This is a genomic window from Saccharopolyspora sp. 6M, assembly GCF_020176775.1.
Classification (GTDB): domain Bacteria; phylum Actinomycetota; class Actinomycetes; order Mycobacteriales; family Pseudonocardiaceae; genus Saccharopolyspora_C; species Saccharopolyspora_C gregorii.
Genome location: NZ_JAIUJZ010000051.1, coordinates 1 through 52,514 on the forward strand (window position 1 = coordinate 1; position 52,514 = coordinate 52,514).

At 71.1% G+C, this 52,514-nt stretch carries 53 protein-coding genes and 4 tRNA genes; 25 read left to right on the forward strand and 32 right to left on the reverse strand.

The features are described 5' to 3' along the window. Positions 1–365 precede the first annotated feature (365 nt). Positions 366–1,415, reverse strand: a complete 1,050-nt coding sequence (locus LCD31_RS08550; RefSeq protein ID WP_224957126.1) for a hypothetical protein — start codon at positions 1,413–1,415, stop codon at positions 366–368. Positions 1,416–1,516: 101 nt separating this feature from the next. Between LCD31_RS08550 and LCD31_RS08555 the strand changes: the two genes are divergently transcribed. Then, positions 1,517–2,137, forward strand: a complete 621-nt coding sequence (locus LCD31_RS08555; protein WP_224957127.1) for a TetR/AcrR family transcriptional regulator — start codon at positions 1,517–1,519, stop codon at positions 2,135–2,137. Positions 2,138–2,338: 201 nt separating this feature from the next. Here the strand turns inward: LCD31_RS08555 and LCD31_RS08560 are convergent, their stop codons facing one another. Next, positions 2,339–4,084 (reverse strand): endonuclease/exonuclease/phosphatase family protein, encoded by a 1,746-nt coding sequence (locus LCD31_RS08560; RefSeq protein WP_224957199.1) that lies wholly within the window; start codon positions 4,082–4,084, stop codon positions 2,339–2,341. 369 nt (positions 4,085–4,453) lie between these two features. After that, the gene (asnB, locus tag LCD31_RS08565) at positions 4,454–6,316 is read right to left on the reverse strand and encodes an asparagine synthase (glutamine-hydrolyzing) (protein ID WP_224957128.1); all 1,863 of its coding nucleotides are present in this window, start codon (positions 6,314–6,316) and stop codon (positions 4,454–4,456) included. Between the two features lie 359 nt (positions 6,317–6,675). Here asnB and LCD31_RS08570 point away from each other — a divergent pair, with 359 nt between their 5' ends. Both LCD31_RS08570 and LCD31_RS08575 read left to right on the forward strand, forming a co-directional pair. Next, positions 6,676–7,641, forward strand: a complete 966-nt coding sequence (locus tag LCD31_RS08570; RefSeq protein ID WP_224957129.1) for a hypothetical protein — start codon at positions 6,676–6,678, stop codon at positions 7,639–7,641. Between the two features lie 39 nt (positions 7,642–7,680). Then, a complete protein-coding gene (locus LCD31_RS08575; protein ID WP_224957130.1) occupies positions 7,681–8,976 on the forward strand; it encodes a hypothetical protein in 1,296 nt (431 codons plus the stop codon). A gap of 276 nt (positions 8,977–9,252) precedes the next feature. Here the strand turns inward: LCD31_RS08575 and LCD31_RS08580 are convergent. From LCD31_RS08580 to LCD31_RS08595, 4 genes are all read right to left on the reverse strand, one after another. Further along, positions 9,253–9,340 (reverse strand) — tRNA-Ser (locus tag LCD31_RS08580). Positions 9,341–9,391: 51 nt separating this feature from the next. After that, positions 9,392–9,625 carry a CsbD family protein gene (locus LCD31_RS08585; RefSeq protein ID WP_224957131.1) on the reverse strand — a complete coding sequence of 78 codons (234 nt, stop codon included), beginning with the start codon at positions 9,623–9,625 and terminating at the stop codon, positions 9,392–9,394. A gap of 77 nt (positions 9,626–9,702) precedes the next feature. Beyond that, on the reverse strand, positions 9,703–10,158 hold the full coding sequence (locus tag LCD31_RS08590) for a nucleoside deaminase (RefSeq protein ID WP_224957133.1): 456 nt from the start codon (positions 10,156–10,158) through the stop codon (positions 9,703–9,705). Further along, positions 10,158–10,646 carry a tRNA adenosine deaminase-associated protein gene (locus LCD31_RS08595; RefSeq protein ID WP_224957135.1) on the reverse strand — a complete coding sequence of 163 codons (489 nt, stop codon included), beginning with the start codon at positions 10,644–10,646 and terminating at the stop codon, positions 10,158–10,160. The genes LCD31_RS08590 and LCD31_RS08595 overlap by 1 nt, the downstream gene beginning before the upstream one ends. A gap of 136 nt (positions 10,647–10,782) precedes the next feature. On the opposite strand from LCD31_RS08595, the gene LCD31_RS08600 reads away from it, so the two are divergent. Together LCD31_RS08600 and LCD31_RS08605 are read left to right on the forward strand one after the other, a co-directional pair. Further along, positions 10,783–11,754 (forward strand): prephenate dehydrogenase, encoded by a 972-nt coding sequence (locus tag LCD31_RS08600; RefSeq protein ID WP_224957137.1) that lies wholly within the window; start codon positions 10,783–10,785, stop codon positions 11,752–11,754. Between the two features lie 55 nt (positions 11,755–11,809). Beyond that, a complete protein-coding gene (locus LCD31_RS08605; RefSeq protein WP_224957139.1) occupies positions 11,810–13,009 on the forward strand; it encodes a thiolase family protein in 1,200 nt (399 codons plus the stop codon). Positions 13,010–13,174: 165 nt separating this feature from the next. Here LCD31_RS08605 and LCD31_RS08610 read toward each other — a convergent pair whose 3' ends face one another. Next, complete coding sequence (locus LCD31_RS08610; protein ID WP_224957141.1) at positions 13,175–13,363, reverse strand: antitoxin; 189 nt, start codon at positions 13,361–13,363, stop codon at positions 13,175–13,177. A 285-nt stretch (positions 13,364–13,648) separates the two neighbouring features. Here LCD31_RS08610 and LCD31_RS08615 point away from each other — a divergent pair, with 285 nt between their 5' ends. Continuing rightward, positions 13,649–14,377, forward strand: a complete 729-nt coding sequence (locus LCD31_RS08615) for a TetR/AcrR family transcriptional regulator (protein ID WP_224957143.1) — start codon at positions 13,649–13,651, stop codon at positions 14,375–14,377. A 10-nt stretch (positions 14,378–14,387) separates the two neighbouring features. Next, entirely contained in the window at positions 14,388–15,572 is a 1,185-nt protein-coding gene (locus LCD31_RS08620) for a cytochrome P450 (RefSeq protein ID WP_224957145.1), read from the forward strand. Between the two features lie 174 nt (positions 15,573–15,746). Here the strand turns inward: LCD31_RS08620 and LCD31_RS08625 are convergent, their stop codons facing one another. The 3 genes from LCD31_RS08625 to LCD31_RS08635 are packed head-to-tail and all read right to left on the reverse strand — an operon-like array spanning position 15,747 to position 19,239. Beyond that, on the reverse strand, positions 15,747–16,508 hold the full coding sequence (locus tag LCD31_RS08625) for a decaprenylphospho-beta-D-erythro-pentofuranosid-2-ulose 2-reductase (RefSeq protein WP_224957147.1): 762 nt from the start codon (positions 16,506–16,508) through the stop codon (positions 15,747–15,749). Continuing rightward, entirely contained in the window at positions 16,505–17,839 is a 1,335-nt protein-coding gene (locus LCD31_RS08630) for an FAD-binding oxidoreductase (RefSeq protein WP_224957200.1), read from the reverse strand. Before LCD31_RS08630 ends, LCD31_RS08625 begins: the two co-directional genes overlap by 4 nt. Before the next feature lie 26 nt (positions 17,840–17,865). Beyond that, positions 17,866–19,239 (reverse strand): FAD-binding oxidoreductase, encoded by a 1,374-nt coding sequence (locus LCD31_RS08635; protein WP_224957149.1) that lies wholly within the window; start codon positions 19,237–19,239, stop codon positions 17,866–17,868. 171 nt (positions 19,240–19,410) lie between these two features. Between LCD31_RS08635 and LCD31_RS08640 the strand changes: the two genes are divergently transcribed. Then, positions 19,411–19,848, forward strand: a complete 438-nt coding sequence (locus LCD31_RS08640) for a GtrA family protein (RefSeq protein ID WP_224957151.1) — start codon at positions 19,411–19,413, stop codon at positions 19,846–19,848. Positions 19,849–19,863: 15 nt separating this feature from the next. Here the strand turns inward: LCD31_RS08640 and LCD31_RS08645 are convergent, their stop codons facing one another. From LCD31_RS08645 to LCD31_RS08680, 8 genes are all read right to left on the reverse strand, one after another. Further along, the gene (locus LCD31_RS08645) at positions 19,864–20,130 is read right to left on the reverse strand and encodes a hypothetical protein (protein WP_224957152.1); all 267 of its coding nucleotides are present in this window, start codon (positions 20,128–20,130) and stop codon (positions 19,864–19,866) included. A 183-nt stretch (positions 20,131–20,313) separates the two neighbouring features. Next, positions 20,314–23,631, reverse strand: a complete 3,318-nt coding sequence (locus LCD31_RS08650; RefSeq protein WP_224957153.1) for an arabinosyltransferase domain-containing protein — start codon at positions 23,629–23,631, stop codon at positions 20,314–20,316. A 168-nt stretch (positions 23,632–23,799) separates the two neighbouring features. After that, a complete protein-coding gene (locus tag LCD31_RS08655) occupies positions 23,800–24,201 on the reverse strand; it encodes a MerR (protein WP_224957154.1) in 402 nt (133 codons plus the stop codon). Next, positions 24,198–24,389 (reverse strand): hypothetical protein, encoded by a 192-nt coding sequence (locus LCD31_RS08660; RefSeq protein ID WP_224957155.1) that lies wholly within the window; start codon positions 24,387–24,389, stop codon positions 24,198–24,200. Before LCD31_RS08660 ends, LCD31_RS08655 begins: the two co-directional genes overlap by 4 nt. 176 nt (positions 24,390–24,565) lie before the next feature. Then, a complete protein-coding gene (locus LCD31_RS08665) occupies positions 24,566–25,498 on the reverse strand; it encodes a glycosyltransferase (protein WP_224957156.1) in 933 nt (310 codons plus the stop codon). Further along, positions 25,495–26,310 carry an ABC transporter ATP-binding protein gene (locus LCD31_RS08670; protein WP_224957157.1) on the reverse strand — a complete coding sequence of 272 codons (816 nt, stop codon included), beginning with the start codon at positions 26,308–26,310 and terminating at the stop codon, positions 25,495–25,497. The genes LCD31_RS08665 and LCD31_RS08670 overlap by 4 nt, the downstream gene beginning before the upstream one ends. Before the next feature lie 15 nt (positions 26,311–26,325). Then, complete coding sequence (locus LCD31_RS08675; RefSeq protein WP_224957158.1) at positions 26,326–27,180, reverse strand: ABC transporter permease; 855 nt, start codon at positions 27,178–27,180, stop codon at positions 26,326–26,328. 98 nt (positions 27,181–27,278) lie between these two features. Further along, positions 27,279–27,812, reverse strand: coding sequence for a bacterial proteasome activator family protein (locus LCD31_RS08680; RefSeq protein ID WP_224957159.1), 534 nt, complete (start codon positions 27,810–27,812; stop codon positions 27,279–27,281). 101 nt (positions 27,813–27,913) lie between these two features. Here LCD31_RS08680 and LCD31_RS08685 point away from each other — a divergent pair, with 101 nt between their 5' ends. Then, the gene (locus tag LCD31_RS08685) at positions 27,914–29,113 is read left to right on the forward strand and encodes a cysteine desulfurase-like protein (protein WP_224957161.1); all 1,200 of its coding nucleotides are present in this window, start codon (positions 27,914–27,916) and stop codon (positions 29,111–29,113) included. 290 nt (positions 29,114–29,403) lie between these two features. Here LCD31_RS08685 and LCD31_RS08690 read toward each other — a convergent pair whose 3' ends face one another. After that, the gene (locus LCD31_RS08690) at positions 29,404–30,384 is read right to left on the reverse strand and encodes an NAD(P)H-quinone oxidoreductase (protein ID WP_224957162.1); all 981 of its coding nucleotides are present in this window, start codon (positions 30,382–30,384) and stop codon (positions 29,404–29,406) included. Positions 30,385–30,526: 142 nt separating this feature from the next. Between LCD31_RS08690 and LCD31_RS08695 the strand changes: the two genes are divergently transcribed. The 8 genes from LCD31_RS08695 to LCD31_RS08730 all read left to right on the forward strand — a co-directional run bounded on the left by LCD31_RS08695 (position 30,527) and on the right by LCD31_RS08730 (position 37,282). Then, positions 30,527–31,999, forward strand: a complete 1,473-nt coding sequence (locus LCD31_RS08695; protein WP_224957163.1) for a M28 family peptidase — start codon at positions 30,527–30,529, stop codon at positions 31,997–31,999. Between the two features lie 310 nt (positions 32,000–32,309). Then, positions 32,310–32,744 carry a MarR family transcriptional regulator gene (locus LCD31_RS08700; RefSeq protein WP_255614547.1) on the forward strand — a complete coding sequence of 145 codons (435 nt, stop codon included), beginning with the start codon at positions 32,310–32,312 and terminating at the stop codon, positions 32,742–32,744. Between the two features lie 56 nt (positions 32,745–32,800). Continuing rightward, positions 32,801–32,885: transfer RNA gene (locus LCD31_RS08705), tRNA-Ser, on the forward strand. A 484-nt stretch (positions 32,886–33,369) separates the two neighbouring features. Next, positions 33,370–33,741, forward strand: a complete 372-nt coding sequence (locus LCD31_RS08710) for a VanZ family protein (RefSeq protein WP_224957165.1) — start codon at positions 33,370–33,372, stop codon at positions 33,739–33,741. Between the two features lie 278 nt (positions 33,742–34,019). Further along, entirely contained in the window at positions 34,020–34,259 is a 240-nt protein-coding gene (locus tag LCD31_RS08715) for a hypothetical protein (protein WP_224957166.1), read from the forward strand. Between the two features lie 640 nt (positions 34,260–34,899). Continuing rightward, positions 34,900–35,748 carry a L,D-transpeptidase gene (locus LCD31_RS08720; RefSeq protein WP_224957167.1) on the forward strand — a complete coding sequence of 283 codons (849 nt, stop codon included), beginning with the start codon at positions 34,900–34,902 and terminating at the stop codon, positions 35,746–35,748. A gap of 144 nt (positions 35,749–35,892) precedes the next feature. Next, complete coding sequence (locus LCD31_RS08725; protein ID WP_224957168.1) at positions 35,893–36,423, forward strand: chaplin family protein; 531 nt, start codon at positions 35,893–35,895, stop codon at positions 36,421–36,423. Positions 36,424–36,511: 88 nt separating this feature from the next. Then, positions 36,512–37,282: a hypothetical protein gene (locus tag LCD31_RS08730; RefSeq protein WP_224957170.1), complete on the forward strand. Its 771-nt coding sequence runs from the start codon at positions 36,512–36,514 to the stop codon at positions 37,280–37,282. Positions 37,283–37,516: 234 nt separating this feature from the next. Here the strand turns inward: LCD31_RS08730 and LCD31_RS08735 are convergent, their stop codons facing one another. Further along, entirely contained in the window at positions 37,517–38,260 is a 744-nt protein-coding gene (locus LCD31_RS08735; protein ID WP_224957171.1) for a hypothetical protein, read from the reverse strand. Positions 38,261–38,327: 67 nt separating this feature from the next. After that, a complete protein-coding gene (gene hisC, locus LCD31_RS08740) occupies positions 38,328–39,386 on the reverse strand; it encodes a histidinol-phosphate transaminase (protein ID WP_224957172.1) in 1,059 nt (352 codons plus the stop codon). Between the two features lie 466 nt (positions 39,387–39,852). Between hisC and LCD31_RS08745 the strand changes: the two genes are divergently transcribed. The 4 genes from LCD31_RS08745 (at position 39,853) to LCD31_RS08760 (ending at position 42,939) form a co-directional block, all read left to right on the forward strand. Beyond that, the gene (locus tag LCD31_RS08745) at positions 39,853–40,557 is read left to right on the forward strand and encodes a dienelactone hydrolase family protein (RefSeq protein WP_224957173.1); all 705 of its coding nucleotides are present in this window, start codon (positions 39,853–39,855) and stop codon (positions 40,555–40,557) included. 114 nt (positions 40,558–40,671) lie between these two features. Continuing rightward, complete coding sequence (locus LCD31_RS08750) at positions 40,672–42,657, forward strand: acetoacetate--CoA ligase (RefSeq protein WP_224957174.1); 1,986 nt, start codon at positions 40,672–40,674, stop codon at positions 42,655–42,657. 80 nt (positions 42,658–42,737) lie between these two features. Continuing rightward, a tRNA-Ser gene (locus tag LCD31_RS08755) sits at positions 42,738–42,827 on the forward strand. A 39-nt stretch (positions 42,828–42,866) separates the two neighbouring features. Next, positions 42,867–42,939 (forward strand) — tRNA-Arg (locus LCD31_RS08760). 104 nt (positions 42,940–43,043) lie between these two features. Here LCD31_RS08760 and LCD31_RS08765 read toward each other — a convergent pair. From LCD31_RS08765 to LCD31_RS08805, 9 genes are all read right to left on the reverse strand, one after another. Continuing rightward, a complete protein-coding gene (locus tag LCD31_RS08765) occupies positions 43,044–44,237 on the reverse strand; it encodes a site-specific integrase (RefSeq protein WP_224957175.1) in 1,194 nt (397 codons plus the stop codon). After that, positions 44,237–44,416, reverse strand: a complete 180-nt coding sequence (locus LCD31_RS08770; protein WP_224957176.1) for an AlpA family transcriptional regulator — start codon at positions 44,414–44,416, stop codon at positions 44,237–44,239. The genes LCD31_RS08765 and LCD31_RS08770 overlap by 1 nt, the downstream gene beginning before the upstream one ends. 5 nt (positions 44,417–44,421) lie before the next feature. Further along, a complete protein-coding gene (locus LCD31_RS08775) occupies positions 44,422–45,702 on the reverse strand; it encodes a replication initiator (RefSeq protein ID WP_224957178.1) in 1,281 nt (426 codons plus the stop codon). A gap of 124 nt (positions 45,703–45,826) precedes the next feature. After that, a complete protein-coding gene (locus tag LCD31_RS08780; protein ID WP_224957180.1) occupies positions 45,827–46,558 on the reverse strand; it encodes a hypothetical protein in 732 nt (243 codons plus the stop codon). Positions 46,559–46,690: 132 nt separating this feature from the next. Next, entirely contained in the window at positions 46,691–46,876 is a 186-nt protein-coding gene (locus tag LCD31_RS08785) for a hypothetical protein (RefSeq protein WP_224957182.1), read from the reverse strand. Positions 46,877–46,907: 31 nt separating this feature from the next. After that, complete coding sequence (locus tag LCD31_RS08790; RefSeq protein ID WP_224957184.1) at positions 46,908–48,284, reverse strand: FtsK/SpoIIIE domain-containing protein; 1,377 nt, start codon at positions 48,282–48,284, stop codon at positions 46,908–46,910. A 156-nt stretch (positions 48,285–48,440) separates the two neighbouring features. After that, positions 48,441–48,620 carry a hypothetical protein gene (locus tag LCD31_RS08795; RefSeq protein WP_184482103.1) on the reverse strand — a complete coding sequence of 60 codons (180 nt, stop codon included), beginning with the start codon at positions 48,618–48,620 and terminating at the stop codon, positions 48,441–48,443. Then, on the reverse strand, positions 48,620–48,874 hold the full coding sequence (locus LCD31_RS08800) for a hypothetical protein (RefSeq protein ID WP_224957186.1): 255 nt from the start codon (positions 48,872–48,874) through the stop codon (positions 48,620–48,622). The genes LCD31_RS08795 and LCD31_RS08800 overlap by 1 nt, the downstream gene beginning before the upstream one ends. A gap of 323 nt (positions 48,875–49,197) precedes the next feature. Beyond that, entirely contained in the window at positions 49,198–49,548 is a 351-nt protein-coding gene (locus LCD31_RS08805; RefSeq protein WP_224957188.1) for a hypothetical protein, read from the reverse strand. A gap of 133 nt (positions 49,549–49,681) precedes the next feature. Between LCD31_RS08805 and LCD31_RS08810 the strand changes: the two genes are divergently transcribed. Both LCD31_RS08810 and LCD31_RS08815 read left to right on the forward strand, forming a co-directional pair. Beyond that, positions 49,682–50,509: a hypothetical protein gene (locus LCD31_RS08810; protein WP_224957190.1), complete on the forward strand. Its 828-nt coding sequence runs from the start codon at positions 49,682–49,684 to the stop codon at positions 50,507–50,509. Between the two features lie 5 nt (positions 50,510–50,514). After that, complete coding sequence (locus tag LCD31_RS08815; protein WP_224957192.1) at positions 50,515–51,309, forward strand: hypothetical protein; 795 nt, start codon at positions 50,515–50,517, stop codon at positions 51,307–51,309. A gap of 3 nt (positions 51,310–51,312) precedes the next feature. Here the strand turns inward: LCD31_RS08815 and LCD31_RS08820 are convergent, their stop codons facing one another. Then, the gene (locus tag LCD31_RS08820) at positions 51,313–51,507 is read right to left on the reverse strand and encodes a MerR family DNA-binding transcriptional regulator (protein ID WP_224957194.1); all 195 of its coding nucleotides are present in this window, start codon (positions 51,505–51,507) and stop codon (positions 51,313–51,315) included. A gap of 99 nt (positions 51,508–51,606) precedes the next feature. Here LCD31_RS08820 and LCD31_RS08825 point away from each other — a divergent pair, with 99 nt between their 5' ends. Continuing rightward, positions 51,607–51,798 carry a hypothetical protein gene (locus LCD31_RS08825; protein WP_224957197.1) on the forward strand — a complete coding sequence of 64 codons (192 nt, stop codon included), beginning with the start codon at positions 51,607–51,609 and terminating at the stop codon, positions 51,796–51,798. Between the two features lie 7 nt (positions 51,799–51,805). After that, positions 51,806–52,138 carry a helix-turn-helix transcriptional regulator gene (locus tag LCD31_RS08830; RefSeq protein WP_224957198.1) on the forward strand — a complete coding sequence of 111 codons (333 nt, stop codon included), beginning with the start codon at positions 51,806–51,808 and terminating at the stop codon, positions 52,136–52,138. The last annotated feature ends 376 nt before the right edge of the window (positions 52,139–52,514 follow it).

Genomic DNA, 52,514 nt, shown 5'->3' on the forward strand with positions numbered 1-52,514 from the left:
CCCCCCCGCGACTTGGCTGTTTTGGTGTTGTAACACCCCCCCCGCGGCCCCCCCCCCCCCCCCCCCCCCCCCCGGCCCGCCCCCCCCCCCCCCGCCGCCCCCCCCCCTTCTGCTTTCCCGGGTTCCCGGAGAACCCCGTCGGGGCCGATCGCCCCGCGAGGACTCGAACCGCTCCGCCGGGCTGCTAGGCGGAGTCGCCCAGCTCCTGCACTTCACCCTTGGACGCGTCCCGCTGCGGTTGTCCCATGACTCCCCCCTTCGTCACCCAGTGCCCACAGCGTACTCACCTTGAGTGACACCCAGAAGTGCCTACCGGAAGTTCTCGGCCCGACCGGTGCGACGATCTCCGGCCCGATTCGCGATGATCACGCGGTTGCGGCCCCCGCCGCGGCGGCCCGGTACCGCCGCGCCACCGCCGAGAAGGCGGCCTTCGGTTCCCACTCCAGGTCGGGATAGGTCGTCCCCCGCCGCCCTTCGAGGATCTTGACGATCCCCAGGCCGGCCCGGTCCAAGTCGTCCCTCGGGTCGCCGTCCGGGCGGTGCGGGTAGCCGGGCAGGGCGAACAGGAACACGAACGCGCCGTCCACGCCCTCCGCTTCGAAGATCTCCAGCAGCTCGTCCAGGTAGGCGGCCTGACCGGCCTCGTCGCGCTCGTAGGAACCGGTCAACCGCACCGGAACCCGGGTCCGCGGATCGTGCTCGACCACCTCCAGCACCCGTCCCCCGCGGTCTCCCGCGCCCCGGTAGGCCGCGGTCCCGAACCCGGTGATGGCGAGCGGCTTCGGACCGCGGGCCAGCTCGCGCACCGCTTCGCGGAACCCGTCGGCGACCTCGGCGGAGCGGATCAGCTCGAACGTCGCGAAGTCGAAGGGGGCCCAGTCGACCTGCTCGAACTGGATGGCGGCGTAGGTGAGCCCGCCCCCGAAGTACTCGCGGACCGCGGCCGCGGCGTCGCGCAGGAACGCGTTGACGCGCCCGCCGAGCTCGCGCAGCGCCGCGGCCCGCTGCTCAGGCCGGCCCACCAGCTGCTCGACCCGCTCCTCGGGGGTGTCGCCGGGCAGGAACCCGCGGTTCATCACGCTCAGCTCGACCCCCGCGACGAACACGACCTCGGCTCCTCGCCGCCGGAGCCGTTCCGCCCGCACGGCGCAGTCGCGGAACAGCGCGAGGATCTGCTCCGGTTCCAGTTCGAGCGGGTAGGGCGAGAACCAGACCTCCAGGCCGAGGTCGGCGGCGGCACCGGCGGCCAGCTCGATGCGCCGCGGGTCGCCGCCGATGATCTGGACGGCGTTGCAGTGCAGGTCGTCGCGGATGATGGCGAGCTCGCGCCGGACCACCGCGGGGTCGAAGTGCTCGCGGGACGTCCGGCCGTGCACGACGAACCCGGTGTCGTAGGTCATTCCCCTTGCTCGCATGGCGCGATCCCCTCCGTCGGTCTTCCGGCGGACGAGCGTGACAGCAAAAGTGCGCGCACGCAAGTTTGCGTGCACGCACCTGGCCGTGGGACGCTGGCGCCGTGACGACGGCACCGGGGTTGCGGGAGCGGAAGAAGCAGGCCACGCGCGAAGCACTGCGCGCGGCGGCGCTGCGCCTGGCGGTCGAGCGCGGGCCGGACCAGGTGCGGGTCGAGGACATCGCCGAGGCGGCCGGGGTCTCGCCGCGCACCTACAACAACTACTTCGCCAGCCGCGAGCAGGCGATCGTCTCCGCCGTGACCGCGGACCGGGAGTCGCGGATCGCCGCCGCGGTCGCGGCCCGGCCCGCCGAGGTGCACCTGGCCGACGCCGTCACCGACGCGGTGGTCGAGCAGCTCACCGGCACCGGCGAGCACGACCCCGAGGCGCTGCTGCTGATCACCACCCGGCCCGCGCTGCGCGACGCGTTCCTCGACACCACCGCCGGCATCGAAGGGCCGCTCGCGGCGGCCATCGCCGACCGCGCGCCCGGCACCGAGGCGACCGCCGCCCGAGTGCTCGCGGCGAGCGTCGCCGCGGCGGTCCGCATCGCCCTGGAGACCTGGCTCCAGCCGGCCGGGAGCGCCGACGGCCTGGTCGTCCCCACCGGCCCACTACCCGACCAGCTCCGCGCAGCCCTGGCCCCCCTCACCCCAGCCCTCGACGCAGCCGAGCACCCCTGACCAAGATCGTCCTTCCTGTCAGCGGCGAAGCCGATGAGCAGAAACCACCTGACCAACCGGACCACCCGCGGGTTCTCAGCGGGATTCTCGCGAGGACAGCTTTTTCCCTCGTGGCGGAGCCACTTGGGAAAAAGATCCCGCAGCGAGAATCACGCTGAGGTTCCGCCACCCCACTCCCGAGCAACGGGACCGGGAAGGCCATCAAGGCCGAAGGCGTGCGAGTTGGGGGTCGTGGTCGCTGGTCTGGTCGGCGAACTCGGCGTTCACGTGCACCACGTCGTAGTCCACCCGCCCGACGCCCGGGGTGGTGAGCACGTGGTCGAGCGCCTGGGCGTTGCCCTCGTACACGTAGCTGTACCGCTCGACCGGCGGCAGCGCGTCGGCGGCGGAGCTCAGCAGCCCGCCCTCGGTCAGCGCGGACACCGCCGGGGAGAAGCCGAAGTCGTTGAGGTCGCCGGTGACGACGACCTTCGCGCCCGGGTCGATCGCCGTGAGGTCCGCGACGAGACCGCGCACCAGCCGGGCCTGCTCGACCCGCTGCCGCTCCGACTCCCGCGCGGGCGGCTGGAACCGGCCGTGCATCGGCTGGTCGCCGCCCTTCGAGGTGAAGTGGTTCGTGACGACGAACACCTGCTCGCCGCGGAACGAGAACTCGCCGACCAGCGGCTTCCGGCTCGCCTCCCATGCCGGGTCGGCGGGCGCGATGCGGCCCGGGGAGGCGCTCAGCTCGGCGCGGTCCCCCGCGGGCACCGCGCGGACCGGCGTGACCGCGTCCCCGCCGGGACGGTCCACGAAGGACACCCGGGCCGGGTCGAACAGGAACGCCACCCGGATGTTGCCGCCCGGCTGCCCGCCGTCGGCGCCGTCCACCGGGTCGATCTGCCGCCACTCGTAGCGCGGGCCGCCCGCGGCGGCGATGGCGTCCACCAGGCGGCGCAGCGTGCCGTCGGCGGCGACCACCCCGTCGTCGGTGGCGCCGGTGTCGTCCTGCACCTCTTCGAGGGCGATCACGTCCGGGGCCGCCAGGTTCACCGCGACGCCGCGGGCCAGCCGGTCGAGCTTCGACTGCTCGTCGGTGCCCGCCAGGTTCTCCACGTTGTAGGTGGCGACGGCCAGTTCGTCCGGATCCTGCGCGCGGGTGACCTCCGGTTCGACGCCCACCGGCCGGTGCTCGCCGAGCGCCGTCGCCGCCAGCAGGTAGCCGCCGAACCGGCTGTAGTCCAGCGGCCCCTCGGTGCGCCCGGTCAGCTCGTCGCCGACGTTCGCCGCCGGGACCGGCAGGCCCACCGGCTCCACCTTCAACCGGCCCGAGTTCGGCTCGTCGTAGCCGGTGTAGGTGGTGGTGCCGCGCTCGCCGGCCTGCTGCGCGGGCTTCGAGGTGACGGTCAGCGCGCCGTACGAGTCGGTCGGGCCCACCACGCGCGCGTCGGCGACGGAGACGTTCATGTGCTCGCGGGACTCGTAGTAGTCCAGCGCGAACCGGGCCGGGTCGAGCGGCAGCGCGTCCAGCTCGCCGTCCGGGGCGTACGCCGCCGGTACCGATTCCGGGGCGATCGGCTCCGCCGCCGGGACCGGTGCCGCGCCGGTGATCTCCCAGGTGGCGCCGGACAGCTCGGTCACCGACTGGTTCGGCGTGGTCTCCGGCTGCTCGCCGTCGCCGACCGCGTAGTACTCGGCGACCGTGCCGGACACCGCCACCACGTCGCCCACCGCGACCCGCGGCGGCGCGTCCGGGGTGTAGACGAACAGGCCTTCGCTGGTGCGCGGATCGCCGTCAGGTTCCGGGTCCTGGAACCAGAAACCCGGTGCGGTGCCCTCGGTCCGGACGCCGGTGACCACGCCCGGCACACCGCTCACCCGCTGCCCCAGCAGAGGCGAGACGCGGCCCGCGCCCTGCACGTCGTGGATGCGCACCTCGGCTGCCGCCGCCGAACCCGGCAACACCATCAGCACCCCGCACGCGGCCAGCGCCCCGGCCAGCACCTTCGACGATCCCACTCCGAACCCCCAGCGCTCGAACGATCACAGCGGCGCCCGACGCTACCGCGCCCAGGTGACGCCCGAACCGATTTCACCCGTACGCCGGGCGAAACCTCGTCGATCGAGACCGCGGACCTCGCGCCGTTTCCCGTCAGCGGCGAAGCCGCTGAGCCGCCGACCACCTGAGCACCTCGCACCGCAGCGGGTTCTCAGCGTTCTCCTCGCGAGGACAGCGTTTTCTCCTGTGGCGGAGCCACCGGTGAAAACGATCCCGCAGCGAGGAGGACGCTGAGGTTCCGCCACCCCATCCCCGAGCAGCAGGGGACGACACGGTTTTCAGACCCGGATCTCCGGGCGGTGCTGCTCCAGCCAAGCCGCGATGTCGAGGGCCCGGTCCAGCTTCTCCCGTTCGTAGCCGGGGAGTTCCGCGGGCGGCGTGCTCACCGTGGCGTCGAACCACTTGCGGTAGATGACCTGGAACATCGGGTGGTCCGGGTCCGCCAGCACCTCGCGGCCCATCGCCTGCAACTTCCCCGCGTAGCCCGGGTCCTGGGTGGACGGGTACGGGCTCTTCACCCGTTGCAGCACCGATTCCGGCAGCACGTCGCGGGTGGCGGCGCGCAGGAGGCTCTTCTCCCGGCCGTCGAAGCTCTTCATCGCCCACGGCGCGTTGAACACGTACTCGACCAGCCGGTGGTCGCAGAACGGGACGCGCACCTCCAGGCCGACGGCCATGCTGATCCGGTCCTTGCGGTCCAGCAGCGCCCGCAGGAAGCGGGTCAGGTGCACGTGGCTCATCACCCGCATCCGCGCTTCGTGCGGATCTTCGCCGGGCAGCGGTTCCACTTCGGCGGCCGCGTCGCGGTAGCGGTCCTTCAGGTAGGTCATCAGGTCGATCCGGGCGTCCAGGTCCGGGTCGAAGAACTCCGACACGGCGGGCCCGCCTTCGTCCGCGGACATCTCACCGGCGGCGAACACCGGCACCATCCACGGGAAGATCTCGGCCTGCTGCGCCACCGGGTCGTGGAACCACGGGTAGCCGCCGAAGAGCTCGTCCGCGGTCTCCCCGGACAGCGCGACCGTGCAGTGCTCCCGGATCGCCTGGAACAGCAGGTACAGCGAGGTGTCCACATCGGCGGCACCCACCGAGAAGTCCTTCGCCGCCAGCACCGTCCGCCGCGTCGCCGGATCGGCCAGGGCCGCGTCGGAGAGCACGATGTCCCGGTGCACCGATCCGACGTGCCGCGCCACGTCGTGCACGAACGGCGAATCCGGCGTCGCCCGCATGTCATCCGGGCGGAAGTTCTCCGCCAGGCCCACGAAATCCACCGAGTAGCTGCGCACCCGCTCGTCCCGCGCCGCCAGCTGGCCGGCCGACAGCGCGGTCAGCGCGCTCGAATCGAGGCCGCCGGACAGCAGCACGCCCAGCGGCACGTCCGCGGTCAGCTGCCGCCGCACCGAGTCGTCCAGCAGCTCCCGGATCGTGGCGATCGTCGTGTCGAGGTCGTCGGTGTGCTCGGCGGTGCGCAACGTCCAGTAGGTGCGTTCGCGCAGCCCGTCCCGGTCCACCACGACCAGCGTGCCCGGCACCACCTCGCGCATGTCCGCCCAGATCGCGTGCCCCGGCGTCTTGATCCCGCCGAGCAGCTCGTTCACCCCGTCCGCCGCGATCACCGGCCGCACGTCCGGGTGCGCCAGGATCGCCTTCGGCTCCGAACCGAACAGCACGCCGTCCCGGGTGCGCTGGAAGTAGAACGGTTTGATGCCCATCCGGTCGCGCACCATGACGAGCTTCTCGGCGCGGCCGTCCCAGATCGCGAACGCGTACATGCCGTTGAGCCGGTCGACGAGTTCCTCGCCCCACTCCAGGTAGGCCCGCAGCACCACCTCGGTGTCGCTGGAGGTGCCGAACCGGTGGCCGCGACCGCGCAGTTCCTCGCGCAGCTCCGGGAAGTTGTAGGTCTCGCCGCTGTAGGTCAGCACCACCGGACCGTCCGGGGTGTCCGCGCGCATCGGCTGCGCCCCGCCCTCGATGTCGATCACGGCGAGCCTGCGGTGGCCGAGCGCGACGTGCCGGTCCAGCCACACCCCCGCCGCGTCCGGGCCGCGGCAGGCCATCGTCTCCGTCATCGCCGCCACGACGTCCCGCCGCCGGTTCACGTCGTCCTCGAACGACACCAGTCCCGCGATTCCGCACATGTTCCGCGCTCCTCCAGCCGCCGACGCCTGCACCGACCCACCCAGCAGCATCCCCGTCCGGAACCCGGGCATTCACCAGGATTCGGGGCGCACCGCGGCACCGGCGCACTCGACGTCGACGCCCCGCCCGACGCCGGAACGGAGCAGCGCGCCGGACCCCGCGTTCCCCGTTCGGCGGCGAGCACCGGTGCGCCGGGTCAGCACCCACCCGCCGTCCGAGCGCCTCGGATGCCCCGAACGAGCAAGCCCGCGACCTGCGCCGCGACGCAGCGAGTTTCGCTGGACCAGCGGTAGGGCGGGGCCGCGCGGCCCGGAAGCATCCGTTGGCGGCGGCTCTTTCTCCGCGCCCTGGAGGAGCATTGACGCATCCGTCCCACTGCGAACGTGCCGGCGGCGACACCTGCAAGTGCCGGTGCGCCAACACCCTGCACGGGTGGCCCGGCGCCGTCTCGCTGATCCGCGACCCGGCCCCCGACGCCCTCGACGACTTCCGGGAACGAGCCGACCGCAGGTGGGAGGCGGCCGAGCGCAAGGCTTCCGGGAGCGAGAACCGCTCCCGCTCGACGATCGGGCACAAGCGCGCCGCGGTGGACACCGCGCGCGAACACGTGCTCCGGGCGCTCCGCGCGGTGCACCGGACCGCCGAGTCCCGTGCGGAGCACCAGAGTCCCCCACCGGATTCGACGTCCGACGACGGAGCCACCGGGTCCGGTGCAGGACGGCAGGAATCTCCGCCACCTCCGACGTCCGACGAGGAAGCCGACACCGCGGCCCGGGAACGGGCGGACACCGACCGGAGGCTCGCCACCGCCCGCACCGATGTGGACCGGGTCGAAGCGGTGGGCGAGCTGCTCGGCCAGGTCCTCGACCAGGTCGAGCGGGACTTCGGCCCGCTGGGCACCGGAACCCGCGCGGCGATGGCGGAGCACTTCTGGTGCGAACTGCTCGTGCAGCTGGTCGTGGTGATCGAGGAGGCGAAGCGCGCCTGGGACGCGATTCCCCAGGTGGTGGGAAAGCAGCTCGACGAGGTGGTCAACGCAGGCCGCCGCAAGATCCCCGCCGAGGTCGTCTCCGCGTGCACGAAGCAGCTCTGGACCCGCCTCACCGAAGCGCTCGGCCTCACCGGGATCGAGCAGGCCGCCGCACTGCTGCCCGCGCTGCGGACGCTCGCGGTCGTGCTGTGCAAGTCCCCGCCCCGCCATCCGGCGGTCGTGCGGCACTGCCTGGACCCGCTCCAGGAACTGCTGCTGGACAAGGCGAAAGCGCGGTTGAAGCAGGCGTTCGGTGCGAGCCTGCTACCCGAGATCCACGCTCGGCTCGAATAGCCGCCGGCCTGTCGGTGCGTTGATCTAGTGTCCCGCGGCGTGATACCTGGATACGGACATGCGCTCGTGCTGCGGCCGGGCGAGCACCTGAGCCGCCGCGCGGTGAGCTGCCCCTCCGGCGAGTACGGCCTGGTGCACCAGCACGACGGCAACGTCGTCCTCTACCGGAACGCCGACTCGGTCGCGGTGTGGGCCACCGGCACGAACTACCAGCGGGGGGTGCTCGACTCGCCCCTGGTGTCCGATCCGGATCCGGCGTTCGGCCGCCCCGGCCGCCTCGCTCTGGAAGAGGACGGCGACCTCGTGGTCTACGCGCACACCGGCGAGCGGCTCTGGTCCACCGGCCCCCAACGCGAACCGGTCGAGTCCCTGGTGGTCCACGACTGGGGCAAGATCGCGCTGAAGAACGAGCAGGGTCACGTGCTGTGGGAATCGCCGCGCGCGCCGAAGCGCTGGGACGGCTGGAACTCCCCCGCCGACGGCCACCGGGTGCGGCGCGGGCAGACGCTGCGGAACGCCTCGCTGACCTCCGCGAACGGGGAGTACCAGTTCGTCGTCGGCGAGGAGGACGCGTGCTTCCTGTGCCGGGTGGACGGTCCGGTGCTGTGGCACGAGCCGATCCGGCGGGGCGACGGGTTCGCGCTCACCGAGGACGGCGAGCCGCGCACCGTCCGGCCGGACGGCTACGCGCTGCCCGGCATCATCGGTCCGGCGCCGGACGTGCGCGCGGAAGCGCTGCTGGTGACCGACGACGGGTTCCTCGCCCTCGTCGACGCGCACGACGAGATCCTGTGGGCGCACCGCCCGAAGCCGCTCGCCCCGGCGGTCCCGGCGAAGCGCGCCCGTCCCGCGCGGCCGACGCGCCCCGCGAACGTCCCCGAGCTGCCCGGCACCGAAGAGGTGCCCGTGGTGCGCACCGACTTCTCCGACGACGCGGCGTGGGCGGCGACCGCGGCCCGCACCACCGCCGACTACTTCGAAGGCGAACCGGACGACGAACCCTGGTCGGCGAACGTGGTCCTGGTCGACGACCGCCGCTACGCCGGACTCTCCGCGGCGCAGCTGACCGCCCTCGTCCCGGCGGACGCGGACTGGCCGCTGCTCGTCGTCGCCGACGCGCACACCATGACCGCGCCCGAGCACGACGTGCTGGTGGTCAGCCTCGACGAGGACGGCTTCGGCGAGACCCGCCGCGCCACCACCGGCGCCCTCGTCGAGATGGAGATCAACCTGTCCCTCGCCAACATGGACTGGGAGGACTTCGCGGGCGAGGAGGACTCCGGCCTGATCGAACCGATGAACGTCGAGAACCACCCGCACCCCCCGACCAGCTGACCCGGCGGGGCGTCGCGCGGAGGTTCAGCGGTGGAACGGCCGGTTCGCCGGGTACGAGGATCCACGACCCGGTCGTCGCGGACCACGAGGAACTCGACGCCGGTGGCACTGTCGTCCGCTCCGGGTCGACCCGGGATCGCGGTGCACGGCCCGGTCAGGAGGTTGCCCCCGACGAGACGGTGCCGGGAGCCGAGCCAGCTCCCCGTGCGCGGCGCCCCCGGAGAACCGGGCCCCGAACGCCGAAGAGCCGGTCCCCTGTGGGGACCGGCTCTTCGCTGGCGGTAGCGGTGGGATTCGAACCCACGGAGGCTCTCACCTCACGCGCTTTCGAGGCGCGCTCCTTCGGCCGCTCGGACACGCTACCGCCGACTAGGCTACTGCACGCTCGTTCGGCGCCTCAGGCGGGGGTCGAAGATCAGGAACCGCTGGACTCGCTCTCGCCGGAGCCCTTGAACTTGTCCTGGACGTCCTGCACGGCGCCGGCGGCCTTGTCCTTGACGTCCTGGCCGGTCTCCTTGACCTGGCCTTCGACCTGGTCGCGCTTGCCGGCGTTCTTCAGCTCGTCGTTGCCGGTGGCGTTCCCGGCCGCCTCCTTGGCCTTGCCGGTCCACTGCTGAGCCTGGTGCTTGGCCTTGTCGAACACGCCCATGATGACTCCTTCCGCAGCATTCGGTTCACGCGTGGGAGTACCCCTCATGATCCGGCATCACGCGCACGTGGCGCAGATCACCGGTGCTGGTCGAAGAATCCTTCCAGCAGCCGCGCGCACTCGGCGGCCAGCACGCCGCCCACCACTTCCGGGCGGTGGTTGCTGCGGCGGTCCCGCACCACGTCCCACAGCGAGCCGACGGCGCCGGTGCGCGGTTCCCACACGCCGAACACCAGCCGGGACACCCGGGACAGGACCAGCGCGCCCGCGCACATCGTGCACGGCTCCACGGTCACGGCGAGCGTGCAGTCGGCGAGCCGCCAGCCGTCGCCCCACTCCGCGGCGGCGGCGCGCAGCGCCAGCACCTCGGCGTGCGCGGTCGGGTCGGCGAGGTCTTCGCGGCGGTTGTGGGCGCGGGCCAGGACGCGGCCGTCGGGGGCGGCGACCACGGCGCCGATCGGCACGTCGCCGGTGGCCAGCGCACCGGGGGCGACCTCCAGCGCGGCGCGCACCAGCTCGGTGTCGCGGGGCATCACTGGTCCAGCTTCTCCAGCACGCCGGCGAACTGCTCCCCGAAACCGCAGCGCTGCGCGATCATCTCCAGCTGCTCGTCCGGGTACAGGTCGACCTCCTCGATGATCACGAGGAGTTCGCCCTCCGGGAGTCCGATGTCGGACAGGATCGACAGGTTGCCCTCCGGCCACACCTCGTCGTCGTCCTCGTCGGGGGCGTCCGCACGCAGCAGGTCCAGCACGTCCGCGGCGATGTCGTAGTCCAGGGCGGCCGCCGCGTCCGACAGCAGCAGGTCGACGCCACCGGGGATCGGGCGGATCAGCACGAAGAACTCGTCGTCCACGTTGCACATGCCGAACACCGCGCCGGTCGAGCGCAAGGCCCGCAACGCGGTGATCGTGTCGTCGAGCCCGCCCAACACCGAGCCCTCCAACGCACTGCACCGCCACCGGCCGTCCTCGCGAACCACGGCCACGGCGAAGCCCGCCTCCGGCTCCTGCCCTGTCATGCGGACCACGGTAGAGCGTGCGGGTGCCACCCGAAAGCACTATTGCGCGCTCGTGACCTTCGGCACCGCGAACGGGGGTGCACAACCGCACGACCGGGTGGCGCTGCCCCGCCCCGGGGTCGGGCAGGATGGGTCCATGCGTGCCGTGTGCGTGATCGGACTGGGATTGATCGGTGGCTCGGTGCTGCGCGCCGCCACCGCCGCCGGACGCCCCGCCTGGGGTGCCACCGCGGGAGCCGACGACGCCGCCGGGGCCCGCGGCGACGGCTACCAGGTGGACAGCACCGAGGAGGCGTTGCGCCGCGCCGCCGAGCAGGACGCCCTCGTCGTCGTCGCCACCCCGCTGACCTCGGTGCGCGCCGTGCTGCGCGAGGTCGCCTGGCACGCGCCGGAAGCGCGGCTCACCGATGTGGTCAGCGTCAAGGACCCGGTGGACGCCGAGGTGCGCGGCCTGCTGCCCGGCGCGCGCTACGCGGGCGGTCACCCGATGGCGGGCACCGCGTCCTCCGGCTGGGCCGCCGGGTCCGCCGAGCTGTTCCGCGGCGCGCCGTGGGCGGTCGTCGTCGAGGAGGGCACCTCGCTGGAGGCGTGGCGGGACGCCGCCGAACTGGCGCTGGACTGCGGTGCGCACGTCGTCGCCACCTCCGCCGCCGAGCACGACGACGCCGTCGCCCGCATCTCGCACCTGCCGCACGTGTTCGCGAACGTCCTCGCCGCCGTCGGCGCGGACGGCGGGCCGCTCGCGCTGTCGCTGGCCGCCGGGTCGTTCCGGGACGCCACCCGCGTCGCCGCCTCCGACCCGGAGCTGGTGCGGGCCATGACCGAGGGCAACCGGGTGGCGCTGCTGGACGCGGTGGACGACGCGCTGGGCCGGCTCGGCGCCGCGCGCGGCTCGCTGGCCTCCACCGGGGCGCTCAAGACCACCGTCGACGCGGGCTTCGCGGCGCGCGGCGAACTGGAGCGGGTCAGCGACCCCGAGCGGACGAGCCAGGAGGTGGTGCTGCGCGGCGACCGGGACCTGCGCAGGCTGCGGGAGCTCGGCGCGCGCGGCGGACGCATCACCGCGCTCGGCGAGGGGTCCGCCACCGTGGAACTCCCAGCGAGCTGACAGCGACTCCGCCCGCACCTTCCACCGGCGCCGCCGGTTCGGCCAGCATGGAGCCATGGCCCGCGCCTACGTCCTCGACGCCGCCCGCACCCCGTTCGGACGCTACCGGGGTTCGCTGTCCGGGATCCGCGTCGACGACCTCGCCGCCCTGCCGCTGACCGAACTGCTGTGCAGGCACGGTCCCGGCGGCAGCGGGCGGCTCGACCCGGCGCGGATCGAGGACGTGCTCTACGGCAACACCAACGGCGCCGGCGAGGAGAACCGCAACGTGGCGCGGATGGCGGCGCTGCTCGCCGGGCTGCCCGCCACCGTCCCGGGCGTCACCGTCAACCGGTTGTGCGCCTCCGGCGGTGAGGCGCTCGTGCAGGCGGCGCGGGCCGTCAAGGCCGACGAGGCCGAGCTGCTCGTCGCGGGCGGGGTGGAAGGCATGAGCCGCGCGCCGTTCGTGGTGCCGCGCGCCGAGCGGGCCATGCCGGACCGGATGGAGGCGGTGTCCACGGCCGCGGGCTGGCGGCTGGTGAACCCGCGGATGCTCTCGGCGTGGACGGTGCCGCTCGGGCACGCCGCGGAGCGGACCGCGCTGGACCTCAGCATCACCCGCGAACAGCTGGACGGGTGCGCTCTTCGCTCCCACCGGCGGGCGGCGGCCGCGTGGGACGCGGGCCTGCACGACGGGTTCGCGTTCCCGGTGACCGCACCCGACGGGGAGGTGGTGCGCCGCGACGAGTCGGTGCGGCCGGACACCGACCTGCGCAAGCTCGGCAGGCTCGACCCCGCGTTCTCCCCGGGCGGGCCGGTCACCGTGGGGAATTCGGCGCCGCTGTCGGACGGGGCGCTGGCCGCGCTCGTCGGCACCGAGGCGCAGGCCGAACGGCTCGGCGTGCGGCCGTGGGGCGAGCTGGTGGGTTCGGCGAGCACCGGGACGGAACCGCACCACTTCGCGCTGTCCGCGGTGCCCGCGATCCGCGCGCTGTTGCGCAAGCTCGGGGTGACCGCGGCCGACGTGGATCTGTGGGAGATCAACGAGACGTTCGCCGCGGTGGTGCTGGCGGTGCTGGAGCACCTGCCCGGCGTGGACCGGGAGCGGGTGAACGTGCACGGCGGCGCCCTCGCCTACGGGCACCCGCTGGGGGCGTCGATGCCGCGCATCGTGCTGGACCTGTGCCGCCACCTGCGGCACCGGGGCGGCGGGCTGGGCATCGCGGCGGCCTCGGTGGGCGTCGGGCAGGGGTTGGCGATCGCCGTCCGGGCGTGACCCGCGCCCCCGGGGCACCCGCGCGAACGGCCCCGGACGCGAGGAGAGGGGCCGTCCCCGCGCGTGCGGGACGACCCCTCTCGGGGCGCTGCCGGCCACCGCGCGGTCGGGACCACCCTCGCCAGGTCCCTCCGGTTCGGCTTCGGCCGCGCAGCGGAGCGCGGACTACTGCTTCGGTCCTGAGTCCTGGTTGCGGAAGTAGTCCTTGCCCTTCTCGGCGGCCTGATCGATCTGCTGCTCGTGGCCGAACTTCTTCTTGACCGCATCACTTCCCTTGTCGATGCCCTGTTCGACCTTGTCGCTGTGCTGCTTGCCCATGTTCAACAGCTTGTCCTTGAGGCTGCCGAGTCCCATGACAGCTCCCTTCTGGCGACGTCCTCAGGTCCTCCCGAAGCTAGACCCCCTGGCGGGGGAATGCGCGCCGGTGAGCGGCCGCCAGGCAGGCCCGTCACCGCGATCCGGCACGGAAGGGTGACATCGGCCGGGCGATCGCGAGTCTGTGGTGACGCTCCGCAGTCCGTCCCGATGCTTGCCCGCCGCTGCCCGGCGGGTCTAGCGTGACTCCGTGACCAGATGAGCGAATCCGGTCACGGAGTCCACGAGACGGCGCCGCCCGGACCGGCGCAGGAGAGGAACCCAGTGCCCCGCGACACCACCCGAGCCGACCGGATCCTCGACGCCGCGGGCGAACTGCTGCTGCGCCACGGGTACCGGAAGGTCACCGTCGACGACGTCGCCCGCCGGGCAGGCGTCGGCAAGGGCACCGTCTACCTGCACTGGAAGACGAAGGTCGCGCTGTTCCAAGGCCTCCTGCTGCGCGAGTCGATCGCGCTCGTCGACGACCTCCGCGGCGGCCTGCGGGACGACCCGGACGAGGTGCGCCCGCACCGGTTGCTGCGGCTGGCCTACCTCGTGACCTTCCGCCGCCCGCTGGCGCTGGCGCTGATCACCGGAGACGCCGAAGTCCTGGGCGAGCTCCGCCGGCCATCCGGTGCGGACCGCTCCGGCGAGGAGTGGATGCAGCGGACCAACGAGCGGTTCTACGCGGTGCTGGCCGAGTCCGGGCTGCTCCGCGACGACCTGCCCGACCTGGCCTACACGCTCAACGCCGCCGCGCTCGGGTTCTTCCTCGCCGACGACTACAAGCCCGCCCTCTCCGGCATCGATCGGGAGTCGAAGGCCGACGCCCTCGCGCACACCATCCGGCACGCGTTCGAACCACCGGCGGAGCCGGACCCGGCGGTGGTGCGCGCCGTCGCGGACCGGATCGACGCGCTGCTCACCGAACTGATCAACGGCTACCGGGAGCTGTTCGACGCGCTGGACGCGGCGAACGCCCCCCGGCGGATTCCACCCGACGTTCGATGAAGGGGACATCATGACCGCGATCGAAGACTGGGGATCACCGGCGTCGCAGTTCTGGCTGCGCGGCGAACGCCCCGGCGAGCCCGTGCAGTACGACGAGTCCACCGGGTTGTGGAACGTCTACGGACACTCCGAGACCTTGCACCTGCTCAACGACCCGGTGACGTTCTCCTCCGACACCAGCCGGTTGTTCCCGCAGGGCGACGAGTTCGCCGACGGCAACCTGGTGCGGATGGATCCGCCGGAGCACGACAAGCTGCGCAGGCTCGTCACCCACGCCTTCACCCCGAAGGTCGTCGCCGGGCTCGAACCGCGCATCGCCGAACTCACCGGTGAGCTGCTCGACGCCGTCGACGGCACCGACCGGCTGGAACTGGTCGCCGACCTCGCCTACCCGCTGCCGGTGATCGTCATCGCCGAGCTGCTCGGCGTGCCCGCCGACGACCGCGGTCTGTTCAAGCAGTGGGTGGACGCGATGTTCACCAGCGACGCGACGCTGTCGCTGAAGGACCGGACGCCGGAGCAGCAGCGCGAGCTGGACGAGGTGCTCGCCCAGGTCCGCAACCTCACCGACTACCTGGCCCCCCACGTCGACGAGCGGCGCGCGCACCCGCGCGGGGACCTGCTCACGAAGCTCGTGGAAGCCGAAGTGGACGGGGAGCGGCTCACGCGCGAGGAAGTCGTGAACTTCGCGAACGTGCTGCTCATCGCAGGGCACATCACCACCACGATGCTGCTCGGCAACACCGTGCTCTGCCTGGACGCCCATCCCGAGCACGAGGCCCGCACCCGGGCGGATCGCGGCACGCTGCCCTCGGTGATCGAGGAATCGCTGCGCTTCCTCAGCCCGTTCGCCACGCTCGGCCGGGTGACCACCGCCGAGACCGAACTCGGCGGGCAGCGCATCCCGGCCGACCAGCTGCTGATGGTGTGGGTGGCCGCGGCGAACCGGGATCCGCGGCAGTTCCCGAACCCGGACGTCTTCGACCCGACCCGCCACCCGAACCCGCAGCTCGGCTTCGGCCGCGGCATCCACTTCTGCCTCGGCGCACCGCTGGCGCGGCTGGAGGGGAAGGTCGCGCTGGACCTGCTGCTGGACCGGTTCCCGAAGCTGGCCACCGACCCTTCGGATCCGCCGGAGTTCCAGCCCAACCCGAACATGACCGGCGTGCGGAAGCTCCCGCTGCGCACCCGCTGACCGGCGGCACCGGCCCGCGGGGGTGTGCGGCCGCGCGAGGCTGAGCCGGTACCGGGTGAGCGGACCGTTCGTCCGATCCCGTTGGGCGAACGGTCCGTTCACCCCGCTGGAACCGCCCCGAGCAAGAGAAAGGGCCGCCGGTGCGCCCGGCGGCCCTCGCTCACGCGTTCCGGATCAGAACGACAGCTTGCGGAAGATCGCCCGCGGCAGGTGCCGCAGCACGACCATCACCCAGCGCATCTGCCCCGGAACCCAGATGGACTCCTTGCCCTTGCGGACGGCGTCGATGATCGCGGCGCCGACCTGCTCCGGCGTCTGCGCCATCGGGGCCGGCTTCATGCCCGCGGTGAGCTTCGTCTTCACGAAGTTCGGGCGCACGACCGTGACCTTCACGCCCGAACCCTCCAGGGCGTAGGTCAGCCCGGAGTAGAACAGGTCGATGCCGCCCTTGGCGGAGCCGTAGACGAAGTTCGTCCGGCGGGCGCGCTCACCGGCGGGCGAAGCCATCATCACCAGGTGCCCGTGGCCCTGCTTGCGCAGCTTGTTCGACAGGTGCACGCCCAGCGACATCGGCGCCACGTAGTTGACCTCCGCGGTCAGCCGGGCGGCGGCCGGGTCGGTCCAGCACTTCTCGTTGTCGAGCTGCACGCCGAAGGCGACCAGGGTGACGTCGATGTCGCCGTCGGCGAAGGCCTTCTCGACCACGTCGCCGTGCGTTTCCGGGTCGGTGGCCTCGAACTCGATGGTGCTGACCGTGCTGCCGGTCTTGCGCAGCCGCTCCGCGGCGGCTGCGACCAGGTCGGCCTCCTCGGGGCGCGCGGCCAGCACGATCCGGAGCGGGCGCTGGTTCGCGTACTGCTCCGCGGTCGCCAACGCGATGTCGGACGTACCACCGAGGATGAACAGGGACTGCGGGTTTCCAACGGCGTCGATCACAGGGCCAACCTTCGGGACAGATCGGAGTGGAAGATTCCTTGCGGGTCGACGGCGGCGCGGACCTTGCGCCACTCGTCGAGGCGGGGGTACATCTGCTGGATCATCTCGGGCGTGGTCCGCGAGTCCTTCGCGAAGTACAGACGCCCGCCCGCGCCGAGCACCACCTCGTCCAGTTCCTGGCAGAACCGGCTCAGGCCGTCCTTGATCGGGAAGTCGACGGTGATCGTCCAGCCCGGCATCGCGAACGACAGCGGCGCGCGGCTGCTGTCGCCCATCCGCTTGAGGACGTTGAGGAACGACACGTGACCGGACTCGGCGATGCGCTTCACCAGCGTGCGCAGCGCCTCGTGCTGCTCGAACGGCAGGATGAACTGGTACTGCAGGAAACCCTTGGAACCGTAGGCGCGGTTCCACTCGCCGAACATGTCCAGCGGGTGGTAGAAGGCCGTCAGGTTCTGCACCTGGCCGCGGCCCGCCTTCGGCGTCTTGCGGTACCAGACCTCGCTGAGCGTGCTGAACGTCAGCTTGTTGGCCAGCCCGTTCGGGAACACGTCCGGGAAGGTCAGCAGCTGCGGCGCGTCGAACTTCAGCGGGTCGGCGCGCAGCTTCGGCGGCAGCTCGTCGAGCTTGGCCAGCGAGCCGCGGGAGAACGCCGAGCGGCCCAGCTTCGGGCCGGTGGAGATCGCGTCGAACCACGCCATCGAGTAGTCGTAGTTCATGTCCGAGCCGTTGGAGAACAGCTCCAGCGTCTCGTCCAGGTCCTTCGTGCGGTCGGCGTCGACGATGAAGTACGCGCTCTCGGTGCGCTTCATCTTCACCTTGGCGCGCAGCACGATGCCGGTCAGGCCGACACCGCCCACCGTCGCCCAGAACAGCTCCGAGCCCTCCCCGTCCGGGGTCAGGGTGCGGACCTCGCCGTCGGCGGTGAGCAGGTCCATCGACAGCACGTGGTTGCCGAAGCTGCCGTGCGAGTGGTGGTTCTTGCCGTGGATGTCGCAGCCGATGGCGCCGCCGATGGTGACCTGGCGGGTGCCCGGCAGCACCGGGACCCACAGGCCGTGCGGCAGCGCCGCCTTCATCAGCTGGTCCAGGCTCACGCCCGCGTCCACGTCGACCACGGCCTTGTCCGGGTCGATGTCGTGGATGCGGTTCAGCGCGGTCATGTCGATGACCGTGCCGCCCGCGTTCTGCGACACGTCGCCGTAGCTGCGGCCCAGGCCGCGGGCGATGACGCCGCGCTCATCGGCCTCGCGGACTGCGCGGGCGATCGCGTCGACGTCGGGGGTGCTCAGCACGTGGGCGTGGGTCGGCGCGGTGCGCGCCCAGCCCATCAGCTTCCGGTTCTGCAACGCTGCGGTCACAGGCTCAACCTCCGGGACAGGTCGGAATGGAACACGCCCTCGGGGTCGACCGAGGCGCGGATCTTGCGCCACTCGTGGATGCGCGGGTACATCCGCTCGATCATCTCCGCCGTCGTCCGCGACTCCTTGGCGAGGTAGAGCCGCCCGCCCGCGTCGAGCACCAGCTCGTCGAGCTCCCGGCACAGCCGGTCCAGGCCCGGCGAGATGGGGATGTCGACGGTCAGCGTCCAGCCCTCGCCGGGGAACGACATCGGGGCCTCGTTGCCCTCGCCGAAGGTCTTGAGCACGTTCAGGAACGACACGTGCCCGCTCGCGCTGATCTTGTCGATGGACCGGCGGAACATGTCCTCCTGGCCGAACGGCACCATGAACTGGTACTGGAGGAACCCGTTCGGCCCGTACACCCGGTTCCACTCGCCGACCAGGTCGAGCGGGTGGAAGAACTGGGTGATGTTCTGCACGGCCCCGAACTTCGTCGGCGCCTTGCGGTACCAGACCTCGTTGAAGGCGGTGATCGTGTACTTGTTCACCAGCCCGTTCGGGAAGATCGGCGGAGCGGTCATCAGCTGCGGGGCGTTGAACTTCAACGGGTCCTTGCGCAGCTTCTTCGGCAGGTCCTCCAGCTTCGCGGAGTTCCCCCTGGTCAGCAGGGCGCGGCCCAGCTTCTCGCCACGCGCCAGCGAGTCGAACCAGGCCACGGAGTAGATGTAGTTGCCGTCGGAGCCGTCGGTGAAGTGCTCGATCAGCTCGTCGAGGTTCTTCGTCTGCACGTTGTCGACCAGGAAGTACGCCGTTTCGACGCGCTTGAGCCGGATGGTCGCCTTCAGGATGATCCCGGTCAGCCCCATGCCGCCGACCGTCGCCCAGAACAGCTCGGAACCGGCGCCCTGCGGCGACAGGGTGCGCACCGAGCCGTCGGCGGTGAGCAGGTCCAGCGACAGCACGTGGCTGCCGAACGAACCTTGCGAGTGGTGGTTCTTGCCGTGGATGTCGGAACCGATGGCGCCGCCGACGGTGACCTGGCGGGTGCCCGGCAGCACCGGGATCCACAGGCCGTACGGCAGCAGGCGGCGCATCAGCACGTCCAGCGAGACACCGGCGTCCACCACGACCGTCGCCTCGTCCGCGTCCACCTGGTGCACGCGGTTCAGCGCGGTCATGTCGATGACGGTGCCGCCCGCGTTCTGCGACGGGTCTCCGTAGCTGCGGCCGAGGCCGCGGGCGATGACGCCGCGCGCACCGGCTTCGCGGACCGCTCTCGCGATCACGTCGACGTCCGGGGTGCTCACGACCTGGGCCGAGGTCGGCGCCGTGCGCCCCCAGCCGGTCAACCGCTGGCTGGTCGCGTGTTCGTGCTGTACCGATCCCACCCAGCCGAGTCTATCCGCGCCCCGACCCCGGGTACGGGCGGGTAGCGGCGGCCTAGCACAGGTGTCCCCGTCGGTGCAGAGCTTCGCCGCTACACTTTTCGGGGCGACTTGTGGTCGTCCGCCTCCGGGCCCGCCGTACCGACGCTCGTTGCCGACACTTGGGGTGAACCAGTGGCCGTGGCCGAATCCGGTGCAGACGCCGAGATCAAGAAGCTCGGGCTGTTCCAGCAACTCTTCCGCTTCGTGGCCATCGGCGGGTTCTGCGCGCTGATCGACGCGGGCACCTACTCGGTGCTGCTGGGCGTGCTGGGCTGGCCGACCTGGTTGTCGAAGTCGATCTCCTTCATCCTCGGCACCACGGCGTCGTACCTGATCAACCGGAAGTTCACCTTCAGCGGGGCGAGCACCGGCAACTCCACGGCCAAGGCCGGGGCGTTCGCGATCGTCTACACGACGACGTTCTTCGTGAACATGGGCTCGAACGAGCTGCTGTGCCGGATCTTCGAGGCGCGCGAGGCGTGGCAGTTCGGGCTGTTCTGGGTGATCGCCCAGGGCCTCGGCACGCTGATCAACTTCGTGATGCTGAAGTGGGTCGTCTTCCGCGACTGACCCGGCACCGGCCCGTCAGCGGCTGAACCCGGCGGGCCGGTTCGGCGCCCCGTAGGCGTTGCTGTCCGAACGCGTGCTCTCCACGTGCGCCGTGGCGACGTGCGCGAAGTTCACCGCGAACTTGCCGCCGTCCGCCGTCGTCAGCAGCGTCGTGCCGCCGGAGCCCATCAGTTCCGCCAAGCGCCCGTCCAGCGTCTCGGCCTCGGTCGCGTCCAACGCGATGTGCAGGGGCTGGGACACGCCAGCCAGGTGCAGGACCAGTCCCGGTCGTTTCTCGCTCATGCCCCCAGCGCACCACCGCGCCGGCCCCGGCGACAGGTGCTTTCACCCTGAGCGGACGCGCCACCAGGCCTTTTTCACCCTCGGCGGACACGGGAACGGCCCGCCCCACCGGAAATCGGCGGGGCGGGCCGTCATCGCTCGGGGGCCGCCGGAACGACCCGCGGGCCGTTCCGGACGGGCTCCTCACTGCTGGTCGTCGTCACCGCCGAGCTGCTTGACGTCGTTGCGGTCGTCCGAGCTGGGCACGTCGCCCGGCAGCTGGACCGTCTTGGTCAGCGGCCCCGGCGACCACAGCCCGGAGTGCGTCTCGGAGTGCACCTCCATCGCCGCCTGCGCGGGCAGCGCGTCCGGCTCGTACGGGTCCACCTCGTACAGCGAACCCCAGTCCCGGTTCAGGTCCCCGCGCATGTAGGTCGGCAGCTCCCGCACGCTGGAGCTCACGTTCATCCAGCCGAACGGACCGCCCGCGTCCGGCGAGGACCAGCCCGCGCCGATGTCGCGGACCTCGGCACCCGCCGACACCCGGAACCGCGGCATCTCGGCGACGCCGCCGCTGATCCCGGAGATCTTCAGGCACGGGTGCACCAGCGCCGCCGTCCACTCCACGAACGTGGGGGCGTCGCCGACGACGTCGGTCATGTTCGACAGCTGCGGCGCGCGCGGTGCGCTCACCGCCAGCCAGCCGTTCGGGGACACCGCCTGGTCGATCGCGACGACCCGCATCTTGGTGGCGCCCTCGGCGTCCCCACCGACGGTGTAGCGGTAGTCCCGCCACGACGGTCCGGGGCCCTGGCCGACGAACTGCCGGTGCATCAACTCGAAGCCCTGCGGGGTGTCCCGGCCGAATTCGAGGACCAGCGCGTTCGCCCCGGACTCCGAACCGGCCAGGCTCAGCACCACCGGGACCTCGCCGGTCGCCGCGCGCTCCGGCAGGTCGTACCACTGGGTGCGCAGCTCTCCGGTGCCGGTGCCCGCCTCGTCGTAGCTGCCCCACACCGGGGCGGTGTCGTCGCCGAACTGGTACGGCGGGCGCCAGTCCGGCTCCTCCGGGTCCGAACCGTCCCCGACGGGCAGGCCGGGGCGGCGGAAGCCGTCCATCTTGGCGCCCAGGTACTGGCGGGCGTCCTCCTCGTCCTTGGCGCGCTTGGGCACCTCGAAGTCCGGGGCCGGCGAGCCCGGCTGCTGCCCGGACACCGGCAGCATGCCCGCCTTCGGATCGGTCTCCACGTACACGTAGTCGGACAGGCCGCAGCTGGAACCGGCCAGCTGCTTGATGTTGTCCATGCCGAGGCTGTAGCTGCCCGCCTGCTTCTGGATGACCTTGCCGAAGGTCGCCAGTTCGCCCAGCACGAGCAGCGCGCAGATGATCGCCAGCGGGGCGGTGCCCAGCCGCAGGGCGCGGCTGCGCTTCTCCATCCCGGTCTTGTCCGGGAGCTCCACGAGCTTCGGGTTCTTCTCGTCCAGCCGCAGGTGTTCGACGAACGCGACGATGCCGGCGACGGCGGCGAGGCCCAGCAGCAGCGTGCTCGCGTCGTGCCCCTTGATCGACGGCGGCTTGTCGAACCACGGCACGCCCCAGCCGGACACGTACCACCAGGCGTTGGGGCCGGTCGCGGCGAACGCGCAGATCACCATCAGACCGGCGAAGAACGCCGCCCGGTTCCGCCGCGACCGCAGCACCGTGCTGCTCGTCGCCAGCGCGGTCAACGCCGCCAGCGCGCCGCCGACCGCCGCGAAGATCCCGAAGTGGTGGGACCACTTGGTGGGGGTCAGGGCCAGCGCGACGAAGGACAGCGCGGCGACCGCCAGCAGGCGGCGGCTCGGGCCGAGTGCGGCACCGCGGATGCGGCCCCGGCGCAGCAGCATCACCGCGCAGGTCGCCAGGCACAGCATCACCAGCAGCACCGGGAACCGGCGCACCAGCGAACCGTCCGGGGTGGGGCTGAACAGCAGGTTGTAGCGGTTGAGCTCCTGGTACCAGTCCTCGCTCGGCCCGAGCTCGGTGCGCAGCTCGGTGGCGTCCATGACCGAACCCCACGTCTGGTCCGCGAACACCGCCGTGAGGATCACGAACCCGCAGGCCGCGATCGGCGCCAGCACCGGCAACCAGCCGTAGTCCTTGGCGCGCTGCCGCACCAGCCGCAGCAGCGGCTTCAGCGCCGCCACGTACGGCAGCACCGCCACCAGCCCGTGCGGCCCGGCGCCGAGTGCCAGCGCCGCGACGACCAGGCCGAGCGCGGCGGGCATCAACCGGCCGGTGGCCACCGCCCGCTCCACCGCGCACAGCGCCAGCAGCGAGAACAGCGCGATCACCGGCTCGGCGCGCAGCCCGTTGTTGTAGGGCAGCCAGAACGCCAGGAACACCGCGGCCGCGGCCCAGCCCGCCGCGTTGCTGCGCCGCACCTGCTGCCCGAGCCGCGGCAGCACCTCGCGGCTGATCAGCATCCAGCTGACCGAACCCATCAGCAGCGCGGGCAACCGCACCCACGGCGTCGCCGTGGACACCTGCACCCACATCGAGTACAGCTCGTAGAACCAGCCGAACGGCGCCTCCGGCACCGCGAACCAGCGGTAGTAGTTGCTGATGTAGCCGGCGCTCTCCCGCGCCCGCGCGATGGTGAGGATGTAGCCGTCGTCGGAGGTCATCGCCCCCGCGATCCACCAGACGACCAGCGACCCGAACACGGCGAGGTCGCGCAGCGTCGGCTTCCACCAGCCCAGCGGCGCCCACCGCGGCGGCCGCCGGCCCGCCCGCACGTCCAGGCGGCGCAGGCACACCACCGAGCCGACGAACGACGCCAGCGCCAGCACGATCACCGCGATCTTGATCGGGGTCGCGCTGCTCTCGTAGCGGTTGTCGATGCGGGCCTCGAAGGACAGGCCCCGGATGTCGTCGACGTTCGCGTCCAGGTCGGAGAAGATGCCGGTGAGCTGCGGGCGCTGGTCGCCGCGCATGTTGGCCAGCTTCTCGTCACCGAGCTCGACCTTGGTGCCGATCGCGTCCGAGCGCACCTCGATGGCGCAGTCCCCCGGCGGCAGCGGCATCGTGCTGATCTGCTGCCCCTTCGACAGCAGCGTCACCTGGCCGTTGTCGACCTGCAGGGTCATCCCGGTGAGGTTGCCGTAGTCGGAGTCCGGCGGGTTCGTGCTCAGCAGGTTCGCCGGGCCCTGGGTGCGCGCGTCGAGGCTGCGCACCGAGGCGCACGGCACGGTCGCGTCCATCCACAGCGGTTCGAAGCTCACCAGCGGCGCGGACACCGACTCGGTGCCCTCGGCGGTGGGCCATCGCAGCGTGTTGACGTCGTGCTCGACCGGAAGGAAGGGCACCGCGAGGGCCAGGACCGCGCCGAGCAGTCCGAGCACGGAGGCGAACCACCTCAGCTGCTTCGCGGACGGGTCCCGCCCGTTCGCCGCCGGGCGTGCCGGAGAGTCCGCCGGTCGATCCTCGGACGACTCCGATGGGTCGTCCTTGCGACTGCTGTCTTCCTGCCCCTTAAGCACGCCAGGAGAATAGTAGTCGCTGGTCCGGGGACGTCCGGCGCGTTCGGTGCGGCCGGAATCGAGATCTCCGCCGACCCCATGAGCAGTACCGATCGAGTGATTCTCAGGCCGCTCTCAGCGTCCCGTGATCCCCCGGTGACCGCCCGGTGACCCGGACACCGGGGACGCTCAGGACGCCTCCGCCAGCAGCTGCGCCACGCGCTGGTGCGAGGTGCCGATCACCTCGGCGATGACGCGCTGGCTCAGCCCCGCCGCCCGCAGCGTCGTGATGATCTCCAGGCGGGCGCGTTCGGCGTTCTCCGCGGCCCGCCGGGACTGCTCGCGCCAGTGGACCAGCTCCTCGACCGGGCGGGTGTACTCGACGTCGCCCTGGCGGTAGTGCCAGGAGAGGTCGAAGGAGTCCTCGGGCACGTCGACCAGCAGCCGGACCATGTCCCGGACCTCCACGTCCAGGTCGTCGAACCGCTCGACGTCGGTGACCCCGCCGTCGAGCTCCCGCACCGCGGCGACCCAGAGGTCGTCCTCGCGCGCCACGTCGACGGTGTAGTGATTTCGTTGAACGCCGCTCATCGCTCCTCCATCCACTTCTCGCCGAGCAGTGGCGCCAAGCGCCCTTCGATGCTCCGGAGCACCGTCCAGGAGACCTCGCGCTGATGCCCGGGAAGCACGAACCTGACCAGTTCGCGATCGTCCTCGTCGCAGAGGAGGAAGAGCCGGTGCGAACCCTTGCCGCGCTGCGGCGACTCCACGAGCCGCACTCCGCGCTCCCGAGCGGCCGGGTTCTCCCGGACGGCTCGCCTGATTCGATGGAGTAACTTCGCCGTCTTCAGCCTCGTGTTGACCACAGCATACTTCTACCGCGATGGCCACTCAAGCGGCAAATACGCTAGAAAGATTCACGTTCCACCGAACGACGGAACGCGCGCAGCCCCGATCAGCGGCGGAAGAACTGCTCCCGGCGCCCCTGCCGGACCAGCCGCAGCCATTCCCGGAACGCCTTCGGGTCCCGGCGGTGGCCGACGAAGTACAGCCCGAACCGGAGCACCTCCAGCATCCCGATCTTGCGCATCCCCGGCTGCGACAGCAGGTAGCCGCGGTTCCGGTAGGTGTAGTAGCGCTTGTTCGCGTCCGACGGGTCCTGCGCGTGGAACCGGCCGCCGAGCATCGGCTTGAACTCGTCCGACCCGTCCGGGTGCACGAACCGCGTCTTCAACGAGGTGCCGAACGGCAGGCCCGAGCGCACCACGCGGCGGTGCAGCTCCACCTCGTCCCCGCGGAAGAACAGCCGGTAGTCCGGCACGCCCACCACGTCCAGCGTGGCCGCGCGGAACAGGGCGCCGTTGAAGAACGACGCGATGCCCGGCAGGAAGTCGGCATCGCCGCCGGGAGCGCCGAGCTCCTCCGGGTGCCGCTTCCAGGTGAGGCCGCGGCGCAGCGGGAACGCCAGCTTCTCCGGGTGGTCGATGTTCACCACGACCGGCGAGACGGCGGCGAGCTTCCGGGTGCGCGCCACCTCCAGCAGCGTCGACAGCGCGTGGTCGTCGGCGGGCCTGCCGTCGTCGTCGCCGAGCCACACCCACTCCGCGCCGAGCGCCAGCGCGTGCAGCATGCCCAGCGCGAAACCACCGGCACCGCCGAGGTTGCGCTGCGAGGGCAGGTACGTCGACGGGATCGGGCAGTCCTCGACGACCTGCCGCGCGGGCTGGTCGGGACCGTTGTCCACGACGACCAGGTGGTCCGGCACCCGGGTCTGGGTGGCGATCACCTTGAGCGACTCCGCGAGCAGCTCGCGGCGATGCCTGGTGACGATCACCGCGACGACGGAGTCGGCGGGCAGTTGCGGCTGCTCGGCGGAGTCGGTGCTCATGGTGCCTTGTCGCTCTCGATCAGGGCGGACTCGCCGATCCGCGCCAGGGTTTCCGGGCTGAGGTTCTCGAACGGGTCCTTGCCCTTGTAGGACGTCAGGACGCTGCGCAGCGAGCCGTGCTCCCGGATGCCGCCCTTCTCCATCCAGAGCCCGGTGGTGCACAGCTCCATCAGGAACTCGTCCGAGTGCGAGGCGAACACCAGGATCCCGGAACGCTTGACCAGGTCGTTGAGCCGGTCCCGCGCCTTGTCCAGGAATTCGGTGTCCACGGCCCCGATGCCCTCGTCGAGGATGAGGATCTCCGGGTCGATGGACGTGACCACGCCCAGCGCCAGCCGCACCCGCATGCCGGTGGAGTAGGTGCGCAGCGGCATGCCGAGGTAGTCGCCGAGTTCGGTGAACTCGGCGATGTCGTCCATCCGCTTTTCCATCTGCTTGCGGTTCATGCCGAGGAACAGACCGCGGATGATGATGTTCTCGTACCCGGAGATCTCCGGGTCCATGCCGACGCCGAGGTCGAAGACCGGCGCGACCTTGCCCACCACGCGGGCGCTGCCCCGGGTGGGCTCGTAGATGCCGGACAGCAGGCGCAGCAGCGTGGACTTGCCCGCGCCGTTGTGCCCGACCAGCGCGACCCGGTCGCCGTGCCGCAGCGAGAGGTCGATGTCGTGCAGGGCCTCGATGATCGGAACCCGGCTCTCCGTGCCGATCTTGCCGCCGGCCCGTCCCAGCGCCGCCTTCTTCAGCGAGCGGGACTTGGCGTCGAAGATCGGGAAGTCGACCGCGGCATTCCAGACGTCGATGCTGACCATGTGCAGAACCCCCGATCAGATCCAGTAGGTGACGCGAGCGCGGTAGTTGCGCAGCACGACCAGCGCCAGCAGCCAGCCGACGACGGTGCAGCCGAGCACGATGCCCCAGTGGTAGAACTTCTCGTCGCCACCGATCAGCGGGTCGCGCATGATCTGGATGTAGTGGTAGAGCGGGTTGATCTCGGCGAGGTTCGCCCGCCAGCCGACGCCCTTCTCCTCCAGGATCTTCGCGTCCCACACGATCGGGGTCATGAAGAACAGCAGCGTGGTGAGGCTGTTGATCACCGGCGGGATGTCGCGGAACCGCGTCGCGATGACGCCGAACAGCAGCGCCACCCACGCGCCGTTGATCATGAGCAGCAGGAACGCCGGGAAGACCAGCAGCACGCTCCACCCGATCGGCATCTGGAAGATCGCGAGGACCACCAGGTAGACGACCATGTTGTGGGCGAACAGCAGCGCCTGGCGCCAGACCAGCCGGAGCACGTGCACGCTCAACGGGGCCGGCAGCTGCTTCATCAGGCCTTCGTTGGAGATGAAGACCTCGGTGCCCTCGGTCAGGCAGCCCAGGATGAAGTTCCAGACGATGAAGCCGACCGTCAGGTACGGCAGGAACGTCTTGATGTCCTGGTCGAACAGCTGGGAGTACAGCAGACCGAGCGCGGTCGCCGTCATGCCCATGCCGATGGTGATCCAGAGCGGGCCGATCACCGAGCGGCGGTAGCGCTGCTTGATGTCCTGCCAGCCCAGATGAGCCCAGAGCTGCTGCTGCTGGAAACCTTGCGCGATGTCGTGGAACGCCTTGCGCCAAGTCCGTGCGGACGTCTCGGGCGGGGCCGGAGGGCGCTCTTGCGTGCTTGTGGCCTGCACGGTGCGTCAGAGTACCCACAGGCCACACCCGACCGAGTACAGGGCATCGCTGCCGCGATCACTCTCGGCATACCGGACACCCTCCGGTCATCGTCCGTTCAGAGGTACTGGCCGGTTCCCCTCGGGTGCGAGGCCGGCTCGCCCTCGCCCGCGCCACCCGCGGGCAGGCCGCGCCGCATCTGCTCCAGCTGCGCCCGCGCGGCCATCTGCTGCGCGAACAACGCCGTCTGCAAGCCGTGGAACAGGCCTTCCAGCCAGCCCACGAGCTGGGCCTGCGCGATGCGCAGCTCCGACTCGGAGGGGGTGGTCTCCTGGGCGAACGGGAGCGACAGCCGGTCCAGTTCCTCGATCAGCTCCGGCGCCAGGCCCTCCTCCAGCTCGCGGATGGAGGACTGGTGGATCTCCTTGAGCCTGCTGCGGCTCGCCTCGTCCAGCGGCGCGGCCCGCACCTCCTCCAGCAACTGCTTGATCATGGTGCCGATGCGCATCACCTTCGCGGGCTGCTCGACGAGCTCGCCGACGTTCTCCCGCTCGCCCACCGCCTCGGCGGACGGGTCGGCGCCCGAGCCGAGCGGGGTGCCCTCGCCCACCACGAAGATCTCGCGCTGCTGGTCCTGCTCGTTCTGGTTCATGCCCACCATCCTGACGCGTCCGGCCGCGCCGGGTGCACGTGGCAGGCTGGATCGGACCACCCGGCGGCGGTGCGCCCCGGCCCGCTCCGTACGGTATGACCATGGCGTTCGACGTCGCTGCAGTTCGCGGGCTGTTCCCCGCGCTCGGTGACGGGTGGGTGCACCTGGACGCCCCGGCGGGCATGCAGGTTCCCGAGCAGGTCGCGACCGCGGTGTCCACCGCGTTGCGCGCCCCCGTCTCCGGGCCTGGCGGGATCTTCCCCGCGTCGCAGCGCGCCGAGGCCATCGTGGACGCAGCCCGTCGCGCACTGGCCGATCTCGTGGGTGCCGACCCCGCAGGGGTGGTGCTCGGGCCGAACTCCGCCGTGCTGCTGCAACGGCTCGCCGACGGGCTCGGCGACGGCTGGATGATCGGCGACGACGTCGTGGTGTCCCGGCTCGACCACCCCTCCAACGTGGTGTGCTGGCAGCGGGCCGCGCAGCGCTCCGGGACCCAGGTGCGGTGGGCCGAGGTGGACATCGAGACCTGCGAGCTGCCCGCCTGGCAGTACCAGGACCTGATCGACGAGCGCACCAAGGTCGTCGCGGTCACCGCCGCCTCCGGCGCCGTCGGCACCCGCCCGGACGTGCGCCAGATCGCCGAGATCGCCGCCGCGCACGACGCGCTCGTGGTCGTCGACGCCTCGGCCGCCGCACCGTTCCTGCCGCTGGACATCACCGCGATGGGCGCCGACGTGCTCGCGCTGAACGCCTCCGCGTGGGGCGGGCCGCCGGTCGGCGCCCTGGTGTTCCGCGACCCGGCGATGATCGACCAGCTGCCGTCGGCGGCGCTGGAACCCGGCTGGCGCGGGCCGGACCGGCTGGAGCTGGGGCCGCACGCCTACCCGCTGCTGGCCGGTCTGGTGTCGTCCGTGGACTACCTGGCCGGGCTGGACGACGCCGCCGCGGGACCGCGCCGGGAGCGGCTGCTGACCTCGCTGAGCTCGGTGAAGGCCTACCAGGCGGGGCTGCTGGCGAACCTGACCGGCGGGCTGCGCAGGCTGCGGAACGTGATGATCATCGGGGACGCGATGCGCCGGGTGCCGTCGATGGCGTTCACCGTCAACGGGGTGAAGGCGGTCGACGCGATCGAGCACCTCGCCGAGCAGGGCGTCTGCGCGTTCGCCGACCCGGGCACGCACGGGGTGTTCGCCGTGCTCGGCGTCGGCGAGGTCGGCGGCGCGGTGCGCGTCGGGCTCACCCACTACACGAACACCTACGAGGTCGACCAACTCCTGCGCGCGGTCGCCGCTCTCAGTTGAGCTCGGTCTTCCCACTCGTTGTGCGTAGCACTGGGGTGGCGGAACCTCAGCGTCCTCCTCGCTGCGGGATCGTTTTCACAGGTGGCTCCGCCACATGAGAAAACGCTGTCCTCGCGAGGAGGACGCTGAGAACCCCCGGGTGGTCCCGTTGCTTGGGTGGTCGTTGGCTCAGCGGCTGCGCCGCTGACAGGAAACCGATGAAGGACCTGCGGGGGTCGAGGACGGGCGGGGAGCGCCTGCTGAGTGGCCCACCGGCCCAGCGGGACTGGGCGAATGGGCCACTCACCTGGTCAGGGCCGGACGAGCAGGATCTTGCCGTGCACGCCGCCCGCTTCGAGCAGCGCGTGCGCGCGCGCCGCCTCCGGCAGCGGGATGCGGTCGTGCACGATCGGCAGCACCTTCCCGGCGGCGACCAGCGGCCACAGCTTCTCCCGCACGTCGGCGACGATGGCCGCCTTCCCCGTCGGGCCGTCCACCGGCCGCCCGCGCAAACCCAGCACCGAGATGTGCAGCCGCTTCACCAGCATCTTGCCCAGGTCCAGCTCGGCCTTGCGGCCGCCCTGCATGCCGATCACGGCGAGGTGCCCGTCCGGGGCGAGCGCCGAGAGATTCCGGTCCAGGTAGGCGGCGCCCATGTTGTCCAGCACCACGTCCGCCCCGCCGAGGCCCTTCACCACCTCCACGAAGTCCTCGTCCCGGTAGCTGATCACCGGGTCGGCGCCGAGCCGCCGGCAGAACTCGATGCTCTCCGGCGCGCCCGCGGTCGCGGCGACCCGTGCGCCCAGCGCCCGGCCGATCTGGATGGCGCTGGTGCCGATGCCGCCGGAACCGCCGTGCACGAGCAGCAGCTTCCCCTCGGCGAGACCGCCTTCCATGACCACGTTCGACCACACCGTGCACGCGACCTCCACCAGCCCGGCCGCGTCGAGGAGGTCGACGCCGTCCGGCACCGGCAGCAGCTGCGCGGCGGGCACCGCGACGCGTTCGGCGTAGCCGCCACCGGACAGCAGCGCGCACACCTGGTCGCCGACCTGCCAGCCGGTGACGCCCTCGCCGAGCTCGGCGATGGTGCCGGAGCACTCCAGGCCGAGGACCTCGCTGGCACCCTTCGGCGGCGGGTAGTTCCCCTGCCGCTGCGACAGGTCCGCCCGGTTCACCCCGGCCGCGGCGACCTCGACGAGCACTTCGCCGGGAGCGGGCCGCGGATCGGGCTGTTCGGTCCACTCCAGCACTTCCGGATTCCCGGGTTCACGGATCGCGATGGCATGCATGGTGCCGACGGTAGTACCTGGACGCGTTCCGGCAATATCGGGAAAACCGCCCGCCAGGACCATCATCCGGACATTCTTGACTCCGTCGGGGGAGCTGTCGAAGCTGATCGTCACGAACTCACCTTGGGGAGCCGAACAGAACATGAGTGCTGTGAAACCCGGTCGCCGCGCGACCGCCGCGTTCGCCACCTTCGCCGCGATGCTGCTCGCCGCCGTTCCCGCTTCCGCCGCCACCACCGACCTGGGCGACCGGGTCGAGGTGGACGCGGTGCACCGGCACCTGGTCGCGCTGCAGCGCATCGCCGACACGCACGACGGGAACCGCGCGTCCGGACTGCCGGGCTACGAGGCCAGCGTGGACTACGTGGCGGGCAAGCTGCGCGCGGCCGGTTTCGACGTCACCACACCGGAATTCGACTACCAGGCGTTCTTCCTCGACTCGTTCGCGCTGGACGTGGCGGGCGCCCCGGTCGAGGGCGGCGCGCTGGAGTACTCCCCCGCGACGCCGCAGGGCGGGATCACCGCACCGCTGACCGTCGCCGCGGTCGACGACACGCCCGGCTGCGAAGCCACCGACTACCCGGCGGACGTGGCGGGCTCGGTGGTGCTGGTCCAGCGCGGTTCCTGCACGTTCGCGGAGAAGCAGCTGGTCGCCGCGGAACTCGGCGCCGCGGGCACGATCGTCTACAACAACGTCGAAGGCCCGCTGAACGGCACCCTGGGCGACCCGGCCGACGCCCGGATCCCCAGCGCGGGCGTCGACCTCGCCACCGGGCAGCGGCTCGCCGAGCAGGCCGGCGCGCAGGTGCACCTGGACGTGCAGTCGCGGCTGGAGGACATCACCACCCGCAACGTCCTCGCCCAGACCCGCAGCGGCCGCACCGACAACGTGGTGGTCGCCGGGGCGCACCTGGACAGCGTCCCCGAAGGCGCGGGCATCAACGACAACGGCAGCGGCACCGCCGGGCTGCTGGCCACCGCGGAAGCCCTCGGCGGCAACCCGGGCGCGGAGAACGCGGTGCGCTTCGCGTTCTGGGGCGCGGAGGAATCCGGTCTCGTCGGGTCGACGAAGTACGTGCAGGGCCTCGGATTCGAGCAGCAGCTGGACATCGCGCTGTACCTGAACTTCGACATGATCGGCTCCCCGAACGCCGGGTACTTCGCCTACGACGGCGACGACTCGGACGGCGTCGGCGCGGGCCCCGGCCCGCACGGTTCCGCCGCCATCGAGCGGGACCTGGTGGCGGCGCTGGCCGAACAGGGCGTCGAGGCCGAGGGCACCGACTTCGACGGGCGCTCGGACTACGGCGAGTTCATCGCGAACGGCATCCCCGCGGGCGGGCTGTTCACCGGTGGCGACGGCACGAAGACCGAGGAGCAGGCCGCGAAGTGGGGCGGCACCGCCGGGCAGACCTTCGACCCGAACTACCACACCCCGCAGGACGACCTGTCCAACGTGGACCGGGTGGCGCTGGAGCGGAACTCCAAGGCGCTGGCCGACACCATCGGCCGGTACGCGCAGAGCACCGCGGGCGTCAACGGCGCGCAGGGCCGCACCGCCCAGCGCACCGCCGCCGCACCGCTCCCCCGGCTCGGGGAGCACGCGGTCCGCTGATCGACGCGGCCGAGCGGCCCGCCCGGACCGGGTGGGCCGCCCGGTGCGTTCCGAGGTCGGCCGCGGGCTTCCCGAATCCGCCCGTCCGGTGCACTCGGGAAGCCCGCAGCGGCACCCGGACTCCCCCGTCCGCCCACCCCGGTTCCGCCACCGCCACCGGGCCGTCGCACCCGTTCGGCGCAGGCGGTCCGCGGTGGGAGCCCGGCGGCCCGTCCCGCCGATCCGCCCCGGTGATCACCCGGCGCGGACTAACCTGGTGGGCGTGATCGATGGGAGCGAAGAGCAGGTCCGCTGGCTCGACGACGACGAGATGGTCGCGTGGCGCTCGTACATCGAGGGCAGCGCGCTGCTGGAGCACCGGCTGAACCGGGAGCTGCAGGCCGCGCACAACCTGTCCATCGCCGACTACGAGATCCTGGTGCGGCTCTCCGAACAGCCCGGACGGCAGCAGCGGATGAGCGAACTGGCCCGCGACGTGGCGCACTCGAAGAGCCGCATCTCGCACCAGATCCGCAGGCTGGAGAACGCCGACCTGGTGCGCCGCAACGACTGCCTCGAAGACGGCCGCGGCGTCCTAGCCGTCCTCACCGACCGCGGCCTCGAAGTCCTGCGCACCGCGGCCCCCACCCACGTCGCAGGCGTCCGCGAGCACTTCATCGACCTCCTGGAACCCGCCGAGAAGCAGGTCCTCGCCGCCGTCTTCGAACGCCTCCGCACCCGCCTGCACGACCGCCCGGACGCCTGAGCGCAGCCCCTCCCCGCTGTCCCCCGAACCGTCCCAGCGGGCTAGGCTCCGGCCCTGGAAGCGTGGCAGAGCGGCCGAATGCACTCGCCTTGAAAGCGAGCGTCCCGAGAGGGACCGGGGGTTCGAATCCCCCCGCTTCCGCAACGGGAACCAGTGGAGCCCGGCGAGGAATTCCCCGCCGGGCTCTTTCGCGTCCTGCCGCCCGCGCCGCGGCTCCGCGTCCCCTTCGCACCTTCCGCGGGATCCGGCGGCGTCCGCTGCCGCACTGGCCGATCGGCGGGCCGCGGTGCCGCTGAATCGGCCGTTCGGCCCGGGACCACCGGCTTCGCGGCTGATCCGGATCGTCTTATTCCGCCGCTAATTTCACTCGGGCATGCAGTCGACCCCGAATGGGAGATGCCGTTGTGCTGTACGGAGTGAATTCGGTTTTCTGGTCCGTCGTGGGCGCGTTGTCCAACCCGCTCATCCTCATCGGAACGCTGGTGGGGCTCGCGTTGCTGAGCACCGCGGGACTGATGGCGGCGCGCCGGTGGGGATGGCGTCCGGTGCCGTCGGTGCTCGCCGGGGCCAGCCTCGGCGTGGTGCTGGCGCGACCCTCTCCCGCACCCGGCCGGACTACGCGTCGATGCCCGGAGTGCGGGTGGTCGAGGAACCGTTCTGCCAGCTGAACGGATTCTCGATGGCCGGCGGCAACGAGTTGTCGAACGTGCTGCTGTTCGTGCCGCTGGTGTTCTTCGCCGTCCTCGCCACGCGCAAGCCGCTGGTGGTGCTCGTTTCGGCGATCGGGCTCAGCGCGGCGATCGAGTTGCTGCAGGTGGCCACGAACCGAGGGGTGTGCGAGACGCAGGACTTCCTCAACAATTCCGTCGGTGCCGCGGTGGCCGCCGCGGTCGCGGCAACGCTGATCTCGCGATTCCCCGGCCGGACCGCGGAATCGGCACCTCCGGCCGTGGAACGGCACGGTGCGAATGCGAGCGCGTCCGAGGCGGACCGGTGATCTCGAATGCTCCGCTGCCGCACCTGAGCAGGTCTTCAGCGTTCCGGGATTCGTCCCGTGTGCGGCATTCCGGGCATCGGCGCGGCTCGTACTCCCCGTCACCCGCGGTGGCGCCTCGGACGGCCGCCGAGGGGTTACCCGGACTGCGCGGCTGATCGGGCCCCGGCGCGCTCCCCCGCGAATAGCGTCGGTTCCAGCGACGCGTTCGCTCCCCACCCTTACCTCGAAGAGGAGTTCATATGCGATTCGGCAAGGCTCTGGCGACAGCGGCTCTCTGCGTGGCCGGTGCAGGCGTTTCCCTGCTGGGAACCGGCGCGGCATCCGCGGGACCCGAGCAGCTGGAGACCCTTCCGACGGTCTACCCCACCGGGGACGCCTGCCTGGACAAGGTCAAGCAGATGAAGAACGACCCCAACACCCCCGACGACTACTACGCCATCTACTGCAAGCCGGTCCACGAGTCGGACCCCGAAGGCCCGAGCCAGGTCGAGGTCCAGCACGGCCCCTGGGTGGACTGACCCCGTTCCCCCCGCCGCACAGCAACGATCCCCGTCTTCCGGACGGGGATCGTTGCGTTCCACGGCCACGATTCCGCGCCGGAGGAGACAGCGGTACGGGCCCGGCAGAACCGACTCGCGCCCGCACCGCGCCCGGCGGCCCGGCGGAAGATCGTGGTCGCCGCCGCACCGCGATCCCGCGGCGGGCGGCACCTCGGGGTTGGAACCGCGCGCCCTCGTGCGGTGGCGGTCCGGCGGATACGGGAGGACGCTGATCACGAGCCGGACCGGGTACTCGCCGTTCGAGCTCGTCCGGCGGCAGTTCGGCACCACGCGAATCCCTCGAAACGGGTCACTCGAAGTAGTGAACTTATCTACCCGATGGTGGGGCAACCGATTCTCGGCGTTTCCGACAGATCCACCGGAAACGCCGGTTTTCGCTGCTCAGCAACGAATTCCGCGGGACGGCACTGCCACGCACGCGCGTACCTTTCCGTTTGGAGCGATCCACGCGGTGGGTTAGCGTCCGCCCGGCACCTGATCGGCGGTACCGGCGATCCGGCGCCTCCCCGATCGGCAAGAAACCTCCCGAATGCCTTTCGGCATTCCCTCACCGCATCGCCGCACCCGGCATCGCCGGGCCAGGAACCGAGGACGAGCCATGACTGCGCGAACGCGATCCGCCCCGAGCGCCCCGGCACGCCGCCGGGCGCTCGGCCGCGCGCGATCCTCGCTGCTCGCCGGTGGCCTCGCGGCGTTGCTCACCGGTTGCGGGGGCGGTGCGCTGCCACCTGCTCCGGCCGCGGATCACGCCGCCCCCGCACCGGCCGGACAAGCCGCCCGGGTCGACCTCACCGGGCTCCCCGAGGCCAGCACCTTCGGCGACCTCGACGGCGCCGCCGCCGACCCCGCGCCGCAGGTCGGGACCGACGGGGTCGTGCTGCGGGTCGAGCAAGACGTGGCCGTGCACGACGCCCCCGGCGGAGCCCCGTTCGCGCGGCTGCCCGCCACCCAGCTCGGCAACCCGACCTGGGTGCCGCTGATCGCTCGGCAGGGCGGCTGGGGGCAGGTCCTGCTGCCGTCCCGGCCGAACAGCAGCACCGGCTGGATCCGCATCGACGGCGCCCCGATCACGCAGGCCCGCACGCCTTACCACGTCGACGTGGACGTCGACGCGCGTCGGCTCGTGGTGTGGGAGGGCGACCGGAACGTCGGCAGCTGGACCGTCGGCGTCGGTTCCTCCGACTCCCCCACCCCGCGCGGCCGGACCTACCTGATGGCCGCGATCGAGGAAACGGTCACCAAGTTCAGCCCCATCATCCTTCCGCTCGGTACGCATTCCGAAACGTTCAACAGCTACGGAGGCGGACCGGGAACGGTCGCACTGCACGGCTGGCCGGATCCGGCCGTGTTCGGCGAGGCAGCCAGCGACGGGTGCGTGCGAGTGCCACCGGACGCATTACGGCTGCTGAGCACACTCCCGCTGGGAACACTCGTGCTGCTGCACTAGAGCACTCGCGAACAGCGGAGCGGAACGCGGCGGGAAGGCGGCAGGGCGAACGAGGTCCTGGCGCGACCGGCCGGCCGGAACCGGGCCACGGGAAAAGCCGGCCACCACAGAAATCCCGGAAATCGAAACGAAGGAAGTGCGACAGTGCACAAAAAAGCACGCTTCGCCGGTGTCATCACGGCGACCGCTGGTTTGTTGCTCGCAGGCGCTCCGGCGTTCGCCGACAGCGCGGACAACGACGGGATCAACGTCGGCAACGACAACGACGTGAGCCTCGTTCCGATCCAGCTGTGCGGCAACAACGTGGCGGTCGTCGGTGCGGTGGTCAACATCCTGTCGCCGCAGAGCGGTGACTGCACCAACGCGCCGGTCGGGGACCACCCGTCGCACAAGCCGGACCACGAGAAGCCCGAGAAGCCGGGGCACGAGAAGCCGGAGAAGCCCGGCCACGGCGGCGGCTGCGACGACGACGACTGCGGCGGCTGCGACGACGACTGCGGCGGCGGCGGCCCCGACTGGCCCGGCCCCGGTGGCCCCGGCCCGGGCGAGCCCGGCCCCGGCCCGGCTCCCGCTCCGGCGCCCGCGCCGAGCGCCCCCGAGCAGGTATCGCCGGCCGAGCTGCCCGCCGCGCCGAGCCCGGTGGCGGTGGCCGGCCACGCCGCCGTGACCGGCTGACCGGTTTCGTCCCGATTCGCACCGTGCCCGCACCTCGTTCCGACCCGCACCGTGGTCGACGAGGTGCGGGCACGTGCACAGTGGTGACATGTTGATCCGCATCCCCACTCCCGGCGACGTACTCGGAATGGCCCGCTCCACGGTCGGTCGGGCGGTGGAGTCCGCGACCACCGTCGCCGCCGCTCCCGCTCGGGTGCTGGGCTTGGTGGACGGCGTCGAGGCCCTGCTGGCCAGGGTGAACACCGTCGTCGACGGGGCCGAGGAGATCCTCGCCCGCACCAGCCGCACCGTCGACGAGGTCGAAGAGGTCCTGCGCGAGGCCAAGGTCGTGGCCGCCGCGGCGGGACGGACCGTCGAAGCGGCCGGCGCCATCTCCGCCGAGGCGCAGACGATCGTCGAGTCCGCGGGCGCCGTCAGCGCCACCGCCGCGAGCACCGTCAGCGACGTGCAGCGGACCGCGGCGGTCGCCGACGAACTCCTCGCCGCCTACGAGCCGGTCGCGCGCAAAGCGGCCCCGATGGCGCAGCTGTTCGTCGACGAGCTCTCGCAGAAGGAGGTCGACGCGGCGATCCGCCTGGTCGACGAACTCCCGGTGCTCACCGAGCACGTGCTCTCCGACGTGCTGCCGATCCTGCGCACCTTGGACAAGGTGGGCCCCGAGATCCACGAGCTGCTCGAAGTCACCCACGACGTGCGCCGGGCCATCGTCGGCATCCCCGGCTTCCAGTTCTTCCGCCGCCGCGGCGGCGAGCGGGTCAGCGAGGAGGAGGTCGCCGCGAAGTCCGCCGAGGACCGCGCCGAACCCCGCGCCGTGGCCGCCGCGCCCGCCCAGGACGAGATCGGGCCGGCCGCGCGCTGAACCGGCGGGATCTTCCACTCGAAAGTGCGATCTTGGTTGTTGCGCCCGGCGTTTTTCCCGGCTGCGCGGCTAGATTCGCTCTCGGTGTGGTTCGGCTGCGCGGTCGCCGCGGCCGTTCCGGTCCGACCGGCGGTCACACCTCGCGGGATGTCCGGCGGAGTACTCCCCCTCTCTCCGCCGGGCATCACCGCTCTCGCGGACCGGTCGATCCCCCTGGTGCGACGGGAGGAGCGGTCAGTCGAGGATCGAGCGGACCAGCTCGGTGATCGTTCCCGCCGCGGTGTCCCACCCGGTTCCGGCCGGGTGCAGCGTGCACACCGCGACGACGAGCAGCCGATCCCCGCGGCGCACCAGGCCGCTGGTGTGCATCGCCGGGCGTTCCAGGTCGATCCGCTCGTCCGGGATGGCGCGGCGCTCGGCCGCCGGCTCGGCGGGCTTCTCGTTCGGACCGAGGCCGAACCCGGACCAGCCCTGCTTGAGCGCGTCCACGTCGGCTCCCGACGCGGGGAGCCCGAAGGTCTGATCGAAGCCGTCGGTGCCGTGCCGGGTGAAGTGCCGCAGCTGCTCCAGCACGAACTCGCCCGCCGCTCCCGCGGTCCGCAGGTGCCGGAGCGAGAGCACGACGTCGGCGGCGGTGAGCACCACGTAGCCCCACATGTCCGGATCGCGCGGCGGTTCGGTCCCGGTGAGGCCGATCTCGGCGACGGTCCGGTGCACGATCCGCTCCCGGCCGCCGCGGTCCCACAGCTCGCTCGCCGCGTCGTCGTCGCTGGAGCGCAGCATCGGTTCCAGCAGCGCGCGGTCGGCCGCGGACGGTTCGCCGCCGCGCCGCAGGTGGTCGAGCGCGATGAGCGGTTTCACCAGCGACGCGGAGCGGAAGCGGTGCCGTTCTTCGTGCCGCCGCAGGACTTCCGCCGTCTCGGCGTCCACCACGAGCCAGCTCGCCCGCACTCCACCCGGAACGTGTTCCGCCGCCATCACCGGCCCCCGATCTGCGCGCTGTCCGGGCACGGTAGCAACGCGGGGGCCGGTGGATCGAGCTTCGTCAGCCGTGCAGCGGGAAGGACTTCGCGGCGCCGAGCAGCAGGTCGTTCTCCGCGGCGTCGCCGATGGTGATCCGCACGCCGGAGCCGGCGAAGGCGCGCACCACGACGCGTTCGGCGAGGCAGTGCTCGTTGAACTCGCCGGCCCGGTCGCCCAGCGGCAGCCAGACGAAGTTCGCCTGCGTCTCGGGGACGGCGTGGCCGAGGGCGATCAGCTCGTCGCGCACCCGCACCCGTTCGGCGGTGATCGCGGCGCAGCGGGCCCGCATCTCGTCCTGCGCGGCCAGCGAGGCGATCGCGGCGGCCTGGCCGAGGGCGTTGATGCTGAACGGGATGCACACCTTGCGCAGCGCTTCGGCGACGTGCGCAGGCCCGATGGCGTAGCCGACGCGGAGCCCGGCGAGCCCGTAGGCCTTGGAGAAGGTGCGCAGCGCGAGCACGTTGTCGTAGCGGGCGGTGAGTTCGACGCCGTCCGGCACGTCGGGGTCGGTGACGAACTCGCGGTACGCCTCGTCGAAGACGACGAGCACGTCGGAGGGCACCGAGTCGAGGAACCGCTCCAGTTCGGCGCGGCGCAGCGCCGGTCCGGTCGGGTTGTTCGGGGAGCAGACGAACACCAGCCGGGTCCGCGGGGTGATCGCGGCGGCCATCGCGTCGAGGTCGACGGCGTGCTCGGCGGTCAGCGGCACCTGCACCTCGGTGGCGCCGACGATGCGGCTGAGGATCGGGTAGGCCTCGAAGGACCGCCAGGGGTAGACGACGGTGTCCTCGGCGGTGCAGGTGATCTGGATGAGCTGCTCGCACAGGGCGACGGAGCCGCAGCCGACGGCGATGCGGCCCGGATCGACGTCGAGGTGGGCGGCGAGCGCTTCGGTGAGGCGGGCGGCGCCGATGTCGGGGTAGCGGTGCGCGTCCGCGGCGGCGCGGGCGATGGCCTCGGCGACGCCGGGCAGCGGACCCGCGGAGACCTCGTTGCTGGCGAGCTTGAGCGATCCGGCGACGGTGCGGCCCGCGACGTAGGCGGGCAGCTGGTCGAGGTCGGGGCGGATGCGGACGGTCATGCGGGGCTCCCTCTGCTCGGGCGGCGTCCCCCGCTTCGCCGCCGGGAGCACCGCCCGACCACTGTAGAACCGGTGACGCGGCGCTGAGCTGGACGGGGAGGCCCAGAATCCGTGCGGCCGAGCGGGAGCTCCCGTTCGGCACCCCGGGAGGGTCGGGCGCCGCGGGGCTCCACCCCGCCCGGCGACCGGTTGGCGCCGATCGGGTGTAACACCGAACACACCCCCGGCGCGGGGGGGGGGGGGGCCGGGCCCGCGGCGGTGCCGTTCCGCGCGGCCCGCGGTGGATCTCTGCCGGCCCGTTGCCGCACGTGGCGGCGCACTCACCTGTCGCGGCCCGGGAGGGCGCGGAGATCAGCGGACGGCGCGGCGGCGGGAACGCGGCGACGGCGACGGTGTGTCAACCGGGCTCCGCCATCCGGATGATCACGTTGACTGCTGTTCACCCATCCCTGATTACCTGAACGGCATGACCGAAACCCGGACCGAGACGCTCGCGCTCACGGACGGCACCGAGCTCCGGATGACCGTCGCCGAGCCGGAGAACGTCGTGCGCGGCGGACTGGTGGTGCTGCACGAGGCGCGCGGCGTCACCGACCGGGTGCGTTCCCTGGTGGGCAGCCTCGCCGACGAAGGCTGGCTGACCGTGGCGCCGCACCTGTACCACCGCGAGGGCACCGATGAGTTCTCCGACGACCACGCCGAGGAGCACGTGCGGGACCACGTGCAGCGACTATCGGGCGAGTCGATCCTGGCGGATTCGGACGCGGCGTTCGTGTGGCTGACCGACCAGGGCGTGCCGGGCGACCGGCAGGGCGTCATCGGGTTCGACATCGGCGGTTCGGCCGCGCTGGTGGTGGCGGCGAGCCGCAGCCTGGGCGCGGCGGTGACGGTCGGCGGGGGCGGCATCCTGAGCCCGCTGTCGGACGGGTTGCCCGCGCTGGTGGAGATCGCCGGGGAGCTGGCGGGCCCGTGGCTGGGCATCTACAGCGAGCTGGACGAGCGCATCCCGGCGGACGAGGTGGACAAGCTCCGCGAGGCCGCGGCGACCGCCCCGGTGGCGACGGACCTGGTGCACTTCGCCCGCAGCGAGCACCGCTTCGACACGGACCTGGACGCGGCCGCGGAGGCGTGGCAGCGCGCGCGGAACTGGCTGGACACCCACCTGCGCTGAGTTGCACACAGCCTGTGGACAACTCATCCACAGGCATGTGCACAACCTGTTCGCGGTGCGCACCGAGCAGTTCGGCTATGGCGTCGACGCCCGGTCGTGGGTTAGGAAGCACTCATGACATCGAGCACCGGCGCCGATCGAAACCCCGAGGTCCTGTGGCGGCCCACCGCGGAACAGGTGGCGGGCACCCGCCTCGCCGAGTTCCGCGAGTGGCTGCGCACCGAGCGCGGCCTCGACCTGCCGGACTACCCGGCGCTGTGGGACTGGTCGGTGTCGGACCTCGAAGGTTTCTGGGGCGCGATCGCGGACTTCTTCGACGTGGCCTTCCACGAGCGCGCCGAGCGGGTGCTCGACGCCGAGGTGATGCCGGGCGCGAAGTGGTTCCCCGGCGCGACCTTGAACTACGCCGAGCACGCGCTGCGCGGCGGCCCCGGCAAGTCCGACGAGGACGTGGCGGTCGTGTTCGCCCGGGAGGACGGGGCCGGATCGCAGCTCACGTTCGGCGAGCTGCGCGCGCGGGTCGCGGCGATGCGCGCCGCGTTCGTCGAGCTGGGCGTGCGCCGCGGTGACCGGGTGGCGGCGTTGGCGCCGAACTGCCCGGAGACGCTGATCGCGTTCCTGGCGGCGGCGAGCCTCGGCGCGACCTGGTCGTCGTGCTCGCCGGACTTCGGGGTGCGGGCGGTCGCGGACCGGTTCGTGCAGATCGAGCCGACCGTGCTGGTCGCCGTGGACGGCTACGCGTACGGCGGCCGCACCTACGACATCCGCGCCACCGTGGACGAGCTGCGCGGGCTGCTGCCCGGCGCGTCGGTGGTGCTGGTCGACTACGTCGGAGCCGGCGGGCTCGACGGCACCGAGGACTTCGCCGCCCTGCTGGACCGGCACCGCGGCGCCGAGCTCGCCTTCGACCCGGTGCCGTTCGACCACCCCCTGTGGGTGCTGTACTCCTCCGGCACCACCGGGCTGCCGAAGGGCATCGTGCACGGGCACGGCGGCATGGTGCTGGAGCAGCTCAAGGCGATCGGGCTGCACGCCGACCTCGGCCCCGGCGACACGTTCCTGTGGTTCACCACCACCGGCTGGATGATGTGGAACTTCCTCGTCGGCGGCCTGCTCACCGGCACCCGGCTGCTGCTGTTCGACGGCAGCCCCGGGCACCCGTCGCTGGACGTGCTGTGGGACCTGGCGGAACGGCACCGCGTCACCTACTTCGGCACCTCGGCGCCGTTCGTGCAGAGCTGCCTGAAGAAGGAGCTGCGGCCCGCCGAGCACCACGACCTGGGCGCGCTGCGCACCGTCGGCTCCACCGGTTCCCCGCTGAGCGTCGACGGGTTCCGCTGGATCGCCGAGCACGTGGGCGCGGACGTGCAGATCGCCAGCGTCTCCGGCGGGACGGACCTGTGCACCGCGATCGTGGGTGCGGCGCCGGACGTGCCGGTGTGGCTCGGCGAGATCTCCTGCGCGCTGCTCGGGGCCGCGGTGCGGTCGTACTCGGAGGACGGTGCGGAGCTGCGCGGCGAGGTCGGCGAACTGGTGCTCACCAAGCCGATGCCGACGATGCCGGTGTTCTTCTGGAACGACCCCGACGGGTCGCGGCTGCGCGAGGCCTACTTCGACACCTACCCCGGCGTGTGGCGCCACGGCGACTGGATCGAGGTCACCGACCGCGGCAGCCTGGTCATCCACGGCCGCAGCGACTCCACGCTCAACCGCGGCGGCATCCGGATGGGCACCGCCGAGTTCTACCGCGTCGTGGAAGCCTTCGAGGAGGTCGCCGACTCGCTCGTCATCGACACCTCCGGCGCCGGCGGCGAAGGGGAGTTGCTCTGCTTCCTGGTGCTCGCCGAGGGTGCCCGGCTGGCGGACGTCGAAGGCGAGCTGAAGCGGCGGCTGCGCGACGAGCTGTCCCCGCGGCACGTGCCGAACCGGTTCCTGCTCGTGGACGAGGTCCCGCAGACGCTCAACGGCAAGAAGCTGGAGGTTCCGGTGAAGAAGATCCTCGCCGGCGGCGACCCGGAACGCGCAGTCAGCCGCGACGCCCTGCGCAATCCGGCGGCCCTCGACCCGTTCGTGCAGCTCGCAGCGGGTGCGAACGGCTGAGCGATCGCGGACCGACCCCCCTGCGCGAAGGCGTGAACGGGCCGTGTACTCTTTTCCCCAGTGGCCGAGAGGGACTGCCGGGAGGCTTCGCCTAGTCTGGTCTATGGCGCCGCACTGCTAATGCGGTTGGGGGTCACGCCCCCTCCCGGGTTCAAATCCCGGAGCCTCCGCAGGGGTTCCCGCCCAGGCGGGGATCCACAACTGAACAAGCGCCCGTAGCTCAACGGATAGAGCATCTGACTACGGATCAGAAGGTTAGGGGTTCGAATCCCTTCGGGCGCACGTCTGGTCGAGACAGCAGAAACCCCCTCTTGCAGGGGGTTTCTTGCTTTCCGGGGGTTCCGCGCGGCCCCGGATCGGCGAGGAACCGGCGGCCCTGTTGCCAACTAACTGCCAACTTTGCGTTCGCCGCCGAACCCCGCCGCATCGAGCGCATCGGCGCTGGCCCGCGAGACCTGCCCCCGCCCCATGTACGTGTTGAGCGTCATGGACGGGTTCGAGTGCCCCAGCACGTCGGCGATCTGCCGAGCCGTCATACCTGCCTCGTCGAGCAGCGTCGCCACCGTCTTGCGGAAGGTGTGGAACGTGACCCACTCGTACCCCGCGCGCTTCCGGAACGGCAGCCACACCCGGTTGGTGAGGTTCGCGGCATTCAGGTAGCCGCCCCGCGTGTTCGTGAAGATCGGCTTTCCTGGATCGACTTCACCGAGCACGTCCTTCCGCTCAGTGAGCATGTGCACGCACCACTCCGGCAACGCGATGTCCCGGTCGCCCGAACGAGCCGACTTGCCCGCATTCCGGACCGTGCCCTTGCCTCGCGCCTGGATGATGTTGCCTCCCATCACGAGCTTCTGAGCCGCGGTGTCGAAGTCCTCCCAGTGCGCGCCCAGCGCCTCCCCGCTCCGCTCCCCCGTCGCGACGAAGAACCGGACCAGATCCGGCAGGTCCCAGCGTTGCGCTTCCTCATCGACGTCGAGCTTCGAGAGGAGATCCAGGAGCTCATCGCGGGACAGCGATCGGGGTTGCTTGCGCTTGGTCTTCGCCCGCCGTTCCGTCAGCGGCGCGATGTGACGAGCCGGATTCTCGTCGATCACTCCCGCCTGGACGACGAAGGTCATGATGTTGCTGATCACGGCCTTGACGTGCTTGGCCAAGGCGAGGCTGTGCGCCTTCAACTTCGCCTGGCAGAGCGTGTTGATCACCGGAGTCTTCACCTCGAAGATCCGGAGGTTCCCGAGCACGGGCTTCACGTGGTTCCGGTACGCATCGGCATAGGTGTCGAGAGTCCCGAACGAGTAGATCCCGTTCTCGGCGTCCGCCCGGAACTCTGCGAACCAGGCATCAGCGGCTTCTCCGAAGTAGCTGGAAACCGTGAGGCCGGCCCCCGGCGAGGATGGCACCAGATCCTTCACAGCGTCCCGAACGGCTTGCTTGGCCAGCTCCTTCGTCTTCCCTCGGCGACGAACGTCCGAGTAGGTCCCGTCTTCGTGGCGGTACCGGCAGCGCGCCATCCACGCCGCCCCTACCCGCTTCGCCGAGATCTCCCCGGCCGTCCCCAATGGCAGTGGAAGGCGCGGCATCAGATGACCCCCTCGGGGAGTGCGTCGTACCAGGCTTGGACGTCTTCGGGTCGGTAGCGGACGTGTTTGCCGACGCGTTTGCCGGTGGGGCCGGTGCCGCGGGTGCGCCATTGGTAGACGGTGCCGACGGGGACGCCGAGGTAGTCGGCGACGTCGTTGGGTCCCCAGAGCTTGCGCATCGGGATCAGTCCTTTCGTTCGGTGGTGTGCCGGTGGCGGCGGGTGTCGCGTCGTCGTTGGGCGATGCCTTCGGCGATGTCGCGTTCTTCGGGGGTGCGGTGTCCGACGCTGGTCATGTCCCAGTGGTTGATCACGGTCACGGTGTCTTCGGTGACGCCGAGTTCGTCGAGGGCGGCTTCGAGGCGGAAGCGCTGGCGGTCGCCACGGATCTGCTTGAACGTGGTCGAGTACGCCTTGGACTTGCTGAGGAAGTGGCCGCGGAAGGCGAGCATGTGGCACCAGCGCCGCAGGTTGAGGTGATCCAGTTCCTCCAGGGCGCCGAGGCGCCAGGCGGTGCGCATGAGCTGCTTGTAGTGGGCGTTGATCCGCAGCTGCTCGATGTGGGCTTCGGAGCGGATCGGCCGGTCCGCCGCCTCGGACTTGCCGGTGCCTTTGGTGGCGTATTTGGCGACGTAGGAGGAGAGCCGGTCGTCGGTGATCTCGCCGTCGTCGTCTTCGAAGTCCGGGGCGTTCGCGGGTTTGATGGTGCGGACGTCGAGCTGCCGACCCCAGGCGAGTTCGTGCGCCCGCCCGTCGACTTCAGGGGTGGTGATGCGGACTTGTGCGTGGGCGGCGTGGATGGCGTCGGTGAGCAGGTCCGCGGTGGCCCAGGCGGGGGCCTTGTCGGTGGCGCCGCCGGGTCCGTCGAGGCGGATCACGGCGTGGAAGTGGATCGCTCCGCGTCGCTGGTATTCGGCGACCTTGGCGTAGGAGAGCCGGGCGTGGTCGGCGAAGTCCCGGACCCGGATTCCGGCCGCCTTCGCGAGGTGGCGGCGCAGTGCGATGACGAAGCGGTGCCAGAGCTTCCCGGCGTAGGCGTTGAACAGGACGTGCCCGGCGTAGTCGTACCGAGTCGGAAACCGGGGCTGCCCATCGTCACGGACCGGACCGAAGGAGGGCGCGGTCAGGGTGAGGAACACCCGAGGCCGTTCGGTGACATGCTCCGGGACGCCCTTCGTTCCGCCGGACAGACCCGCGCGCAGGAGGTGGAAGGCGTCGGCGGCGTACCGGTCCGAGCAGGCCGCACAGATGCTCTCGCGCCGGTTCCCGCACGGGACCATCACGTGCCCACCACGATGAGCGAGGACCTGGTTCGTGGTGTTGTCGGTGACGGTCCAGGCGCCGGTCATGCGGACCGGGTGGGTGCATCCGCCGGTGGCCTCGACCTGGTCGCGCCACCGGCCGTAATCACTTGCCTGGAGCCGTCGTTGGTAGCGGTCCACGACCGCCGCAGCAGTTGGCACCATCAGGACTGGTTTCCTTCCGGACATGCAGAAGGCGGGACGCCACCGCAGTAGCGCCCCGCCTCCCAGGGGGTTGTGCTTGTTCAGTTGTGGCAACGGAAAACGGCCCGTTGCGAGCGAGTTCAGGTCAGGTGGTGATCAGGTCTGCGTGGATCGCGGTCGCCATCGCGTCCGGCACCTTCACCACCCGTTGGACATCGGCCGGAGCGAAACCCCGGCCCTCTTCGGCGGCCTGGTCCCGGGCGCGCTTGAGCGCGTCCACGACGTGCCCCGGAAGCCGCGGACCCCGCTTCACCGGCACAACACTCGGCGGCGGGGACGCGGGCGCCGAGGGTGCAGGTGGTTCGGGCGCGTCCGCGTCCGGGGCCGGCCTCGGGTCCGACTCCGTGGTTTCCGCAGGTGAGTAAGGCCCTTCAGCCTCGGCGTAGCCCTGCATCACGACCTGGCGGGACCGGGCCTGAATCACCGGGATCACCTCGGCCAGCCCGTAGACCACCACCGGGATGATCAAGTGCACGGCCAGCGACCCGAGGTCGAACCGATCCGGATGCAGCTGCGGGACGACGTTCATGAACAACGTCGTACCCAGCAGCACCCGCTTGATCCGCGTCCACCAGTGATGCCCTGGCTCAACACCGTGAGCCAAGATGACGGCCTCGAAGTTGAGCAGCAGAATCAGCAGACCGGCGAACATCGGCTCCACCGTCCACGCCGCCCACCACACCGGATCATCCGCGCCCGCATCCCCCGCGAGGAACGCCTGGACCCCGGTAGTCGTGAACGACAGCCCGAGAGCCAGGAAAAACCACAACCCGGCCACCGTCCGCCGCCGGGTGCGCTCCATCGCAACAGCGATCAAGTCCGGATCGAGCGAGAGCGGGCGGAGCCGTTTCGACTCGGCGATCCGCTCCCCCAGCCGCTCCACCCGCCGAGTCCGCCCCGACCCCCGATCAACATCCCTGCGAAACGGCCACATCACGCCCCTCCTTCCCTATTCCTCAGTCGTAGTGGCGATCAGCGACTTCACGCCCTGCACGATCAGCGCCAGCACCAGCAGCAGCAGGAGCCCAGCGGCGGGACCGGCCAACGCCCACACGAGCGCCACCAGGCCCAGCGCGAGCAACCCGGCCAAGACCAGCACGGCCAGGGAACGTAGGGTGAGAACTACGTGGAACACGGTAAATCTCCTTTCACAGCAGGAAAATGGTTCAGGCGGCGTCGTGGTCTTCGTCGTCACCGTCAAAGAAGTCGATGGATTCGATGTCGGCTTCGGTGGCCTCGGCGATCGCGCTGCGCCGAGGTGCCGGGGGTTGCTCGCGGCGCAGCGGGGTGATGGCGGAGCCGGTGCAGTAGGCGACCAGGGCGGCGATGTCGTCATCGCTGGTGAACGCGGCCCGCACCCGAAGCGGTTCGCGGCGCCCGTCGTGCTTGACATAGCCGACGCCCGGCATGATCTCCGGAATCTGATCCGCCAGTGCCCCGCGATCGCGAACCCCCTCACCCAAGGTCATGTCTACGTACGAGGCCTCATCGAGGCGAAGCGCGATCTTGGTGGGAAACAGCCCCCGCATCGGCACGGTGTCCTTGTGCGGCTCCTGCACGGCCCCCACGACCCGGCCGAGGACCGCCCGGTACTGGGTCAGGGCCTTGCCGAGCAAGGGTTCGAATTCGCGGGCGATGTCGCGGGTGCAGTACTGCGTCATCGCGGCCAGCTCATCCACGATCAGCACGTCCATCGGCGTCGCAGGCGAGGCCGTCGCGGTGCGCACTCCTTGGCGGCCGAGGTCTTCCTTCCGGGCGTCCAAGGTCTCGACGTACTCGTGCATGAGGCCCAGGCCGGTTTCGTCGCTGTCGGCGAAGCGGTGGAACATCTCCCGCCCGGCGCCGAACTCCATCCCGCCCTTCGGGTCGATCACCCACAACCGCACCGAGCCCGCCCGCACCATCGGGGCGAGCTGCCGGATCAGGCCCCACAACCACGAGCCCTTCCCGGAACCGGTCGCCCCGGCCAACAGGACGTGCAGACCGCGGAGGAGGTCGAGGGCGAAGTCCCGGCCGTACTCGGTCCCCCCGATCACCAGCCGCCCCAAGTCGACGGATTCCGGCGACTCCGGCAACGGCGGCAGCGGGACGGACATCTCATCGAACGGTTCCCGGATCTGGAAATCCAGACTGATCACACCGGGCTTGAGGGTCCGGACGGTGGCCCGCCGAGCCCGGTAGGCGTTCGCCAGCCGCTCCAGCACCGCTTCGAAGTCGCCGGGTTCCTGGGTCTTGACCATCCGGATCCGCACGTGGTCCCAGCACCACGACGAGGACACCCGCAGCACCTTCGGCGCCCACGCCCGTCCACGGTGATCAGTGACGACGAGACCGGCGCGGTAGGCAAGGTCGAACCACTGGCGCTGGTAAACCACCCACCGTCTCCACCACGCCCGCAACAACCGGCCCGCGAACCGGTCGAACGTCGGCCGATCCAGCAAGCACCAAGAGGCACCGGCGACCACGGCGACACCGGCGGCACTGAGCACCACCAGGTAGCCCAGCCACACCACCGACGCACCCAGCACGACCGTGCTCGTCATCGAACGCGGATGCCGCGCCACCCACCTTCCCGCCGCCCGCGCCGGAGTCGTTCCCACCGCTACCCGTGTGTCCGTCATGAATCTGCTCCCCGGAAAAAAATGGGGCGCCGGACTCCGTGAAGGAATCCGGCACCCCGGTGCCGATATGTCGCATGTTCAGCTACGGCGCTCGGCCATCTCCAACTGCGCGATGACCTCACCCACAGCGGTCTTCACCGCCCGCAATTCGGACGCCACTTCCTTCGGCGTCCCGAATTTGCGCAGGACTCGGTTCATCGCGGCCATCGACGAATCGATCCGCCGCACCGTCCCGTACACGCTCTCGCCCCGTGTCATCACTTGTATCCCTTCGCCACCACAGCACCGCCATGCTCGGCCAGCGCATCCCGCAACCGCGTCAACGCCACCTGCGCCCGCTGCGCCACCTCCTCGATGTCCGCGAACCGGCGTGCGTCGACGATGTCGTCTTCCAGGAACGCCACCCGACCCAAGTCCTGGTCCAACTCATCCACGAACCGCGCCAACACCTCCAACCGCGACACCGCCGCCGAAGCCGGACCCACCCGCTTCAACGCCTGCTCCATCGCCATCAACAACCACCCCTTCTCTTCTCACTCGCCGTCGTCGACGAGATGCCACCGGCCGCCCACGCAGCCGGAACCGTCAAACCAGGAATCCCGATCAGAACGAACCCGCATCATGTGGTCCTCTCGACATGGACAAGGCCATGAAGACCCCCGAGCCACCTTGAACACCGGACGACTCGGGGGCCAACAAAGCCCCACCGACACGCACATTCGTGCCGGAAAAGGCATAGTTCGGCCCACTATGGAATTCATCAAAGAACAAGCAGCCCACAAGAACGGCTTAAAAGAAAGCTAGAAAAAGACCATCACGCCCAAGCAGGCGGAGATCAGACCTGCGGAGTCATGCCCGCCGCGCGGTAGGCCAACCCGGAGGCGTAGCGGCCGTTACGCTCGGTCTGCCACGGCGACACCGTCGCGTCGATCAACTGCACGTAGGTGCCCTCTTCGAACCCGTCACCGGGGTCGGCGGTCAGAGTCACCTTGATCTCCTCGCCCTTCTCCGCGAACTGGCCCTCCACCGGGCGCTTCTTCGCAAACAGCGACACCACGAAGTGCTGGACGCCCGAGCGGTCCGTCACGACCTCCTCCACGCCGTTGTCGTTCTCCCGCATCTTCAACGCCGGGGACTCGGTCACCATCAGCTTGTAGCCCTGCAAGTTCACCGGGATGTTCCGCATCTCTGCCTCCACGCAGTTCGATCGTTTATCCCCCTAAACCCTTGGACCGACCGAAGCCGTCGCCGTGTTGAGGGAGTCTAAACACAAGCTAAGTCCTTCCCCGAGACCTGTCAAGGGGGTCTAAACTGGCAGCATGACGACGCGGGACGAGTTCGAGGCGGTCCGCCGGGAGGCCGACCCCATCCGGCGAGGCCTGCGCGCTACCGAGCTGATCAACACCTACCAGCAGCGCGCGGCCGAGCTGGCGCGCCTGCGCAAGGCCGCGATCGAGGAAGCTCACCGAGATCTCGACATGAGCTACACCGAGATCGCGACGGCCCTGGGGATCACGAAGGGCCGTGTGAGCCAGGTGAAGAAGGACGCCGCTGGTCCCGAACGGGTGGTCTTCGGGGTCGGGCCGGTCAGCATCGGTATTCCCTACCGCTACCAGGTGACCGACCGCGAGCGCCCGCTGATCGCCGCCGAGGACTCCGCGACGCAGGCCCAGTTCGAGAACCTGCTGACGGCGATGCGGTTTGCGGTGGACAAGTTCCACATCGGCCCCGAGACCGAAGATCTCCCCGCCGGTGACGCCCTGGTGGTCTGCGGCCCGAAGTCCGCCCCGGTCGCAGGAGCCCTGCTGGCCGAGGACGAACGCGCCGGGCTGGTCAAGGAGGGCGGACGCTGGTGGTTCGAGCACCGGCCGACCGGCGAGCGCTACGGCTCCCCCGCCGACGACGAGGACCCGAAGTCCGCGGATCTCGCCTACGTCGCCCGGCACCGCTACGACGACCGCGTGATCGTGCACGTCGCCGGTATCCACGCGATCGGATCGCTGGGAGCGGCCCACTACCTGACCGCGAACCTGCCGGAGCTGTTCGGCCAGGTCGGCGACGTCTCGTTCAGCCTGGGGGTCCGCTGCACCTACGACGGCCTGACCATCACCGGCAGCGAGCTCGCCGCCGGCCCCTACGTCTGGTGATCGCGATGCGCATCGAAACGGCCCAGCTGCCCGACTACGCCGACAGCGACGACAAGATCCTGACCACCGAGAACGCGGTGATCGTGCTCGACGGAGCCTCGGCGTTCCGCCCGGTCCCGGTGCCCGCCAGCCGGTATGCGGCCGCCCTCGGCGAAGCGCTCCAGCTCCGGTTGAGCCAGGAGCCCGCCGCGGACCTGCGCGCGATCCTGTCCGAGTCGATCCGAGCGGCGGCCGACGTGCTGGAGCTGACGCCGGGCGACTCGCCGTCGAGCACGGTCGCGATCGTGCGCCGCAACGGCGACCAGGTGGACGAACTCGTCCTCGGCGACAGCCCGATCATCACGCCCGCCGGGGTCTTCGAGGACCCCAGACTCGACGACCTGGAACTTCCCGAACGGCGCGCCTACCGGGAACGACTCCAGTCCGGTACGGGCTACGACGAGCACCACCGCACCATGCTGCGAGAACTCCAGGACGCCCAAGCCGAACGGCGGAACCGAGACGGCGGCTACTGGATCGCCGAAGCAGACCCCGCCGCAGCCGCCCAGGCGTTGGTGCGGACATCGAGCGTCCGCGAAACCCCGTGGTGCGTGCTGGCCACCGATGGCGCGTTCAACACCATGACCCACACCGGCACCGACGAGTGGCCCCGCGTCGCCGGGATGGACTCAGCGGACCTGTTCGCCGAACTCGAACGCTGCCAGGCCTGGGAAGCCCACGTGGACCCCGACGGCACCGCCTTCCCGCGCGCGAAGCGCCACGACGACAAGGCGATCGCCGCCGTCCGCTGGGACGACTGAACCTCAGCCGTCGCCGGAGTCGGCGCGGAGCTTGCGGATCTGCTCCCGCACTTCCACGACGTCCCACCGGTAGTGCCCGCCGAGCGTGGTTTCCGTCGGCGTCAGCAGCCCGGAACTCACGTAGCGAGCCACCGTGCGCGGACTGATCCCCAGCTCCCGCGCCAGTTCGCCCGTGGTCACCAGACGAGATCGCGTCACGACATGGACTGTCGCAGTTGACTCGTTTACCCGCCTATCGTCAGGCTCGTTTGGTACGTTCGGCTCGAATGTCTCGATTGGCGCGATGAGGTGAGGCCGATGTCCGACGAATCCCGATCCCTAGCCGTGCTGCTGCGCCAGGCGCAGTGGGCACTCGACGATGCCGCGTTCGACATCGGCGCGGGGCGAGCCACCACCGACCAGCGGGAACAACTCGCGTCCGCGTTGATCGCACTCGCCCGGGCGCTCCACGGAGACGAGCGGCCGCTGATCATCGACGTCCGCGGGTGACCGCCGCATGATTCCGATCCAGCCCGCGGACGGCGACGAGCCAGTCCCCGACGACGTGCCCTTAGTCCCCGAGCAGGCGACCGTCCCGGACGCCGAGACAGTCCGCTGGGACGACGTCGAAGCCGTCCGCCGCGAACCCGATCCGGTACGCCAAGCCGCCCGCGCCACCGAGCTGATCAACGAATGCGGCCGACGAGTCACCGAACTGGCAGCACTGCGCCGATCCGCGATCGAACGAGCCCACCACGACCACGGCCTCACCTACGCCGACGTCGCCGACTCCCTCGGCATCACCCGAGGCCGCATCACCCAAATCCGCAACGGCCGCACCGACACCTGACCTACGAGCAGGGGGCATCGTGGGCACACACCGAACCAGACCCACCGGGTACATCACCGCGTGGCGAGGAGAACTCTTCCCCGCGACGCCGCCAGAGATCGAAGGCCAGCGCACTTCATCCGAAGCGCCACGAGGGCCAAGTCCAACCTGGGCGACGCCAACCATCCCACTGCTGCGCGACGTCATCGCCAAGCTGCACCAGCTCTAGTCCCAGGCCAGCGCCCCAGAGCGCTCGTGTTCAGAGTTTCTTTTCTTCATCAAGGGCGGCCCCTGCGGGGCCGCCTGCCAGCTGAATGCAAGCCCCGGCCAGGCCCGGGGGGGCCCGGCGGGGGGGGGGGGGCGGGGCCCCCCCCCCCCCGCGGCCGGGGGGCGGGGG

What these genes read in the sequence shown, in the direction of transcription:
- LCD31_RS08550 (WP_224957126.1), bottom strand. Translation starts at nt 1,415, where the DNA reads ATGCGAGCAAGGGGAATGACCTACGACACCGGGTTCGTCGTGCACGGC.
- LCD31_RS08560 (WP_224957199.1), bottom strand. Translation starts at nt 4,084, where the DNA reads ATGGTGTTGCCGGGTTCGGCGGCGGCAGCCGAGGTGCGCATCCACGAC.
- asnB (WP_224957128.1), bottom strand. Translation starts at nt 6,316, where the DNA reads ATGTGCGGAATCGCGGGACTGGTGTCGTTCGAGGACGACGTGAACCGG.
- LCD31_RS08585 (WP_224957131.1), bottom strand. Translation starts at nt 9,625, where the DNA reads ATGGGCGTGTTCGACAAGGCCAAGCACCAGGCTCAGCAGTGGACCGGC.
- LCD31_RS08590 (WP_224957133.1), bottom strand. Translation starts at nt 10,158, where the DNA reads ATGCCCCGCGACACCGAGCTGGTGCGCGCCGCGCTGGAGGTCGCCCCC.
- LCD31_RS08595 (WP_224957135.1), bottom strand. Translation starts at nt 10,646, where the DNA reads ATGACAGGGCAGGAGCCGGAGGCGGGCTTCGCCGTGGCCGTGGTTCGC.
- LCD31_RS08600 (WP_224957137.1), top strand. Translation starts at nt 10,783, where the DNA reads ATGCGTGCCGTGTGCGTGATCGGACTGGGATTGATCGGTGGCTCGGTG.
- LCD31_RS08605 (WP_224957139.1), top strand. Translation starts at nt 11,810, where the DNA reads ATGGCCCGCGCCTACGTCCTCGACGCCGCCCGCACCCCGTTCGGACGC.
- LCD31_RS08610 (WP_224957141.1), bottom strand. Translation starts at nt 13,363, where the DNA reads ATGGGACTCGGCAGCCTCAAGGACAAGCTGTTGAACATGGGCAAGCAG.
- LCD31_RS08620 (WP_224957145.1), top strand. Translation starts at nt 14,388, where the DNA reads ATGACCGCGATCGAAGACTGGGGATCACCGGCGTCGCAGTTCTGGCTG.
- LCD31_RS08630 (WP_224957200.1), bottom strand. Translation starts at nt 17,839, where the DNA reads ATGGGCTGGGCGCGCACCGCGCCGACCCACGCCCACGTGCTGAGCACC.
- LCD31_RS08645 (WP_224957152.1), bottom strand. Translation starts at nt 20,130, where the DNA reads ATGAGCGAGAAACGACCGGGACTGGTCCTGCACCTGGCTGGCGTGTCC.
- LCD31_RS08655 (WP_224957154.1), bottom strand. Translation starts at nt 24,201, where the DNA reads ATGAGCGGCGTTCAACGAAATCACTACACCGTCGACGTGGCGCGCGAG.
- LCD31_RS08665 (WP_224957156.1), bottom strand. Translation starts at nt 25,498, where the DNA reads ATGAGCACCGACTCCGCCGAGCAGCCGCAACTGCCCGCCGACTCCGTC.
- LCD31_RS08670 (WP_224957157.1), bottom strand. Translation starts at nt 26,310, where the DNA reads ATGGTCAGCATCGACGTCTGGAATGCCGCGGTCGACTTCCCGATCTTC.
- LCD31_RS08680 (WP_224957159.1), bottom strand. Translation starts at nt 27,812, where the DNA reads ATGAACCAGAACGAGCAGGACCAGCAGCGCGAGATCTTCGTGGTGGGC.
- LCD31_RS08685 (WP_224957161.1), top strand. Translation starts at nt 27,914, where the DNA reads ATGGCGTTCGACGTCGCTGCAGTTCGCGGGCTGTTCCCCGCGCTCGGT.
- LCD31_RS08690 (WP_224957162.1), bottom strand. Translation starts at nt 30,384, where the DNA reads ATGCATGCCATCGCGATCCGTGAACCCGGGAATCCGGAAGTGCTGGAG.
- LCD31_RS08695 (WP_224957163.1), top strand. Translation starts at nt 30,527, where the DNA reads ATGAGTGCTGTGAAACCCGGTCGCCGCGCGACCGCCGCGTTCGCCACC.
- LCD31_RS08700 (WP_255614547.1), top strand. Translation starts at nt 32,310, where the DNA reads ATGGTCGCGTGGCGCTCGTACATCGAGGGCAGCGCGCTGCTGGAGCAC.
- LCD31_RS08710 (WP_224957165.1), top strand. Translation starts at nt 33,370, where the DNA reads ATGCCCGGAGTGCGGGTGGTCGAGGAACCGTTCTGCCAGCTGAACGGA.
- LCD31_RS08720 (WP_224957167.1), top strand. Translation starts at nt 34,900, where the DNA reads ATGACTGCGCGAACGCGATCCGCCCCGAGCGCCCCGGCACGCCGCCGG.
- LCD31_RS08730 (WP_224957170.1), top strand. Translation starts at nt 36,512, where the DNA reads ATGTTGATCCGCATCCCCACTCCCGGCGACGTACTCGGAATGGCCCGC.
- LCD31_RS08735 (WP_224957171.1), bottom strand. Translation starts at nt 38,260, where the DNA reads ATGGCGGCGGAACACGTTCCGGGTGGAGTGCGGGCGAGCTGGCTCGTG.
- hisC (WP_224957172.1), bottom strand. Translation starts at nt 39,386, where the DNA reads ATGACCGTCCGCATCCGCCCCGACCTCGACCAGCTGCCCGCCTACGTC.
- LCD31_RS08745 (WP_224957173.1), top strand. Translation starts at nt 39,853, where the DNA reads ATGACCGAAACCCGGACCGAGACGCTCGCGCTCACGGACGGCACCGAG.
- LCD31_RS08750 (WP_224957174.1), top strand. Translation starts at nt 40,672, where the DNA reads ATGACATCGAGCACCGGCGCCGATCGAAACCCCGAGGTCCTGTGGCGG.
- LCD31_RS08765 (WP_224957175.1), bottom strand. Translation starts at nt 44,237, where the DNA reads ATGCCGCGCCTTCCACTGCCATTGGGGACGGCCGGGGAGATCTCGGCG.
- LCD31_RS08770 (WP_224957176.1), bottom strand. Translation starts at nt 44,416, where the DNA reads ATGCGCAAGCTCTGGGGACCCAACGACGTCGCCGACTACCTCGGCGTC.
- LCD31_RS08775 (WP_224957178.1), bottom strand. Translation starts at nt 45,702, where the DNA reads ATGGTGCCAACTGCTGCGGCGGTCGTGGACCGCTACCAACGACGGCTC.
- LCD31_RS08790 (WP_224957184.1), bottom strand. Translation starts at nt 48,284, where the DNA reads ATGACGAGCACGGTCGTGCTGGGTGCGTCGGTGGTGTGGCTGGGCTAC.
- LCD31_RS08795 (WP_184482103.1), bottom strand. Translation starts at nt 48,620, where the DNA reads ATGACACGGGGCGAGAGCGTGTACGGGACGGTGCGGCGGATCGATTCG.
- LCD31_RS08800 (WP_224957186.1), bottom strand. Translation starts at nt 48,874, where the DNA reads ATGGCGATGGAGCAGGCGTTGAAGCGGGTGGGTCCGGCTTCGGCGGCG.
- LCD31_RS08805 (WP_224957188.1), bottom strand. Translation starts at nt 49,548, where the DNA reads ATGCGGAACATCCCGGTGAACTTGCAGGGCTACAAGCTGATGGTGACC.
- LCD31_RS08810 (WP_224957190.1), top strand. Translation starts at nt 49,682, where the DNA reads ATGACGACGCGGGACGAGTTCGAGGCGGTCCGCCGGGAGGCCGACCCC.
- LCD31_RS08815 (WP_224957192.1), top strand. Translation starts at nt 50,515, where the DNA reads ATGCGCATCGAAACGGCCCAGCTGCCCGACTACGCCGACAGCGACGAC.
- LCD31_RS08825 (WP_224957197.1), top strand. Translation starts at nt 51,607, where the DNA reads ATGTCCGACGAATCCCGATCCCTAGCCGTGCTGCTGCGCCAGGCGCAG.
- LCD31_RS08830 (WP_224957198.1), top strand. Translation starts at nt 51,806, where the DNA reads ATGATTCCGATCCAGCCCGCGGACGGCGACGAGCCAGTCCCCGACGAC.